The sequence below is a fragment of the Bacillus sp. 005/A4HT-01/001 genome, assembly GCF_004634445.1.
Lineage (GTDB): Bacteria > Bacillota > Bacilli > Bacillales > Bacillaceae > Bacillus > Bacillus altitudinis.
Window position 1 is genome coordinate 230,687 of record NZ_SEIZ01000002.1, and the last position, 55,786, is coordinate 286,472.

At 38.6% G+C, this 55,786-nt stretch carries 74 protein-coding genes, 1 tRNA gene and 2 pseudogenes (2 of these 77 cut by a window edge); 70 read left to right on the plus strand and 7 right to left on the minus strand.

Annotation, left to right across the window (positions count from 1 at the left end; translation table 11 throughout):
- Window positions 1-24, plus strand: the 3' portion of a protein-coding gene (locus ES896_RS06700; RefSeq protein ID WP_135226593.1) for an AimR family lysis-lysogeny pheromone receptor. 1,083 nt of this gene lie to the left of the window's left edge; 24 of the gene's 1,107 nt are visible here — the last part of the coding sequence; its start codon lies off the left edge, out of view; it ends in the stop codon at window positions 22-24.
- A gap of 19 nt (window positions 25-43) precedes the next feature.
- Complete coding sequence (locus tag ES896_RS20390) at window positions 44-178, plus strand: hypothetical protein (RefSeq protein ID WP_017358233.1); 135 nt, start codon at window positions 44-46, stop codon at window positions 176-178.
- Window positions 179-402: 224 nt separating this feature from the next.
- Here the strand turns inward: ES896_RS20390 and ES896_RS06705 are convergent, their stop codons facing one another.
- Window positions 403-831, minus strand: a complete 429-nt coding sequence (locus tag ES896_RS06705) for a helix-turn-helix domain-containing protein (protein WP_135226594.1) — start codon at window positions 829-831, stop codon at window positions 403-405.
- Between the two features lie 169 nt (window positions 832-1,000).
- Here ES896_RS06705 and ES896_RS06710 point away from each other — a divergent pair, with 169 nt between their 5' ends.
- The 12 genes from ES896_RS06710 (at window position 1,001) to ES896_RS06745 (ending at window position 5,881) form a co-directional block, all read left to right on the plus strand.
- Window positions 1,001-1,204 carry a helix-turn-helix domain-containing protein gene (locus ES896_RS06710; protein WP_135226595.1) on the plus strand — a complete coding sequence of 68 codons (204 nt, stop codon included), beginning with the start codon at window positions 1,001-1,003 and terminating at the stop codon, window positions 1,202-1,204.
- An 81-nt stretch (window positions 1,205-1,285) separates the two neighbouring features.
- The gene (locus ES896_RS20055; RefSeq protein WP_167764447.1) at window positions 1,286-1,438 is read left to right on the plus strand and encodes a hypothetical protein; all 153 of its coding nucleotides are present in this window, start codon (window positions 1,286-1,288) and stop codon (window positions 1,436-1,438) included.
- Window positions 1,439-1,497: 59 nt separating this feature from the next.
- Complete coding sequence (locus tag ES896_RS06715) at window positions 1,498-2,352, plus strand: conserved phage C-terminal domain-containing protein (RefSeq protein ID WP_135226596.1); 855 nt, start codon at window positions 1,498-1,500, stop codon at window positions 2,350-2,352.
- Window positions 2,291-3,157, plus strand: coding sequence for an AAA family ATPase (locus ES896_RS06720; protein WP_240688368.1), 867 nt, complete (start codon window positions 2,291-2,293; stop codon window positions 3,155-3,157). The genes ES896_RS06715 and ES896_RS06720 overlap by 62 nt, the downstream gene beginning before the upstream one ends.
- Window positions 3,158-3,230: 73 nt before the next feature.
- Complete coding sequence (locus tag ES896_RS20060) at window positions 3,231-3,386, plus strand: DUF6906 family protein (RefSeq protein WP_167764448.1); 156 nt, start codon at window positions 3,231-3,233, stop codon at window positions 3,384-3,386.
- Entirely contained in the window at window positions 3,383-3,913 is a 531-nt protein-coding gene (locus tag ES896_RS06725; RefSeq protein ID WP_135226597.1) for a hypothetical protein, read from the plus strand. Before ES896_RS20060 ends, ES896_RS06725 begins: the two co-directional genes overlap by 4 nt.
- A 108-nt stretch (window positions 3,914-4,021) precedes the next feature.
- Complete coding sequence (locus tag ES896_RS06730; protein WP_017358224.1) at window positions 4,022-4,156, plus strand: BH0509 family protein; 135 nt, start codon at window positions 4,022-4,024, stop codon at window positions 4,154-4,156.
- 6 nt (window positions 4,157-4,162) lie between these two features.
- Window positions 4,163-4,345, plus strand: a complete 183-nt coding sequence (locus tag ES896_RS20065) for a hypothetical protein (RefSeq protein ID WP_240688369.1) — start codon at window positions 4,163-4,165, stop codon at window positions 4,343-4,345.
- Window positions 4,346-4,415: 70 nt separating this feature from the next.
- Window positions 4,416-4,625: an XtrA/YqaO family protein gene (locus tag ES896_RS06735; RefSeq protein WP_035701916.1), complete on the plus strand. Its 210-nt coding sequence runs from the start codon at window positions 4,416-4,418 to the stop codon at window positions 4,623-4,625.
- 33 nt (window positions 4,626-4,658) lie between these two features.
- A complete protein-coding gene (locus ES896_RS06740; protein WP_135226598.1) occupies window positions 4,659-4,919 on the plus strand; it encodes a hypothetical protein in 261 nt (86 codons plus the stop codon).
- Window positions 4,909-5,061 (plus strand): hypothetical protein, encoded by a 153-nt coding sequence (locus ES896_RS20070; protein ID WP_167764449.1) that lies wholly within the window; start codon window positions 4,909-4,911, stop codon window positions 5,059-5,061. Before ES896_RS06740 ends, ES896_RS20070 begins: the two co-directional genes overlap by 11 nt.
- A gap of 79 nt (window positions 5,062-5,140) precedes the next feature.
- Entirely contained in the window at window positions 5,141-5,881 is a 741-nt protein-coding gene (locus ES896_RS06745; protein ID WP_135226599.1) for a hypothetical protein, read from the plus strand.
- 117 nt (window positions 5,882-5,998) lie between these two features.
- Here the strand turns inward: ES896_RS06745 and ES896_RS06750 are convergent, their stop codons facing one another.
- A complete protein-coding gene (locus tag ES896_RS06750) occupies window positions 5,999-6,271 on the minus strand; it encodes a hypothetical protein (RefSeq protein WP_135226600.1) in 273 nt (90 codons plus the stop codon).
- A gap of 122 nt (window positions 6,272-6,393) precedes the next feature.
- On the opposite strand from ES896_RS06750, the gene ES896_RS06755 reads away from it, so the two are divergent.
- The 38 genes from ES896_RS06755 (at window position 6,394) to ES896_RS06940 (ending at window position 36,166) form a co-directional block, all read left to right on the plus strand.
- The gene (locus ES896_RS06755) at window positions 6,394-6,804 is read left to right on the plus strand and encodes a hypothetical protein (RefSeq protein WP_135226601.1); all 411 of its coding nucleotides are present in this window, start codon (window positions 6,394-6,396) and stop codon (window positions 6,802-6,804) included.
- A complete protein-coding gene (locus ES896_RS06760) occupies window positions 6,801-7,034 on the plus strand; it encodes a hypothetical protein (RefSeq protein WP_135226602.1) in 234 nt (77 codons plus the stop codon). The genes ES896_RS06755 and ES896_RS06760 overlap by 4 nt, the downstream gene beginning before the upstream one ends.
- The gene (locus tag ES896_RS20075) at window positions 7,031-7,174 is read left to right on the plus strand and encodes a hypothetical protein (RefSeq protein ID WP_167764450.1); all 144 of its coding nucleotides are present in this window, start codon (window positions 7,031-7,033) and stop codon (window positions 7,172-7,174) included. Before ES896_RS06760 ends, ES896_RS20075 begins: the two co-directional genes overlap by 4 nt.
- 458 nt (window positions 7,175-7,632) lie before the next feature.
- Entirely contained in the window at window positions 7,633-8,037 is a 405-nt protein-coding gene (locus ES896_RS06765; protein ID WP_135226603.1) for a hypothetical protein, read from the plus strand.
- Window positions 8,038-8,051: 14 nt separating this feature from the next.
- Window positions 8,052-8,924: a type II TA system antitoxin MqsA family protein gene (locus ES896_RS06770; RefSeq protein ID WP_135226604.1), complete on the plus strand. Its 873-nt coding sequence runs from the start codon at window positions 8,052-8,054 to the stop codon at window positions 8,922-8,924.
- Complete coding sequence (locus ES896_RS06775) at window positions 8,924-9,523, plus strand: hypothetical protein (RefSeq protein ID WP_135226605.1); 600 nt, start codon at window positions 8,924-8,926, stop codon at window positions 9,521-9,523. Before ES896_RS06770 ends, ES896_RS06775 begins: the two co-directional genes overlap by 1 nt.
- Before the next feature lie 289 nt (window positions 9,524-9,812).
- Window positions 9,813-10,259, plus strand: a complete 447-nt coding sequence (locus ES896_RS06780) for an ArpU family phage packaging/lysis transcriptional regulator (RefSeq protein ID WP_135226606.1) — start codon at window positions 9,813-9,815, stop codon at window positions 10,257-10,259.
- Entirely contained in the window at window positions 10,256-10,798 is a 543-nt protein-coding gene (locus ES896_RS06785) for a site-specific integrase (protein ID WP_135226607.1), read from the plus strand. The genes ES896_RS06780 and ES896_RS06785 overlap by 4 nt, the downstream gene beginning before the upstream one ends.
- A 147-nt stretch (window positions 10,799-10,945) precedes the next feature.
- The gene (locus ES896_RS06790; RefSeq protein WP_135226608.1) at window positions 10,946-11,365 is read left to right on the plus strand and encodes a nucleotide excision repair endonuclease; all 420 of its coding nucleotides are present in this window, start codon (window positions 10,946-10,948) and stop codon (window positions 11,363-11,365) included.
- Between the two features lie 394 nt (window positions 11,366-11,759).
- The gene (locus ES896_RS06795) at window positions 11,760-12,200 is read left to right on the plus strand and encodes a hypothetical protein (protein WP_135226609.1); all 441 of its coding nucleotides are present in this window, start codon (window positions 11,760-11,762) and stop codon (window positions 12,198-12,200) included.
- Window positions 12,201-12,377: 177 nt separating this feature from the next.
- A complete protein-coding gene (locus ES896_RS06800; RefSeq protein ID WP_135226610.1) occupies window positions 12,378-12,788 on the plus strand; it encodes a hypothetical protein in 411 nt (136 codons plus the stop codon).
- A gap of 96 nt (window positions 12,789-12,884) precedes the next feature.
- Window positions 12,885-13,103, plus strand: a complete 219-nt coding sequence (locus tag ES896_RS06805) for a hypothetical protein (protein WP_135226611.1) — start codon at window positions 12,885-12,887, stop codon at window positions 13,101-13,103.
- 38 nt (window positions 13,104-13,141) lie between these two features.
- Entirely contained in the window at window positions 13,142-13,336 is a 195-nt protein-coding gene (locus ES896_RS06810) for a hypothetical protein (protein ID WP_135226612.1), read from the plus strand.
- 347 nt (window positions 13,337-13,683) lie between these two features.
- Window positions 13,684-14,040 carry a hypothetical protein gene (locus ES896_RS06820; protein WP_135226614.1) on the plus strand — a complete coding sequence of 119 codons (357 nt, stop codon included), beginning with the start codon at window positions 13,684-13,686 and terminating at the stop codon, window positions 14,038-14,040.
- On the plus strand, window positions 14,030-14,395 hold the full coding sequence (locus ES896_RS06825; RefSeq protein WP_135226615.1) for an HNH endonuclease: 366 nt from the start codon (window positions 14,030-14,032) through the stop codon (window positions 14,393-14,395). Before ES896_RS06820 ends, ES896_RS06825 begins: the two co-directional genes overlap by 11 nt.
- 227 nt (window positions 14,396-14,622) lie before the next feature.
- Window positions 14,623-15,135 (plus strand): phage terminase small subunit P27 family, encoded by a 513-nt coding sequence (locus ES896_RS06830; RefSeq protein WP_135226616.1) that lies wholly within the window; start codon window positions 14,623-14,625, stop codon window positions 15,133-15,135.
- Window positions 15,132-16,844, plus strand: coding sequence for a terminase large subunit (locus ES896_RS06835; protein ID WP_135226617.1), 1,713 nt, complete (start codon window positions 15,132-15,134; stop codon window positions 16,842-16,844). Before ES896_RS06830 ends, ES896_RS06835 begins: the two co-directional genes overlap by 4 nt.
- Entirely contained in the window at window positions 16,844-17,023 is a 180-nt protein-coding gene (locus ES896_RS06840; protein ID WP_135226618.1) for a hypothetical protein, read from the plus strand. Before ES896_RS06835 ends, ES896_RS06840 begins: the two co-directional genes overlap by 1 nt.
- Window positions 17,024-17,027: 4 nt before the next feature.
- A complete protein-coding gene (locus tag ES896_RS06845; RefSeq protein ID WP_135226619.1) occupies window positions 17,028-18,308 on the plus strand; it encodes a phage portal protein in 1,281 nt (426 codons plus the stop codon).
- Entirely contained in the window at window positions 18,271-18,894 is a 624-nt protein-coding gene (locus ES896_RS06850) for an HK97 family phage prohead protease (RefSeq protein ID WP_135226620.1), read from the plus strand. The genes ES896_RS06845 and ES896_RS06850 overlap by 38 nt, the downstream gene beginning before the upstream one ends.
- A 39-nt stretch (window positions 18,895-18,933) precedes the next feature.
- Complete coding sequence (locus ES896_RS06855) at window positions 18,934-20,229, plus strand: phage major capsid protein (RefSeq protein ID WP_135226621.1); 1,296 nt, start codon at window positions 18,934-18,936, stop codon at window positions 20,227-20,229.
- A 26-nt stretch (window positions 20,230-20,255) separates the two neighbouring features.
- A complete protein-coding gene (locus ES896_RS06860; RefSeq protein WP_135226622.1) occupies window positions 20,256-20,654 on the plus strand; it encodes a collagen-like protein in 399 nt (132 codons plus the stop codon).
- A 12-nt stretch (window positions 20,655-20,666) separates the two neighbouring features.
- Window positions 20,667-20,966 (plus strand): head-tail connector protein, encoded by a 300-nt coding sequence (locus ES896_RS06865; protein WP_135226623.1) that lies wholly within the window; start codon window positions 20,667-20,669, stop codon window positions 20,964-20,966.
- Complete coding sequence (locus ES896_RS06870; RefSeq protein ID WP_135226624.1) at window positions 20,956-21,270, plus strand: phage head closure protein; 315 nt, start codon at window positions 20,956-20,958, stop codon at window positions 21,268-21,270. The genes ES896_RS06865 and ES896_RS06870 overlap by 11 nt, the downstream gene beginning before the upstream one ends.
- Window positions 21,270-21,674 carry an HK97-gp10 family putative phage morphogenesis protein gene (locus tag ES896_RS06875; RefSeq protein ID WP_135226625.1) on the plus strand — a complete coding sequence of 135 codons (405 nt, stop codon included), beginning with the start codon at window positions 21,270-21,272 and terminating at the stop codon, window positions 21,672-21,674. Before ES896_RS06870 ends, ES896_RS06875 begins: the two co-directional genes overlap by 1 nt.
- Complete coding sequence (gene gp17, locus ES896_RS06880) at window positions 21,671-22,090, plus strand: tail completion protein gp17 (protein ID WP_135226626.1); 420 nt, start codon at window positions 21,671-21,673, stop codon at window positions 22,088-22,090. Before ES896_RS06875 ends, gp17 begins: the two co-directional genes overlap by 4 nt.
- Entirely contained in the window at window positions 22,072-22,683 is a 612-nt protein-coding gene (locus tag ES896_RS06885) for a major tail protein (RefSeq protein WP_135226627.1), read from the plus strand. Before gp17 ends, ES896_RS06885 begins: the two co-directional genes overlap by 19 nt.
- Window positions 22,684-22,739: 56 nt before the next feature.
- Entirely contained in the window at window positions 22,740-23,084 is a 345-nt protein-coding gene (gene gpG, locus ES896_RS06890) for a phage tail assembly chaperone G (RefSeq protein WP_057079045.1), read from the plus strand.
- A gap of 206 nt (window positions 23,085-23,290) precedes the next feature.
- Window positions 23,291-27,724, plus strand: a complete 4,434-nt coding sequence (locus ES896_RS06895) for a phage tail tape measure protein (protein ID WP_135226628.1) — start codon at window positions 23,291-23,293, stop codon at window positions 27,722-27,724.
- Entirely contained in the window at window positions 27,724-28,560 is an 837-nt protein-coding gene (locus ES896_RS06900; RefSeq protein WP_135226629.1) for a phage tail domain-containing protein, read from the plus strand. Before ES896_RS06895 ends, ES896_RS06900 begins: the two co-directional genes overlap by 1 nt.
- 11 nt (window positions 28,561-28,571) lie before the next feature.
- Window positions 28,572-30,320 (plus strand): phage tail protein, encoded by a 1,749-nt coding sequence (locus ES896_RS06905; protein ID WP_135226630.1) that lies wholly within the window; start codon window positions 28,572-28,574, stop codon window positions 30,318-30,320.
- A 37-nt stretch (window positions 30,321-30,357) separates the two neighbouring features.
- On the plus strand, window positions 30,358-32,232 hold the full coding sequence (locus ES896_RS06910; protein ID WP_135226631.1) for a right-handed parallel beta-helix repeat-containing protein: 1,875 nt from the start codon (window positions 30,358-30,360) through the stop codon (window positions 32,230-32,232).
- Window positions 32,233-32,247: 15 nt separating this feature from the next.
- On the plus strand, window positions 32,248-33,663 hold the full coding sequence (locus tag ES896_RS06915) for a BppU family phage baseplate upper protein (RefSeq protein WP_240688370.1): 1,416 nt from the start codon (window positions 32,248-32,250) through the stop codon (window positions 33,661-33,663).
- A gap of 11 nt (window positions 33,664-33,674) precedes the next feature.
- Window positions 33,675-34,022: an XkdW family protein gene (locus ES896_RS06920; RefSeq protein ID WP_135226632.1), complete on the plus strand. Its 348-nt coding sequence runs from the start codon at window positions 33,675-33,677 to the stop codon at window positions 34,020-34,022.
- Window positions 34,012-34,224 carry an XkdX family protein gene (locus ES896_RS06925; RefSeq protein ID WP_135226633.1) on the plus strand — a complete coding sequence of 71 codons (213 nt, stop codon included), beginning with the start codon at window positions 34,012-34,014 and terminating at the stop codon, window positions 34,222-34,224. Before ES896_RS06920 ends, ES896_RS06925 begins: the two co-directional genes overlap by 11 nt.
- Before the next feature lie 44 nt (window positions 34,225-34,268).
- On the plus strand, window positions 34,269-34,688 hold the full coding sequence (locus ES896_RS06930) for a phage holin family protein (protein WP_135226634.1): 420 nt from the start codon (window positions 34,269-34,271) through the stop codon (window positions 34,686-34,688).
- Window positions 34,689-34,735: 47 nt separating this feature from the next.
- Window positions 34,736-35,536, plus strand: a complete 801-nt coding sequence (locus ES896_RS06935) for a peptidoglycan recognition protein family protein (protein ID WP_135226635.1) — start codon at window positions 34,736-34,738, stop codon at window positions 35,534-35,536.
- Window positions 35,537-35,692: 156 nt separating this feature from the next.
- A complete protein-coding gene (locus ES896_RS06940; RefSeq protein ID WP_135226636.1) occupies window positions 35,693-36,166 on the plus strand; it encodes a hypothetical protein in 474 nt (157 codons plus the stop codon).
- 173 nt (window positions 36,167-36,339) lie between these two features.
- Here the strand turns inward: ES896_RS06940 and ES896_RS06945 are convergent, their stop codons facing one another.
- On the minus strand, window positions 36,340-36,531 hold the full coding sequence (locus ES896_RS06945) for a helix-turn-helix domain-containing protein (RefSeq protein WP_135226637.1): 192 nt from the start codon (window positions 36,529-36,531) through the stop codon (window positions 36,340-36,342).
- 71 nt (window positions 36,532-36,602) lie between these two features.
- On the minus strand, window positions 36,603-37,436 hold the full coding sequence (locus ES896_RS06950) for a hypothetical protein (protein ID WP_135226638.1): 834 nt from the start codon (window positions 37,434-37,436) through the stop codon (window positions 36,603-36,605).
- 139 nt (window positions 37,437-37,575) lie between these two features.
- On the opposite strand from ES896_RS06950, the gene ES896_RS06955 reads away from it, so the two are divergent.
- The 9 genes and pseudogenes from ES896_RS06955 (at window position 37,576) to ES896_RS06995 (ending at window position 44,025) form a co-directional block, all read left to right on the plus strand.
- Window positions 37,576-39,099, plus strand: a complete 1,524-nt coding sequence (locus ES896_RS06955) for a recombinase family protein (protein WP_135226639.1) — start codon at window positions 37,576-37,578, stop codon at window positions 39,097-39,099.
- A gap of 34 nt (window positions 39,100-39,133) precedes the next feature.
- Window positions 39,134-39,220: pseudogene (gene gerE, locus ES896_RS06960) on the plus strand (spore germination transcription factor GerE); the annotation flags it as partial.
- A gap of 149 nt (window positions 39,221-39,369) precedes the next feature.
- On the plus strand, window positions 39,370-39,810 hold the full coding sequence (locus ES896_RS06965) for a MarR family winged helix-turn-helix transcriptional regulator (RefSeq protein WP_007501606.1): 441 nt from the start codon (window positions 39,370-39,372) through the stop codon (window positions 39,808-39,810).
- A gap of 7 nt (window positions 39,811-39,817) precedes the next feature.
- Complete coding sequence (gene racE, locus ES896_RS06970) at window positions 39,818-40,636, plus strand: glutamate racemase (RefSeq protein ID WP_113747108.1); 819 nt, start codon at window positions 39,818-39,820, stop codon at window positions 40,634-40,636.
- A gap of 101 nt (window positions 40,637-40,737) precedes the next feature.
- Window positions 40,738-41,799: a GerMN domain-containing protein gene (locus ES896_RS06975; protein WP_048003339.1), complete on the plus strand. Its 1,062-nt coding sequence runs from the start codon at window positions 40,738-40,740 to the stop codon at window positions 41,797-41,799.
- Window positions 41,800-41,950: 151 nt separating this feature from the next.
- Window positions 41,951-42,679: a ribonuclease PH gene (gene rph, locus ES896_RS06980; RefSeq protein ID WP_024718627.1), complete on the plus strand. Its 729-nt coding sequence runs from the start codon at window positions 41,951-41,953 to the stop codon at window positions 42,677-42,679.
- 10 nt (window positions 42,680-42,689) lie between these two features.
- The gene (locus tag ES896_RS06985; RefSeq protein ID WP_167764451.1) at window positions 42,690-43,292 is read left to right on the plus strand and encodes an XTP/dITP diphosphatase; all 603 of its coding nucleotides are present in this window, start codon (window positions 42,690-42,692) and stop codon (window positions 43,290-43,292) included.
- A 14-nt stretch (window positions 43,293-43,306) separates the two neighbouring features.
- Window positions 43,307-43,831 (plus strand): YfcE family phosphodiesterase, encoded by a 525-nt coding sequence (locus tag ES896_RS06990; RefSeq protein ID WP_008345914.1) that lies wholly within the window; start codon window positions 43,307-43,309, stop codon window positions 43,829-43,831.
- 120 nt (window positions 43,832-43,951) lie between these two features.
- Window positions 43,952-44,025 (plus strand) — tRNA-Arg (locus tag ES896_RS06995).
- A gap of 737 nt (window positions 44,026-44,762) precedes the next feature.
- Here the strand turns inward: ES896_RS06995 and ES896_RS07000 are convergent.
- Together ES896_RS07000 and ES896_RS07005 are read right to left on the minus strand one after the other, a co-directional pair.
- A complete protein-coding gene (locus tag ES896_RS07000) occupies window positions 44,763-46,001 on the minus strand; it encodes a phospholipase D-like domain-containing protein (protein WP_135226640.1) in 1,239 nt (412 codons plus the stop codon).
- A gap of 16 nt (window positions 46,002-46,017) precedes the next feature.
- The gene (locus ES896_RS07005; RefSeq protein WP_135226641.1) at window positions 46,018-46,233 is read right to left on the minus strand and encodes a helix-turn-helix domain-containing protein; all 216 of its coding nucleotides are present in this window, start codon (window positions 46,231-46,233) and stop codon (window positions 46,018-46,020) included.
- 187 nt (window positions 46,234-46,420) lie between these two features.
- On the opposite strand from ES896_RS07005, the gene ES896_RS07010 reads away from it, so the two are divergent.
- The 9 genes and pseudogenes from ES896_RS07010 to ES896_RS07055 all read left to right on the plus strand — a co-directional run bounded on the left by ES896_RS07010 (window position 46,421) and on the right by ES896_RS07055 (window position 55,123).
- A complete protein-coding gene (locus tag ES896_RS07010) occupies window positions 46,421-47,425 on the plus strand; it encodes a DNA cytosine methyltransferase (RefSeq protein ID WP_202734720.1) in 1,005 nt (334 codons plus the stop codon).
- Between the two features lie 689 nt (window positions 47,426-48,114).
- Window positions 48,115-48,573: pseudogene (locus tag ES896_RS20285) on the plus strand (DUF4241 domain-containing protein); the annotation flags it as partial.
- A gap of 237 nt (window positions 48,574-48,810) precedes the next feature.
- Entirely contained in the window at window positions 48,811-50,079 is a 1,269-nt protein-coding gene (locus ES896_RS07025; RefSeq protein ID WP_234922823.1) for a Kelch repeat-containing protein, read from the plus strand.
- Between the two features lie 254 nt (window positions 50,080-50,333).
- Complete coding sequence (locus ES896_RS07030) at window positions 50,334-50,483, plus strand: teichoic acid D-Ala incorporation-associated protein DltX (RefSeq protein WP_024427820.1); 150 nt, start codon at window positions 50,334-50,336, stop codon at window positions 50,481-50,483.
- 14 nt (window positions 50,484-50,497) lie between these two features.
- Window positions 50,498-52,003 carry a D-alanine--poly(phosphoribitol) ligase subunit DltA gene (dltA, locus tag ES896_RS07035; protein WP_058213893.1) on the plus strand — a complete coding sequence of 502 codons (1,506 nt, stop codon included), beginning with the start codon at window positions 50,498-50,500 and terminating at the stop codon, window positions 52,001-52,003.
- Window positions 52,000-53,184 (plus strand): D-alanyl-lipoteichoic acid biosynthesis protein DltB, encoded by a 1,185-nt coding sequence (gene dltB / locus ES896_RS07040; protein WP_019744116.1) that lies wholly within the window; start codon window positions 52,000-52,002, stop codon window positions 53,182-53,184. Before dltA ends, dltB begins: the two co-directional genes overlap by 4 nt.
- A gap of 21 nt (window positions 53,185-53,205) precedes the next feature.
- Entirely contained in the window at window positions 53,206-53,442 is a 237-nt protein-coding gene (dltC, locus tag ES896_RS07045; protein ID WP_017367737.1) for a D-alanine--poly(phosphoribitol) ligase subunit 2, read from the plus strand.
- Window positions 53,442-54,608, plus strand: coding sequence for a D-alanyl-lipoteichoic acid biosynthesis protein DltD (gene dltD / locus ES896_RS07050; RefSeq protein WP_017358151.1), 1,167 nt, complete (start codon window positions 53,442-53,444; stop codon window positions 54,606-54,608). Before dltC ends, dltD begins: the two co-directional genes overlap by 1 nt.
- Window positions 54,609-54,703: 95 nt before the next feature.
- A complete protein-coding gene (locus tag ES896_RS07055; protein WP_008342863.1) occupies window positions 54,704-55,123 on the plus strand; it encodes a YkvA family protein in 420 nt (139 codons plus the stop codon).
- A 195-nt stretch (window positions 55,124-55,318) separates the two neighbouring features.
- On the opposite strand, the gene ES896_RS07060 is transcribed toward ES896_RS07055, so the two are convergent.
- A protein-coding gene (locus ES896_RS07060) for a lactonase family protein (RefSeq protein ID WP_008342861.1) crosses the window boundary here: on the minus strand, window positions 55,319-55,786 show its 3' portion. It continues 576 nt past the right edge of the window; the window shows 468 of its 1,044 coding nt (coding positions 577-1,044); the start codon falls outside the window, past its right edge; it ends in the stop codon at window positions 55,319-55,321.

Here is a 55,786-nt window from a genome sequence, read left to right on the forward strand (position 1 = left end):
ATTGGATTTAGGTATACACTCTAAGAGTTAGGGGGTGCTATACATGACTAAACGTTTCAATGTAATTGTTTTAACAGTTACACTAGGAGCAACAATAGTTGTTTCAGAAATTCACTCACTTATCACTAACAACCCAGAAACAATATATGAAACAAAAGATGTAAGACCGGGAATGTAAATATAAGATGTTAAAAAGACGCTACCATAATCAGGTATCGTCTTTCGTGTTTTCTGGGGAAGTTTCCTGTTTTCAAAAAAAACGAAAACAGGAAATTATTCTAAATATTTCTAATATGGATTAAAATATAAACAGAACAAATGTTCCTTGGAGGGAAGAGAAATGGCTATAAAATATGAAGAATTAATGGAAATCTTAGAAGCAACAAAAAAAGAAGATCAAAATCAATCCTCTTCAGGTGAATCGTCTTCTAAAAATTTAGCCTTAGAAGCTCTGTAATTTTTAAGGGCATCTAACATGAAATTACGTTCATCTTCTGTTATTTGTTTGCCATCTGCATCTATAATGTTTGCATTTTTGATATTCTCAAGAGTTAGTTCTTTCGCGAAAACTACTTTCTCAGCTTCTTTACCCATTTTTTCAATGTCCCTCGAATCCGTTACAAAGTAAGTGGGATCAACATTGAAAAAATCTGCGAGTTTTGTCAAAGCTTCCAAAGAAGGTTTTTTAATTTTTCCCGTTTCAAGTTTTGATAAGTAGCCGTTACTTAAACCAACTTCATCAGCAAGTTTTCTGATAGACAGCTTTGGCTTTTGTTCTTCTCTTAGTCTTTTTAAGTTTATTCCGATTAACTCATTTTTCTTGTTATCCATAAAATAAAGTCACCTCGATTTAACGCTACTGATTAGTAACAACAACTTTAATTATATCATGTTTAAGATTCCTATAAGAAACATTTATGAAATTTATGGTTGCACTTAAAGTAGAAGGATGGTATATTTTACTTGTGCTTCCTAAAGGAAGCGTTTGGAGGTGAAAACAATGGACCGCGAAACTGTTTCTTTTGCAGAAAAAATCAAAAAAATAAGGTCAGAAAGAAATGAAACTCAACGTCAATTCGGCTTGGTTACAGGGTTTTCTAGTTCTTATATTTGCAAGTTAGAAAAAGGAAAAGCTAACCCGTCTCACTCTTCTTTAGTTAAATTAAGCGAAAAACTAAATTTGCCACCAGCTTATTTTTTTTAAACTGAGTGCTTCCTGTAGTAAGCAAAATTCAAAGGGTAGTCCCTCCGTCCACATTGCATATTATGTTTCGAGGTGATCTTTATGGCTAAGAACAAGAAAAAGAGAAAAAGCAACCTGTTCGTTGGGGAAGTTTTCTTTGGGGAAGAAGACAGAGAAAAACTTTTTACTGAGGCTGTGGCACCTTATTACACACCGGTAAAAAAAGAAAAGAACAAAAAAACTAATGAGGCTTGAAACTTTTGTTTCACCTTTTTTTAAAGGACAAGCTAAACACAAAAAGAGGTGATTAAAACATGGCTAAATATAGACATGTTCACACGACTTTTTGGCAAGATCCAAAAGTCACGGAAGAACTGACACCAGAAGACAGATACTTTTATTTGTATCTTATTACAAACCCAAACACCACTCAAATAGGAATATACCCAATTACCAAGAAACAAATGGCTTTTGATTTAGGGTACTCGATTGAGTCGGTCAATAGCTTGATGGATCGCTTCGTAAATCACCACAAACTGATACTTTACAACAATGACACAAGGGAAATGGCAATAAAGAATTGGCCTAAATACAACTTGAATAAAGGTGGAAAGCCAATATTAGACTGTGTCACTAAAGAATTGAGAGAGGTTAAAGATAAATCTCTCATGAATGTACTTTATCCAAAAATCGAGAATACCAGCATTAGAGAAGTGTTTGAACGATACGCCGACGATACGTTGCACGATACGTCAACGACAAGCGGACAAAAAGAAAAAGAAAAAGAAAAAGAAAAAGAAAAAAAAGATATATTGTCGGGAAACCCGACTGCTGATGAATCAGAATCAGCTATTCCTTTCAAACTCATAACGGATCTTCTAAATCAAATGTCTGAGAAAAATTATCGTCACACAACACCAAAGACACAGCAACTAATAAAAGCAAGATGGAACGAGGGATTCAGGTTCGATGATTTTAAAAAGGTCATCTTAGCAAAATGTTTTGAATGGCGTGATAACCCTGACATGAGTAAATTCCTTCGTCCCGAAACGCTTTTCGGAACAAAATTCGAAGGTTACTTAAACAACAGTGATGAGGTGATAAAGCGTGCACAGCATAAAGGCGGTGGCAGCCGAAGACATAACCAACAAAATGACCTTCCATTCTGAATACTGCAACAAGCACACATACACTCGTGGTAGTGAAGATATTGTAAAACCTGTCCGAATGATGGTGATGAATGGGAAAGTTATTTGCCCTCGATGTGAGCTGGAAGAAGATTCAAAGAAATTGCAAAAAGACTTAGAAAGTCAAATTGAATATAGCCAGCGGCAGAAAAAATTTAACACGTTGGAAAAACGCAGTATGTTTAGGGATCGAACTGTCTCACAAGCAACATTTGAAAATTACAATGTTGCTGAGCCAGAAGAGACCAAGAATAAAAAACGAATGATTAATCTTGTTAAACACTTGCAACAAGGTGAAGTGTTCAACATATTTTTGCAGGGCCATCCGGGAGTGGGGAAGAGTCACCTTGCATATGCAGCACTTAAAGAACTTAATGTGCCTCCTGATCCCGACAATCCTAAAGACAAAGGTCGATCCTGCTTGTTTATCAATATGGAAGATGCTGCTACGGCAATTAAAGATTCATTCAGCAACAAAGAGAGCAAGTACACAGAAGCGTATGTGACTCAGTTGATGGGGGAAGCCGATTATCTCGTGATAGATGACATCGGTGCAGAAACAGGGTCAGAACATTCGGATAGTAAAGCCAGTGATTTCATTCATCGTCTCATCTATAAAGTAACATCTGCTCGGCAGGGTAAAGTGACGATTTATACAACAAACCTCACTAGCGAAAAGCTGTATCAAATGTATGACAGCAAGCTAGTATCACGCATCACCCAAAAGCAGCAATACATCATTTTTAAAGACACATCGGACAAGCGTAAAGAAGTATTGCCGTTCTAGGGGGTGTAAAACATGAGCAAAATCACATCTGAGAAGGTTGATAGTTTAATAGATCAAAGGAGGCACGCTGAATATGAAAAAAGGCGGCAGAAAACCAACACGTTCCGAAAGAAAAATCCTAGTAGTGAATGGGTTGAACCCTCGTTACTGGTACGTGGAAAAGAATCTGGCAGCATCCATGCATATTGTGCATAAAGAGGTTGGGCGAAGAAAGGAAATTGCAAAGTGAGCGCTACTAGAATCATATTAGAAGATTTCAATTTTGAATGGACGATTGTTGGCCTTAAACGATTTTTGGATTACTGGTACGAAGGCAGGTCTTTGAGTGAAATGGCCGAGCTGTTTCGCAGGCCAGAAGAAGAAGTGTTAATGCTGATGATTGATTTTAGCAAACGAGGAAAGATCAAAGAGCGTCCGAACGGTGTCGGCGCAAATGATCCTATGTACATCAAAAAGAGCGTCATGATGGCGAAGAAGCGAGAATTACGCAAGTTGTTTGAAGATCAACCCGTTTACTACGCCTGCCCGTCCAGCGACTTCATATGGGATGAAAAAGACATCATTTTATTTAGAGAAATGTGGCAGAACCATGAGCCGATCAGACACATTGCAAACCGTCTGGCCCGCAATGTCGATGAAATTCTGCTGCTGATTATAGATCAAGCCGAGTTAGGCAAGATCGAACCACGTAAAGGCGGCGCGCTAGGAAAGGAGTACAAGCAGCATGAAAAGAAAAAGCATCCTGTTGCCATTTGAGAAAGCAACGGCAAGACAACTCGAAGTCATCGCGAGATATGAAGATTGTTCGAAACGGATCAAGGCAGCAGCTGTGCGCCACCTCAAACAGAGGGGAGGCATCAAGTAATGACCAGTGATGATAGAGCTTTAATGATCGAATGGTTGAGCCTCACGAACGTTGGGCGAGATTATTGTGAGGGCTTATCAGACGAAGAACTCGAAAGAATCTATAATCTTAACGTTCCGCAACGTGATGAATAAAAGGAGGTGAGCATATTGGAAACTGTAGTGAATCCATACAAAGCAGGTCCAGTGAAAGCGTGGGTTATGTCAGAGGATGAACTAGAAGCATATAGGCAGCAGCACCCACCAAAACCATATAAAAAGAGACTCAAACGTAAAGACTGGCGTTGGCAGCGCACAGATCAATCCGTCGAGTCTCAGCGGTAAGAATTCACATCAGTTAAATGTGAGTAATTAAGCTTAGGAACCTTAATTATATCACATTGGAGTGAAGATTGTGAATAGACCGCAGACTATCTCATTAACAAAAAACGAGCCTTTCACAACATTAGTTGAACAAGGCAAGGTACAAGTGATCGTGCTGGACGGGATCAACAACACAGCGCATTACATAGAGGCTCCCGAACACGGTCACACAATCATTGAAACGATTAAAGGAAGTTTTGACCGAGTTAGATTTGATTTCAGTTATAAAACTAAACGATAGCAGGGGTTCATCCCCTGCGGGGGAGGAAATACCATGAATTTACCTAAACATATCGAGCTTTCACAGGCGGTCAAAGCCTGCAAAAACAAAGCGATGACGATTGATGATGCAGCTGCTCATCTAGGCGTACCAAAATTTTTTGTAGCGGTGCTTGCTGATAGTTGCCCTGACTTGATCATTGAAGGGAACGTCGTCATGGCAAAGCGCGAGTCAAACGGACCTGTCATCTTCACTCTGCTGGCTTTCATGGGGATTATTGCTGTCGCAGGGTTGATGGGAGGACTTGGACAATGAAGAAGCAGGGATTTATTTCCCTGCTAGTGTTGGAATTACTTTAATTGCAATCATCGTGATACAAACTGAGGCTAGAAAAGTAATTAAAAGATTTTCAGATTTATTTTTAGCCATTGAATTCACCACCTTTTTACAAGAATAAACGTATTATACACTATAAAATAGAACTTGTGTTCGTATTTTGAAAATAAATTTGAGGAAAGACTTAGGAGGAAAAAATAATGAACCTTGAAAAAAATATTAAAGATGTTATTGCACAACAATTAGAAAATGGAATCGTTGAAAATCTTATCTCTGAGCAATTGAAACAAGGCGTTTCAAAAGCGCTTGAAGACTTGTTTTCTTCATACGGTGGAGAAGCAAGGAAAGTCATTGAAAACAAGTTGAAAAGTGTAATTGTTCCTTACCTTGAAACTTACGATTACTCAGAATACATCACCAAGCTGGATCATGTGCTAGTCGAAACAATAAAAGAAGCATCATTTGATAACCGCAAACTGCTTGAAAACTTCAAGAATTTAATGATCGAAGAAAAAGAGAAAACAATGAAACTATCCGATCTCTTTGAGAAATGGAAAGAGTATGTAGCGAAGAAAGTAGAAACTGACGGGCTTGAAGTTGAATTTGATGATGGACCAGAGTATGAGGCGGTTGAGGTTAGAGTTGAAGTGGAACGGAATGAAGACAGATCATGGAGCATCTTTGAACACGCTACAATTTTCTTTGAATGTGAGCATGACGAAAAAATGAATTTTGAGGTGCCAATTTCTCTCTATAAAAGAGATGAGCAATGGGATCTTCAATATAGATCAAACAAAGAATTGAAGTCGCTGAGACATCTAAATGACTTTGAAATCTTGCTAATGAGATTAAGTCAAAACAGTGTGAAAATCGATCTTGATATTGAGTATGAAGATGATGAAGTGACGCCGAATGAAGAGCCAGAACCGACTTTTGGATAGGAGAAAACATATGAAACTTAATAAAAAACAACAGCTGAAGAAGAAATGATACTGATTATTAATGGCAGCTTGATATAAATAAAAAAGAGGGAGTTTTCCCTCTTTTAAAAGTAATATTCATACAATTGTTTCGTACCAGCAACGTTCATATTTTCCATACCATACACCTTTCCAAGATCTTGCACCTTTTAAGTACCATGTATGGATGCCATCGTTATAGATTGCAGGAATTGCATTTCTTGAATAGAATGGGCCATCTTCCGTCGTAGTACAATGTTTCCATTGTTCAGTAGGAGTAGCAGCTTCTGCTTGTGCAGTAAAAAAAGTAGATGAAGAAACTAGCAAAGCGAGTGATAGAAATGAACTTGCGATTACTTTTTTAATTCTCATAGTACAACTCTCCTTTAAGTTCGGGATAATAGTCTTGCAAGTTTAATAATACTATATATTCAAAATTAATCCATATAAAAATTTATTTAACTTATATGGGAATTAATAATGGGGGAATCTAAATGAAAAAACTACTAATCACACTAACTATTATTATTGCGGCGGTGCTTTATGCGCCGTCTGCTGCGGCAGTAACTAGCGGATATAAAACAATTGGAGGGCATACAGTCAGCGTATCAACTGACGCCAATTCATACACACCGAGAGCCAAAAGCATTGATGTTACAGCTCGAAAAACGAGATCTGAAACAGTTTACTATCGCTTCACCCTTCAAAAGAAGGTGAGCGACAAATGGAAAGATCAGTGGTTTAGTCTCGTTGGATCGTTTAAGACCGCCACACCTGCAAAAGAGTTTTACATCGTCAATCACACTGCTCGCACGCACCGTATCAAAATGACGATCTACAGAAACAAAAACTGGACAGGCGTTAAGGGTCATATCTACACGCCAGCTTTCGAGGTGTGGAAATGAAGCAGTTGAACCTTGGAGACATTCTAGAAGATTTTTGCGGAGAAGAAAGTATGGGGAAATACCTAGTTGCACGGCTATATTTCGGGGGAATGTTCGGGTATAAATATATGTTAGTTAGTCTATATGGTGATGGTGTTGCAAATGGATTTCACGATAGTCTACAGGAATTACAAGAACATCCGTACCTCAAATCAATGGTGCATGTGAAAGGATTGGAGGTAGCGGAATGAATCAGTATAGGGTTTATGACAAAAGAACAGATGAAACATTGTTTGAGTCTAAAGATAAAACAGCTTGTTATTTTTTCATACAAAGCAACTATGACGAGAGTGACGATGATTGGGAACATATTTTCATAGGTACAATTTAATAAGTCCAAGACGGAGAGCCTGCGGACACTGATCAACACCTTTTAAGGGTACTGGTTGGTGTCCGTTTTTTATTTGTCTGAACGGAGGATGAACATCAAGAAGGGAAACCAAAAACGAACGCATGTGCATACTGTGATCACTAGTACGCCTTATTAGGGTTAAATAGATTGCGGAATGAATGAGCAAATCGGTTAAAACGATTAAGAACAAAGAATCTTGATTAAAGAGAATGCATAAGATAACATCGGGAGATTTAATATTAATGAGATAAAAAGAAGCGAGGATTAGCAATTTCATCTAATGAAATTTTAAATTAGTATATATCTCTTAAAGGGTGTCTATGTTAAGAGGAAGTGCAGTTTAATAATTAAGTGTTATCGAACGATAACGGATGTTGACTCAGTGTAACATGTGATTTAATATTATTCTTATAGAAAGGTGATCAGGATGTGATGAATTGAGGGTTAGTCAAAATATCGCACCTCCAGATGCGGTGAAACGTGTAATACATTCATTAAAAGAAGCTAAAACAAATGAAGGAAGAATTATTGTTAGGATAACTCGAAAGACTGAGGAGTTTTTAGGGAAGATTGGGTGGAAGGAAATACATATTAAGCAAGAGTTAAGTGAATTGACACTTAAAAACTACTCAAACGGACCAGAGAATAACCAAGGGAATTCTGGAACAAAAAAAGGACAGATATGGGTATTCGGAAGAAAAATAAAAAACTTTAATGTTTATATTAAGTTACACTTGGTTCCTTTAGAAGGGAAAGAAACTAGGTTTGTTTGTATTTCTTTTCATGAAGAAGAGGCAGATGCAAAAAAGCTTAAATTTCCTTATATTGATTATCAAGACTAATCGGAGGTGAATTTATGCTAGTTCAACATTTTTGTCCAGAATGTTTAGAAGACAGAAACTTTAAAGAAGTTTTTGAAGAAGTAGACTTTAAAGTTAAAGAAGAAGAAATAACTATAAAGTGCAGATATTTACAGTGTGAGATCTGTAATGAAAAAATTACAGATCCTGATAACCCAGATGAAAATATTGAAAAAGCATTTGATATTTATCGTACTAATAAAAAATTGCTACATCCAGATGAGATAGTCGATATTAGAGAAATGTTTGGTTTGAGTCAAAGAGATTTTGCTAAAATTTTGGGTTGGAGTCATGCTACAGTATCCCGATACGAAACAGGTGCCCTGCCTGGTAAGACACATAGCAATTTTTTGAAATCCATAAGGAAATATCCTCCATTATTGTTAGATCTGGCAATTGAAAACAGAGACTCTTTATCAGATGAATTAGTTGAGCGCATAGAAACTATAATTCAACAATTACAAGAACAATCAGCTTCGCATCAAGAGAATACAATTTCACTTCCTAAAGACCTTTACGATGAATTAATTCAAAGGTCTATTGAGAACAATACAGATGTCAATTCAGCTGCTATATCCATTTTAACTAAATCCTTAACAGAAACTTATTCTGAGACAAATTATAATGAAATTTTATCTAGATTAACGTCAATAGAACGTAAATTGGCTAGGGCGCAAATTTATTCTCCTGCTGTAAATGATGGACTAGAAAGAACCATTAGACATAGAAGAGAAAATAGAGAATCTAGAGAAAGAGAAAATACCCTATATGCTAATAGAATATTTAATATAATTGATCATTCTCATAAGAGTGCTCTAAAGTCTACTCATTTAACTAAAGAATATGAAGATCTACTGGAGGTTTATTAATGAGTGTTTTAAATAAAGACTTAAAAGAAGTAGACAAAATTATTAATAATAATACAAACTTATTAAAAAAAGCAGAAACTATAATACAGTATAATATTGACAGTAAATCAGGGCCTGATGAGATACTTGATTCATTAATGATTTTAGGAGGACAAAAATTTGCTAAGGTATTGTTTTTTTCTATAATCAAATCATCGAATAATGATGTTATATTTAATGAAGAAGATATTGATGGGGTTTCGGAAAAATTAATTCTAGAATTAACTTATTTTAAAGCAAAGTTTGAACCAAAATTAAGCAACTTAATAGCTTTAGAGCGAAACGAACATGCCTGGAAGTCTCTAGAGAAAAACATTACTTATGACGTTTCTAATAATACCTATTTAGAATTTAAAATAATTAAAGTTAATGATGAAAAAATTTATATTAAAGATACTATTTCAGCTTCAATAGGTCTAATTAAAGAAATGATTGAATCTATAGATAACAGTTATGATGTATCAAAAATATCTGAAGATGAGCTACTAAATATAAGAGAAAACTATAAAGAATTAATAAAAGTAAGTAAATCTGTTAAAAGCAAATTGAAAATTGAATAGTTGAAAGCTATTAAATTAAACCGAAAAATAGATTGTTTATGTACTACATAAATTAATATATAGTCCAAGACGGAGAGCCTGCGGACACCGATCAACACCTTTTAAGGGTGCTGGTTGGTGTCCGTTTTTTATTTGTCAGAACTGAGGGTGAGCATGAAGAAGGGGAAAATAAAAAAACAGCCGCAGAAGCTCACTGACAGAGATTTAAGAGAGTTGATTGGGCAAAACATACAGTGGTTAAAAAGAGCCAAAGGTGGGGCAATGAGCAGAAAATAAAGGGGGAATTATCATGAATCAAACAAGTTTAAACATTCCTCAGATCGACGAGGAAAAAACAAGATTCAAAATGGAAAAGATGATGGAAAAATATAAAATGCTTAGGTTGCAAACGCCGGAAGACTTTCTCCCAAAAATCACTACAACATATACCATTACGCCGCCTAGTTTCTCAAATCAGTTTCATTCATCGACCGAGGATGCAGCCCTTAAAAAAATGGATTGGGAGCTTGAACGGGAAAAATACATGAAGCGAATTGAAAGGGGCATTAATCGTCTTACACAAAGAGAGCGTCGCATCTTGGTCATGCTTTACATGCAAGACGAAGAAATGTTTGATTATGAGATTTACGCAGATATGGGCATCAGCCAGCGGAACTATTACCGATTCAAAAATAAAGCCTTTTACCGTTTAGCTTTCGCACTTAGAGAAGAAGTGTACAAGGGGGACAAATCATGAATTTTGTTCAGCCGATAAGAGACTTTGAAAAGGTGAAGCAAATGAAGGCTTATTTAAAAAGGAAAAATAAAAGAAATTATATATTATTCATATTGGGGATCAGTACAGGCTTAAGGATATCTGATATCCTCAAGATCAAAAAAGAAGATTTGCTGAAAACACATCTGGTCCTCAGAGAAACAAAAACAAAGAAGCAAAAGAGAATTCGTATACCGCCATCAGTTAGAAATGAATTGATTGCGTATGCTAAGAACCTTAAAGACGGTTCATACGTGATCAAAAGCAGGCAAGGGGAAAACAAAGCTATAGATAGATCGGTGGCATATCGCATTCTTAGAGAAGCTGCTGAACAAGTGAACATTACTGAAATAGGCACGCACACATTAAGGAAGACCTTCGGTTACCATTTTTATAAACAGACAAAAGATGTGGCCATGCTGCAAGAAATATTCAATCATGCCAGCCCGGATATCACATTGAGATACATTGGAATTAACCAAGACAACATGGATTCCGCAATGATGAAGTTTAAGATATAATTTTTTTAGATATATCTGCACCAAAAAATATCAAAGAGTGCAGTCATTAAAGGGATTTAGAGAAACCTTTATGTGACAAGGATTTCAGCGATTACGGGAGTACAACACACTATATGTTATGGTGTAGTGAGAAGGAGAGAAATATAGATGTCTATCAAGATTGAAATTCCTCAAATGATTTTCAGTTTTAAAAAGGATGAACTGCACAACATCCCAAATCGGAGCGGGATATATATCATCTTTGGATGTAATGATGACGTTTTGTATGTTGGTAAGGCAAAAGAATTGAGAGGCAGAGTGAAGGGACATTTCGCAGGGACAACATCGCTAAAAGATGTGGCTCATAACTTTTATGAAGTGAGTGGTTTCTTTTGCGATGATGAAACGGAAAGAGACATCTATGAAACTTACATAATCAATATATTGAAGCCTAAATTAAATGTTGAAAAGGCATATACCTATAAAACTTCAAGGTTCGATGATGTATTTCTGAGTGAAGAAGCTAAGCAACGTAGTTTAGAGAAATTGAAGAGAATTGATGAGTCAATGGATCAATTTGGACTTTGATTTGATAATGGTGGGAGGGATTATTTTGTTTAAAGATGAAGATTACTGTAAATGTAACAGCAGCGCAGGGGTTTATACGATAAACGGAGATTGGGGTTATTGGTTGTATTGTGATGATTGCGATAAACCAATAGAAGACGAGTATCACAATTACGATGATCCTGTTTTATATTGAGTTGAAAATGGCACACTTTTGGCAGAATCTTGGCAAAGCATTTTGTCTGAGAGCGGTTATGATGGTATTAGGTGATAAATTGAGAGTGGCTTCCGTTGTGGATGGCGCTTTTTGAATGGGAAGAGAATGACCCCAATACATGGAGTTAATTGGTTGATTTTGTGGATAATTCTAATTAATGGTATACTATTAACCTCTAATAGAAAGGTGGCACATTATATGGATATCCAAAAACTAGAAGATCAAATTAATGAAGTGATCGAGAAAGATGAAGAATTGCAGGACCTGCGCCTAAAGCAAATTGAAATCTTAAGAACGAAAGCCAAAGAATTTGAAGAAGTTATAGATTTGTATAAAAGTAAGGAAATCAGGTTTTGTCATCCAAATAATAATGTCAAAACTATAATTGGACCAATTATGGGAGTTAAAGATAGAAAGATATATATATATCATCGAGATGAAAAAAGAGTAATTTCCATGTATGCTGACAGTTCAGTTGATGATAGCGAACGGTCTAACTGGAGTGAATTAATTTTCGAAGGTCTTTTTGAAGACGCATTGATTGGGTTTAATTATTTGTTAAATATGCAAGCGGACTACCTAGACTTTTATAATAAAGAAATTGATAAAATAAACCACCTAATTGAGCAATATAAATAAAAATGGCACACTTTTGGCACGATCTTGGCAAAGCATTTCGCATCAGAGCGGTTATGATGGTATTAGGTGATAAATTGAGAGCGGCTTCCAATGGAGGTCGTTTTTTCGTTCGACAAATTCTGCAGATAGTTCCATATGCTTACTTTCTGTCGATAAAAAGAAAGGGAGGTGATTCGAATGGCTGTTGTTAATAGAGAAGATACTCTAAAATATTTTATTGAAGAAGTAATACCCTTAGTAGCAGAAGAACTTGATTATTCACAAAGTGATCTTATGATTCATGTTACAAGATCTGCTTACTTTACAAATAAACAAAATACTCATTGTCATGTAAGGGAAGCTTTTGATAAAGTCCTTACAGGATTATTTAATCAAAAGAAGGATGAGTTAAATATTATTACTGCAAAGCATAGTATTACTGAGGATTGTATTAAAAATCTATTTTGTGAAGATCTTGAACAATCCAATTATCTTGAAGAAAAGCTAAATGCAATCAAAGAAGAACTCACAAGAAAAGTTAAGGAATATAAGATTATCGAAGAATCGAAAAAGTTTAATGAGTATCTTAAAAGTGTTTATACTCTTTAATGCTTCTTTGTAAGGTGGATTTCAAATTTTTAAAATTGCTTAGGGTGTAATTTTTTTCTAAGTACGTTTTAACGCAAAAAGAAGGGAGGGGATAATATGTGGAATAAAAACCATCGTAGCACCCATAATAAAGCGGAATCACCTTTCTTCTCAGTACAAGATAACGGAAACGTGGATATTCTATCTAAACAAGGCGATGAAAAGAGAATTGGTTTAAACACCGACGGAATGTATATATTGATGCGCTCATGGCTTGAAAGTAATCATATGCTAGATACAGAAAAAAGAGATAGATTAATAGAACTTTTGAAATAAGCATCCGGCGGGATGCTTTTTTATATGGGGGAAATCAAATGAAAATTTTAGTTCTTAAAACAGATTACCAGCTTACTAAGGATGCTAAGGAAGAGATTAGAGAAGAAGTAAGTCAAAATTTAAAAAGAGGGATATTGATTATTGATGGAGGGCTTGGTTTTGAGGTTATTGAAATAGACTCGTTATCTTCATTGGATGAAAAGGGAATTGGAATAGGTTTTGTAAATGAATGATGTTTTGTGCGAGAAATGCCAAACATATTATACTGTGGAAGTGAGAGAGATAAAAGAAGCGAAAGGAATTGTAATTCAATTCTTCTCCTGTCCTCATTGTGGAAACTCGAATGTTGTTTCTGCTACAAATAAAGTCATCCGTCAGAAATTGCGAGAATTGAGAAAGTCCCGCAGTTTTTATGAACAAGCAACGACACATAGAAGCGCACAACGGCGTTTTGAAAAGTACACGCAGCTACATGAAAGTGTCAAACGTCTTATGCTTCCTCTAATTGATGAAGCCAAACAGAGATTGAACAATTCATAGCATCCTTCGGGGTGCTTTTTATTTTGGGGAGGGACACAACGTGGACAACTCACTCAGGGAACTAATCATTAACACAGCAATTGGACACGCAATAAGGACAGACCAATTGTATAACGGACTTAAAGCCCTTAATAAAAGGGGTTGCAGATGGGCTGATGGGGAGATCATCAGGGGGTTAGGCATGCTCGGTTCTTACGGTGTGAGGGACAGGCAAGCTATAGGCAGCCTCCTTCATGTCAGCCAGATTCTACCCTATGAAGCAGCACGATCCTATCTAGCATCATATCAAAGGGAGTACAGGGAGTTTTATGCTGTACAGAAAGTGGGGCATCTTCATGCCTTTGTTTTTTTTGCAATGATAGATGAGAGAAAAGCTGGTGAATTAGATGCCACCTAAACCATTGAGAGAGTGTAAGCTGCGAGGGTGCAGGGAGTTAACAAGGGATGGTTATTGTCCTGCTCATGCTGATGGTAAGCAGCAGGAAGCGAAGTATTACAACAAACATGTTCGAGATAAACAATCAACAAGTTTTTATAAATCAAGAGAATGGAAACAGACAAGACAACTTGTTCTAATGCGAGACAATTACCTTTGTCAAAGTTGTTTAAAACAAGATCGTGTCGTTCCTGCTGTCATGGTTCATCACATAGTGGAGCTAAAACAGGATTGGAACAAGCGATTAGACTTAAACAACCTCGAAAGCATGTGTAATAGCTGTCACAACAAGGTTCATGGCAAGCGAGGGTCATAGTACCCCCCGGCATTAAATCCCTAGGAAACGGCTTCGTGATGATCGGTGAGCCGTCGTCTGCAAACAAATACCGCTTTTCAAAGTTTCCAAAAACACGAAAAACCCCCTCGGCGAAAATACCGAGAGGGCTTGATACGACTGGTTTTGTTGTTAATTCGATCATAGCATGATTTTGTTCAAAAACAAGCAGAAATTATAAAAAACTGAAACGGAATGAGGTGGAAAATATGCCGAGACCTGCAAAATCCGCAACACTTCAATTAATACAAGGTAACCCAAACAAGAAAAATACTGACGAATTGGCAATGCGTGCTGAACAAGAACAGAAAATGAAAATGCGTTCTGACAATATTAAACCTCCATCCTGGTTGGATAAAGTGGCCAAGAAAGAATTTAAACGGATCGCTGCGTTATTAAAAGAAGTGGACATTATAACGGAGGCAGATATCAGCATGTTGGCCGCCTATTGTAATGCCTATTCACAATACATTTCTATTACTAAGGTGATTGAAAAAGATGGAATCATGGTTCATAAGGATAGTTTTGATGATGAGGGGAATCCAATTGAATTAATTGGAGAAGAACATCCTTTATTGAAACGGCAGAAAAACTTTTTTGATCAAATGAAGTCAACTGCAAATGATTTTGGACTTACTCCGTCGGCACGCGCAAAATTGGCTATCACCAAAACACAGGAGATAAGGGAAAAGACGGCAGCGGAAAAGGAGTTTAATATATGAAGACTATCAAACAATTTATGATTGACTATTCGCGTGATGTGCTATCAGGTAAAATTGTGGCGTGCCAAAAACACCAATGGGCTTGTCAACGTTTTCTAAAAGATATTGAAAGAGAAGGGACAGCAGATTTTCCCTATTTCTTTGATGACGAGAAGGCAAGACGGTTCCTATTCTGGATGACACAATTTAAACATACAAAGGGTCCTTTACAGGGTGAAAATATTGTACCTGAACCCATTCAGATTTTTATTTTCGGTAATATTTACGGTTGGGTTCATAAGGATACCGGATACAGGAGATTTAAAAAGGCTTATTGGCAAGTTGGTCGTAAAAATGCCAAAACACAAAGCCTTGCTTGTGTAGGATCATATGAGGCGTTTGCTAACGACGAATACATGTCTGAGGTCTATATAGGTGCAACAAAAGCAGAGCAAGCCAAGATATGCTGGAATGAAATTAAAGCTCAAATCAGCAAGTGTGAGCTGCTTAATGTACCTGAAAAAAAATACCGGGTCGCCTATGGACAAATAGAACACCTTAAAACGTTGTCGAAAATTGAGGCGCTATCAAAAGATGCAGGGAAAACAGGTGATGGTTTTAACCCTCAATGCGGCATTATAGATGAATATCATGCTCATAAAACATCTGAAATATATGATGTTCTTGCATCAGGGATGGCAACAAGAACACAACCACTCATGATGATTATTACGACAGCCGGATTTGAATTAAATAATCCAGCGTATAGAGTAGAGTACCAATATGTTTCTAAAATTGTCGATCCAAACAATGTAGAAACAAACGATCAATATTTTGTCATGATTAATGAACTTGATTCAGATGATGACATCAAAGATGAACGAAATTGGATTAAAGCAAATCCGATTGTTGCTGCTAATGAACATGGCTTGAATTTCTTGCGCGGAGAGTTAGAGGTGGCCCTTGCAGTTCCAGAAAAAATGCGTAATTTCTTAACCAAAAACATGAACATCTGGGTTAACATGCGTGATGGTGGATATATGGACATGCAAGCGTGGTCTGATTGTGGGAAACATGAGAGTCTTCCTGATCTTTATGGCAAAGAGTGTTATGTAGGTATAGACTTGTCAAAACGCATCGATTTAACTGCTGCAAGTTTTGAATTTCAACTTGAAAACGGTCTGTATTATGTGACATCACATGGGTTTATGCCGGAAGACACATTTCATGAGCGTATGAAAACAGATCGTGTCCCTTATGATCTGTGGGTTAAGAAAGGCTGGCTTACGCTTACTGATGGTGCGGTCGTTGATTACGATTATATTAGAGCTTACATCAAACGACTTGAGGAAGAAAAAGGTTGGAAAATAAAAGAAATTGGTTATGATCCATATAATGCTACGCAGTTTGCGCAGCAGATGGAAGCGGATGGATACGTTATGATCGAAATTAGGCAAGGGGTGCAAACCTTGTCTGAGCCGACAAAAGATTTCCGAGAGAAAGTCAAAGGGCGAAAGATTATTCATGATAATAATGACCTTTTGACTTGGGCGATGGGGAATGCCGTCACAAAGATTGACGCGCAGGAGAACATCATGCTTGATAAATCAAAATCGTCACAACGTATTGACCCAGCAGCAGCACTCATAAACGCTCATGTGAGAGCTAGTCAAAATGATGATCATTTAGATTTGAATGAGTATATTTTGTCAGGAGGCTTTTCATTCTAATGAAAAATATCATTAAGCAAGTTGTGATTTTTCTGTACTCAATCTTAAATGACCTAGTATTTTTTGCTGGGGCAATCTTTATTACAATAGCAGCTTATAAAATACACGAAATCATCGGTCTTTTAGTGACTGGTGGTTTTTTTGTATTTACAGCAATTTTAATGAGCCGAAGGAGGTGATTAATTGTTATTAGAAGGTATGTTTTCTAAGAGATCAGCAGATTCAGACAGTGGCTGGGGAATGTCACAGGTCCCGCAATGGGTGTTCGATATTTTCGGTGGTGGTAAAACGGCAAGCGGGGAGAAAGTGAGTGAATCGACCTCGTTAAAACATCCTGATGTTTTTTCTTGTATCAATGTTTTGTCAGATGATATAGCAAAACTATCTGTCCATATGTTTAGGAGGCTGGGAGAGAATATTTCAGGAGAGCGTGACCATCCTGTTTTTAAATTGCTCTATTTAAAGCCCAATCAATATATGACAGCTTTTACTTGGAAAAAATTAATGATGACGCATGTTTGTATGTGGGGAAATGCATATTCTTTGATTCTTTCAGATAAAACGGGTGATATCAAAACATTAATCCCTCTTAATCCAGCAAATACACATCCTTATCTTGATCCAAAAACAGGGGAGTTGTGGTACGAAACAATAATCAATAACAAACGAGCTGAATTACATGCGGAGGAAGTTCTGCACTTTAAAGGAATGACGGAAGATGGGATAGTAGGTCTCAGTCCAATTCGGGTTGCAAGAGAAAATATTGGTGCTCAATCTGCCGCAACAAAGTTTAACGCGAAATTGTATAAAAATGATGCAACACCAAGAGGTATTTTGAAAATCCCAACCCTGTTACAACCAGAGGCAAAAGAGGTTGCAAGAAAAGAATGGATGAGAGTAAATGCGGGAGAAAGCATTGCGATTGTCGATGCTGGTCTCGACTATCAATCTATATCAATGCCTCTAAAAGATGCCGAATTTGTAGAGTCTATGAAATTCAATAAGGCTCAAATTGCTTCCATATTCAAAGTTCCCCTTCATAAAATAAACGAATTGGATCGCGCTACATTCAGTAATATCGAACATCAATCTATAGAATATGTGAAGAACACTTTACAGCCGTGGATCGTTTCCTTTGAACAAGAAATCAATACAAAGCTGTTTACTGATGCTGAAATAAGACAAGGGCTATATGTTCAATTTAATGTTAATAGTGAATTGCGCGGTGATTCAAAATCAAGAGCTGAATTCTATGAAATTATGGAACGAATTGGAGCTATGAATATAAATGAAATTCGTGCCCTTGAGTCAAAGAATGCTATTCCTGATGGGGACAGACACCTAGTTTCACTGAATTACACTTTCTTAGATATGTTAGATCAATATCAGATGGCTAAAGCTGGCCATAAAGGAGGTGATCCGAATAATGCCGAAGGAAATCAGACAGCTAACGACGGAAATTGAAGTTAGGTCACTTGATGATGAAAGCAAAAGTGAATATGTAGAGGGTTATGCCCTTAAATTTGAAAAATGGTCTGAGCGTCTTGGGTGGTTTAAGGAAATCATCAGCCGTGGAGCGTTGGACGAAGCAGATATGTCCAATGTAATTGCTTTATTTAATCATAAAATTGATTATCCATTAGCAAGAAACACTGTTTCAACGGGAGCTGGTAGTCTCCAATTAACTGTTGATACAATAGGGCTGAAATTTAGATTTGAGCCAACAGACACCACTTATGGACAAGATTTGATGAAGAATTTGAGAGCAGGCGTCATCAATCAATGTTCTTTTTCGTTTTCTCTTGATCATTCAGGTGATGAAGAACCTGATGAATGGACAAGAAATGAAGAAGAAAAGTTATATGAGCGCCGAATTAATCGAATCAATCGCATTTTTGACATTTCACTTGTGACAACTCCTGCATATAGCGATACGGAAGCTGTTGTAGGAGAAAGAAGTCTAGAAAAAGTAGAAGTTTTAAAAAGACAAAAAAACACATCAAATAAGAGGATTGAGCTGGAACTAGACTTATTAGACCTGACTATATAGTGGGTCTTTTTTTATGCTCAAAATCAAGGAGGAAAATCTATGCCAGTAACGATGAGTAAAGAGGAACGTCAATTGCGCCAGCAGTTCACGCAGAAAAAGCAAGAAGCTAGGAATTTAATAAGTGAAGGAAAAGATGAAGAAGCACGCTCTATGCTTGATGAAGCAAAGGCTCTGCAAAAAAGAATTGAAATGATGTCTGAGGAAAGAGAACTCGATGCACCAGAAATTGAAGGCCGACATCATGTCCCGGAACAGAAAAGAGATCCTGAATCTGGTTCTTCTGATGAAGAACGCAGCTTAACAGGAACGCAAGAATATAGAAATGCATGGTTCAAGGTATTGACTGGACGTGATGATGAATTAGGTAACGAAGAAAGAAAAATGCTGCAGGAAGTTTTAAAAGAAAATAGACAGCTTTCATCTAGCAGTGATAAGGATGGCGGATACACAGTACCGGATGACATTTCGAAACAGATTATTAAGTCCATTCAAGAATTAAATTCTGTTCGTAATCTAGTTCGCATTGTGCCAAAAAAATCACCATCTGGCACTTATCCAGTAAGAAAAGGTACTGCTGGAAAGCTATATAACATTGGGGAAAAAGAGGCAATTAAAGAGCTCAAAAGTATGGAGTTTGAAGAAATCCAATACAACGTTAAGAAATTCGCTGGATTTTTACCTATTTCAGCTGAATTGCTTGATGATTCTTTCCTTAATTTCACAAGAGAAATTGTAGAATGGCTTTCTGAATGCGCAACTGTAACTGAAAATGAGGAAGTCTTCTATGGAAAAGGTGGAGACAAAAACATAGAAGGAATTATCTCAAGCAAAAAATATAAAACTCTCAAGGCACCTTCACTTATCACTATTAAATTTTTGCGGAAAGTCAAAAATCAACTTAAAAAGGGTTACCGAAGAAATGCTAAGTGGGTTATGAATACAGAAGCATTTGAAACGCTTGCAAACATTGAAGATAAAAACGGCCGCGGAATCTTAGCAGAGGACCCACGCAATGAGGACAGCTTTCTTTTATTCGGAAGACCTGTTGAAGTGTATGACGAGATTGTCACAGACGATAAACAAAAAACTCATATTCTATTCGGTGATTTTAAAAATGCATACTTTATGTTTGATCGCCAAAAATTCGAGATTAAATCAACTGATATCGGTGCAGATGCATATCTAACTGATCAAACATATTTCAGAGGTATTGAACGATTTGACGGAAAAGTTATTGATCCAGAAGCCGCAGTTATTGTTACTGATTTAGTTGTTGGTGAAGAAGCAGAAGTTGAAACACCTTCTGAAGATAAGTCCGTAGACGCTGGAAAATAAGAAAAATTGAAAGGAATTGATCTATCATGGCTAAAGATTTTTTAAATGAAAGTAACGGAGTATACACATCTGCAGAGGCTGGGCCTGACGGTAAACCTATCACGCCTGTTTCTATCAGAGACAACAGCGAAGAAAACCCTCTTATTGTTAAGGGATTGAAAGGTGATCCTGGTGAACAAGGTCCTCAAGGTCCAAAAGGTGAAAAAGGGGATCAAGGAGAGCAGGGGCCGAAAGGTGATAAGGGTGATGCTGCAGTAATTGAGGCTGGCTCAATTAAAAATGAACATTTAGGTGATGGTTCAGTTAATTCCCGGACAATCGGTAAAGGTAGTGTCAAATGGGACAATATCAATTCAGAAGTACAGAAAATGATCACTGACCTTCAAGAAAAAGTCGAAGCTTTAGAAAACCCAAAATCTGAATAAAGGTGATGCCAAATGACTGAGGCAGAACAAAAAGAGCTTGAAAAAGCGAAAAAATACCTCCGCATTGATGGTGATGCGGAGGATGATTTGATTTTACATTTCATCGCTGCAGCAAAAGAGTACATCACGAATGCAACGGGTCTGAAATTTCCTAATAATTTAGCACGAGCAGAACTGGCCGTCATGTCTTTTGTGACTCACTGGTATGAGAATAGGCAAATATCCGGAACGACATCAAATCTTGACGGGGTGCTCACAACAATGGTCAATCAACTCAAATATGTTGTGGACGGTGAAAAAGATGCTGAATGACATGAGACACCGCATCCAGTTTCAGCAGAAAAAAGAAAAGACTCGTTTACCTGTCGATGGTGACAACGGTTGGGAAACCGTGGTTGAATGCTGGGCCAAAGCAGAGGGATTAAAAGGTGCTGAATATTATGCGGCAACTGCTATCCAAAAAGAACATACAATCAAGTTCACCGTTCGCCACCGGGAAGACATTGACGAACATATGAGGATCTTATTCAAAGGGAAAACCTACGAAATTGAGTCTATATTACCGAATCATTCAAGGCTTCATTTCCTCACAGTTAGGGCAAAGGCGGTGAAGTGATGTTTAATTTACAAATCGATGGCTTAGAGGAATTAGAAAACGCCATTGGCAGCATGCAAAGAAAGGTCAGCAAGATGCATAAAGAAGCTCTTACAGCTGGCGCAACAGTCATAAAAGATGAACTTCACCCAAACACACCAAGATCCGACAAAGCCCAGAAACACATGCAAGATGATCTTGATATTACGCGGCTTCGTACTGATGGAGACGGGATGAAATACGTGGCGGTTGGTTGGCCGAAATCCAAGTCACGTAAGGACACGCAGTGGAGAATTCATTTTCCTGAATTCGGTACTTTACATCAGCCAGCGCAACAGTTCTTTACGAGAACTGTTGATGCGAAATGGGATGAGGCTATACGAAGAGTAGCAGATAAATACCGACAGGCGCTGAGCAAACTATGATCAATCAAAACTTAATAAGGCGTGCAGATACTTGCAAGAATGCCATTTTTGAAGCGTTGGAGAATGATCCAGCGCTTTTGTCTTTAATAGACAAAGGTGACATCTATGAGCTTGCGGTGCCAGAGGGTACAAAGTCGAGTCCACCATATGTCGTGCTGCAAGAAATCAACTACAGGCCAATCAAATGGGCTGATAACAGACCCATACAAGATAGCGCAACCTATCAAATAGATGTTTATCACAATGCCGATCCACAACCCATCCTGGCTGCAATTGGTGATGTGATGGAACGTTTAGATTTTGCCTCAACCATACCTATTTCTGATTTTTTAGAGAAAGAGAGATTAATCAGAAAAGGTTATCGTTTTGAAAAAAATATAGTACTAGGAGGATTACTATGGAGTACAGTTCAGTAACTGGTTTAAAAAACGCTCAGTTTGCACCTTTAAAGAAACAAGGTAAATTATATGTGCCTACGGAGATTTTAAAATACGAATATGCAATCAATATGAAAGTGGAAACTGAGACATCTACTGAAAAGCAGTATGCAGATGACAAACTGGTTGATTTGGTTGTTTCTACAGGTTCTACAAAACTAGAAATTGAAATGCGGGATCTTCCTATGGAAATTCTTGCGAAACTGCTGGGTATTGAACCGGATGAGAATGGTTTGTACTTGTATAAGAAGAATATCATTGCACCGTGGGTTGCAATGACGTTTGAAGGTCCAAAGGCAAACGGTAAATCTCGTCATGTCGGTTTAGTAAAAGGGCGTTTTTCTCTGCCGGGCGATGAATGGAAGACGAAGGAAGAAAAGACAGATTTCCAAACGGTTAAATTGTCAGCTGAATTTGTTGATCGAGAGCAGGATGACGTTTTCAAGGTTGTTACTGATGAAGATGCTGAAAACTTTAATCTTGATGCTTTTTACAAATCAGTTTTTGGTGATGCATACAAAGATGACAAGACGGAAAACAGCAGCAGCGTTGATATTGGAAAAGGTGCTTAAGAGGGCTGAAAAGCTCTCTTTTTTAATTGGAAAATAAAAAATAAGGGGGAGTCACTATGACTCAAAAACAAATTTCTATCTCTATTTGGTTCGAAGAAGAAAAAAAGCACAAAACGTTTATTGCGCCACGGACAAACGCAAAAACTCTCTACGAGGCTTTTGATTTAGATGAAAAAGCAGCAGCAGCGGAGAATGCAAAAGAGATTGTTAAAAGCATGAATGAACGAATCAAATTCATTGTACGTGTATTTCAGAATCAATTTACTTACGATCAGTTTCTAGAAGGATTTCAATCTTTTGAAATTGCGGATGCAGTAAGAAAAATCATGATGGAAATCATGGGATTTAAAGTAGCGGAAACGCAGGAAGAAAAAGATTTTTTGCCCGACATGAAGGCGTAGATGAGCCTTTAAAAAACGGAAAAGATCAATTAAATAAAATCTATACCAAATTACTTGAGCAAGGCTGGAAGATGCATGAAATTGATCAAATGGATATTTTTCATTTCTTAGAATTGAACGCTGAATCGAGCAAAACAAAAGAAGTAACGATAGATCAAATATTCTAAGTCTTGAAATCTTCGTCAGGGAAGCGGGGTGGTACATAAATGACTCAAGCAATTGGCAATATGGTCGCTAAGGTCAATCTGGATGATTCGGGTTTTAATAGAGGTATAACAGGGCTTCAAAGACAATTGAGATTGACCAACTCTGAAATGAAGGCATCTGCGGCCATTTATAAAAATACTGGTGATAAATCAAAGCAATTACAATCACAAGTAGAGGGACTTAACAACAAATATCGCCTTCAAGGTCGAATTGTTCAGGAACATCGAAAACGATATGAACAACTTGTCAGGGAAAAGGGCCGTGATGCGCGAGAAACACAAATACATGCCCGCAAACTGAATGACTCTATCGCTGTTCATCAAAAGCTAGAAAAAGAATTACGAGATGTATCTAAAGAATTTGAGCATTTGCAAAGCACCGGCAATAAAGCAGCTGGTGTTTTTTCTGTTTTTAAGAAGAACGCTGGGGAAGTATCAGAAGAGTTACAATCTGTCTACTCTGCTGCGGGAATGGCAGGGAAGGCATTAACAGGTATCGGTGTAGCAGGTACCGTCGCAATAGGCGGAGCTGTCAAAGTGGCCGCAGACTTTGAAAAGGCTATGAGCAGGGTCGGTGCTGTGGCGAATGCATCGAATGACGAGATGGGCCGTCTCACGGAAACGGCGCGTCATTTGGGGGCTACGACACAATTTACAGATGGTCAAGTAGCAGAAGGCATGCAATACCTTGCAATGGCTGGTTATAAAACAAATAACATCATTGGTGCAATGCCGGGCTTGCTTGCTACTGCGGCAGCAGGGCAAACAGATTTAGGTGTAACAGCGGATATTGTATCTGACATCCTCACAGAATTCCATATTGCTGCCGAAGATACAAACCGTGTGGCGGACGCCATGACCTACACGTTCACGAACTCAAATGCGACATTGCAGCAGATTGGCCAGACCATGAAATATGCTGGGCCAGCTGCGAAAACAGCAGGTGTCAGCATGGAAGAGTTAGCGGCCGCAACGGGTATCATGGCGAACAGTGGAATCAAAGCAGATATGGCGGGTACCGCATTACGATCCACATTAACAAGGCTTGCGGCACCTCCCAAGCCAGCTGGTAACGCAATTCACGAGCTTGGCCTGAGTATTACTGACGCAAACGGCCGCATGAAACCTTTATCAAACATCATAGATCAGATTAACGAAAAGACGAAAAACTATACGGAAACTGAAAAAATTCGTATTGCAAAACAATTGGCTGGTCAACATGCCTTATCTGGTTTTATCACTTTGCTTCATGCAGGCGGTGATAAGATCGACAAATTCACAAAAGAAATAGAAAACAGTGGCGGTATAGCTGAAAAAGTTGCCAAAGAGCAAATGGACAACCTTGCGGGATCTGTGGAATACTTACGTTCTGCCGTAAATAACGCAGTTATTTCATTAGGGAATCAATTTATTCCTACAGTGCGCAAAGTGGTAGATGGATTAACAAAAGTCGTTAACTGGTTTGATCATCTTCCTCCATCTGTTATGGGAACTATCGCCGTTACTGGTGCAGCAGTTACAGCTTTCAGTCTTTTAGGCGGGGCTTCGTTATTGTTATTGAGTCTCATCCCTAGAATGGCCGAGGGATGGAGAGTGCTTAGAACTGCTGGCACGTATCTGACAGGCACTGTCAGAGGATCATCAGCAAGTCTAGGAGTATACACGACACAAGTTACTGCTGCGGGTGTCGCTTCAAGAACTGCGGCGACAGGTATTAACACAGCTGCAGCATCAACGGCCGTTATGTCTACTCGCATGGGTCGTTTACAACAAAACACTGGTCTAGCGACTACACGTATGGGCCGTCTAAATCAAACGGCCACAAGAACATCAAGGACAATGCGTGGACTTGGCGGTGCGTCTCGAATTGCTGGCGGCGGTTTAATGATGTTTGGTGGGCCAATGGGTATGGTTGGCGGTCTTGCGCTCTCTTTTCTTCCTGAGATACTTAAATTTGGTAAAGGTATAGTCATGGCAGGAGTAAACGCCGTAATAGGTGCAGGAGGATTTTTGAAACTTGCAAAGGGCGGTTTTGGCCTGTTTAACATCCTTAAAAAAGGTGCAGGTGTTGTGAGTTTGCTTAGAGGCGGCTTATCTGTGCTTGGTGGTCCTGTAGGTATGTTAATAACGGGTGTCACGCTTCTAGGCGAAGCAGGGTTTAAATATTATGACAACCTGAAAAAACGCGTCTTACCAGCGACGATAGATTTTGGTGATAAAGTATCTGAATCCACTTCTAAAGCTATAAATGCTTATAAAGATATGGAGACAAAAGCCAATGCAAAATTAGACAGCCTTTATCGAAATCAAACAAAGATCACAGATGATCTAGCCAAAGATATGACAGGTAAATTCTCAGAGATGGCAGGCACGTTGAAAAAAGGTTACCAAGACAGTGCTGATAAAGCCTTAGATGTTTTGGGTAAATTCTATGCGGAAAATGATGCTCTTAAAGATAAAGACGAAAAGGGAATTCTTAAGAGCATCGAAGAAGGTAATCAGAAAAAGCAAAAGGCAATAGAGAAACACGAGAATAAAGTAAAAAAAATCTATGAAAAAGCAGCTAAAGAACACCGTGAATTGACTAAAGAAGAATGGAAAGAAGTTAAAAAACATACAAAGGAAATGAGCAAAGAAATTGAAACGGCTCTTACGAAAAGCAAAGATGAGCAAACACTCATCTCCAAAAAGTTAAAAGCAGAATCGTCTAATTTATCGGCCAAACAAGCAGCTGCCACAGTGAAACATAGTAAAGATGCCAAGGATAAGGTTATTAGTAACGCCAAAAAACAAGCAGACGCAGTTATTAAAGAAGCAGATGATCAATTTTACATCAAAAAAAATATTGGTGAAAAAGAACATGCTGCTACAGTTAAAGCCGCCAAAGACCAACGAGAAAAAACAATAAAAGAAGCTGAAAAAAGTCATAAGGGCGTTGTGAAGGAAGCCAAGAAACAAGCAGAAGGACATATTGATCAAGTTGATTGGGAGACTGGTGAAGTGCTAGGAGCATGGGATACATTTCTAGTTGATTTAGCTGGTGTAGTCAATACAATTACTTACGGCATTAATAAAGTCCTTGAATTCATGAATATTCCGACAATACCAGAGTGGAAACCTAAAGGATACGGAAGTAAAAAGGACGGCGCAAAACATGCATATGCAAAAGGCACTGACTACCATCCTGGCGGTCGTGCACTTGTTGGTGAGGAAGGTTATGAACTTGCTCACACTCCTGGTATCGGAACATACATGGTCGGTGTTGGTGGTCCTCAAATTTGGGATTTGCCGCGCGGAACATCGGTTTTGCCGCATGACCAGACTAAAAAAATTACTTCGCAGGGTTTGCCAGGTTATGCTGGTGGCGTTGGTGGCTTCTTCAAAAAAGGCGTTAAAAAAGCTGGTGAAGTAGTCAGCAAGGTGAAAGATTTCGGATCAGATATCTTTGACCTTGTGATGGCTGGGCCAAAGAAAATTCTCAGCAATATATTTGGCGGTCTCATTCCGTTTAAAACTGGTAAAGGGATAGACGGACTTGGAACAGGTATTTTAAAGACAATTCAAAAAGGTGCTTTAGGATTTCTAACAAAATCGGTAGGTGATTTTGGAGGAGAAGGAGGATCATTCAAAGGTGTCGGGGGTAGTGCTGCAGTCAAAAAGTGGGTTGCACAAGCCATCAGCATCACTGGAATTTCTCCATCCTATGCAAAAGCATTAGAAACCATTGCTATGAAGGAATCAAGTGGAAACCCGACCTTAGTTAACCGATGGGATAGCAACGCCAGAGCTGGTCATCCATCACAAGGGCTTATGCAATTCATACCAAGCACATTTGCTGCTTACAAAAAGCCCGGATATGGAAACATCAAACATCCAGTTCATCAAATTGTTGCTGCAATTAACTATCTTAACAAGCGTTATGGCGGTATCTATAACCATCCGGGATTAAAGTCTATGGCGCGCGGTGGCCCTTACATCGGTTATGCATCTGGTGGTGTGATTGACAATCATCAGATCGCTCAATTAGGGGAAAATGGCTGGCGAGAATATGCTATCACGACTGAGCCAAAGTACCGTAAGCGCTCTTTACAGCTGTATTCTAATCTCGGCAAAGAGCTTGGAGTGCCTAGTTTTGGGGAGGGCATGATCTCCACGGCTTTACAAATGCTTGATCGCATCAGTAATAAACGAGACAAGCCTCAGAGCAGGCAGCAAGATGGATCTGATATGAGACAGATGATCGAGAACCAAAACAAGCAAATTGGTCTTATGGCTCAACAAATAGACCTGCTGTCTCAAGGATTAATGATGATGCAAAAAGGCTTTGAACAATTAATCTCAAAAGATAGCAACAACTACATGGATGGTCGAAAGCTAGATCAAACGACAGGTGAACGTTTTAGAAAAGAAGCATTTATGAGTGGGGTGAGGTAATGGAGTTATATATTGATTTTAACAATGGATTAGGTGAGCAAAGTCTAAATGACTTGCTTCCTCATTTCCATCCGTTAAGCCTGACACCTGCCTCACCAATCGTAGAATTTGAGACGGTGTCATTACAACGAATTAACGGAATTGTATTGCCACAACATCCGCGGGATGTGAAGTACAAAGAAAGACAGATTCAGCTTGAAATATATATGAACTCAATCATTGCTGAAAATTTCTACAGTTATAGAAGTGAACTATATGCTTTATTAGTTAAACCTTTCCCATACTACATCTCATGTGACCTGCTTCCGAACAGAAGATTTTTAGTGACGTGTGAGGGGAATTTCACTACTCCGAAGGAAAAAGAAAAGAACCATGTTGTTTTTAGCGTTGAATTCACCGATGTTTTGGGTGCTGCTGAATCGAAAAGTACATCGCTTAATCCTCAAACATTTGAGGGTGAACGATGGAGTCCCGGAATGAATATTGAGATGCGTGACGACCTAGAGTATTCTTTCAAGAACAAAAAAACGTTCAGCATCTACAACATCGGAGATTTTAGAATCAACCCTTTGAGGCATGATTATCAAGTGACGTTGAGAGCAAAAGGAAAAGGTGTAACAATCATCAATCATACAACAGGTGAACGTTTGAAAATTGAAGATGAAATATCCAAATCAAGAGAGGTTTCTTTTATTAAACAGTACACCGTCGCTAACAAGAAACGGCTCAAGACATCTGGTAGACTTCCATCACTCGATATCGGCAGAAACGACTTTGAAATTCAAAACGCAAGTGACATTGAAATTGTGTTTGACACAAGATTCTATTATGCATAAGGAGGGGTGACATGGCTGCGGTTGACTTTATCAAGAAATTAGCGCCGGGAGCGCAAAAGGTCCAAAAAAAATACAAGGTGCTTGCAAGCCTTGTCATCGCTCAAGGTTGCCTTGAGAGTGGTTTCGGATCGAGTGATCTATCTAAACAAGCCTACAACCTCTTTGGAGTCAAAGGGACTTATAACGGCAAATATGTATTAATGTGGACCAAAGAACAGGACAAGCACGGCAATGAAACTAGAGTACAAGCGCGCTTTAGAAAGTATCCATCATATGCAGAGAGCCTTGCTGATCTAGGAAGTCTATACACTAGGCTTAGTCGCTATAAAGATGTGGTGGGTGAAAAAGACTACCAAAAAGCTACTGCTGCTGTTGCAAAGGGTGGTTATGCGACTGATATCAATTATGCTACAAAATTAAACAGCATCATCTTTACTTACAAGCTCACACAATATGATAATTTGGATGATCTACCAGAAGAACCGAGTGAACCAGAAACACCAACGGGCTCTGAGTTTCCAAGTAAGGAATACGATGGGATAGACATGCCACTCAATCAAAATTTGCCGTCTGATGTGGATTTTCCACAGCTTCACGTATCAAGTAAGGATGGAAAGGATGTCATAGAGATCACGGGCGTGTCTGTTGATTTTACAGCCGATCCAACAGGTAAAAAATCGTTTAGTTTTACACTGCCACGCACACAGGAAAATGGTGCAGAGTTTGAGCTATTAATTGTTGATAATGTTTTATATCTTGATGAAAAGAAATATAATCATCAAAAATACTACATTACGAATGTAAGTTTGCATCAGGAAAATGGAGTGCTAACAAAAACGGTTACAGCTGCGCATATTTTCTCCGTTCTGTTAATTAATAACAGAATTGAAAAAACAGTTTCTAAGAAATTAAGCATAAAAGAAGCGCTTGATATTGCTCTTAAAGGAACTGATTTCAAGTATGTCATACATGCAAAAGCGGGTGAAATTCCTTCCGCAGAACAAGAAAACTTCGGTGAAAAGAATTCCACAGAATTGATGGATGAAATCATTGAAGATTATGGCATAGAGTTAGACGTGGATAATTACAAAATCCATGTTTACAAAAAAATGGGTCAAGTAATAGACTTTGTGCTTGATAGTCGTTATAACATGCCAGGCATTACTATTACGACAGATTCTCAGAATTGTACCACTCGTGCGTGGGGATACGGCGCACAAAAAGAAACAGATTCCGTCTCTGAATCAAAAGGTGATGGCAAAACTACAGAAGATGGTAAAGAAGAGTCAAAAGAAGAGAAAGAGCCTGAGTATGTATTTGAACCAGTTCTATATATTCATCCTGATGAAGACAAATTTTTGATCGAAGGTAAACCACGCTGGGCGGAGCCGATAAAAGATGAGAGATACAAAAAATCTAGCAGTATCATTTCTGCGTTAAAGAAACATGTTAATCCTTACCCGGAAATGACTGTGGAAGTAGAATTCCAAAAAATCTATGAACCGAAATTGCTTGAAATTGAACAAGATTTTTGGCTAGGTGACACGATTCACGTCATCGCTGACACAGCAGACGGAATAACCTTTGAGGACGATTTGAGAGTTGTCTCAATTCAGCATAACCCTCTCAATCCGTATAGCAGCCCAACGATAACATTTGCGAACTTCCGCAAGGACATTCAGCGTATTAATGTAGATCAAGTAAAGAAAATGAAGAATTTACAACGATATATAAACGACATGCTCAAGACGCTTAGATAGGGTCTTTTTATTTTTGCCAAAAAAGGAGAGTGAGAACATGGTGAGGCTTAGAAAGGACTATGACACTAGACGAAACTCGAAATACGCAGAGCAGCTGCGAGAGGATATGCAGTCTATAGAAACTCATTTGAATCAGAATGCAGATGATTTGAAACGGCATAAAACAAACGATATAGCTCATACGTCGAATCAAATCAAACATGGGTTATTCTCTGTTGCCAATCGAATAGACAACATGTGGTCAAGGATTATCAATCTAGTATTAAATCACGATGGAAAAGATGTTAAAGAAGTGGTTGATATTCGTGTCGCTAGGGATGCATCCATTCATCCCACCGCAAAAGATCGTCTTGATTATGATTTCCAAATACTTGAGCAAGAAATTGAAGATTCTGCAGTTTCTCTCAATCTCAAAAAGTTCATCAAGAAATACGGGAGCTTCACAGCGGGCTTTAAGGCTGCACTAAGCCTTGCAAAATTATATCCTGTGCATATTGTAGTGCCACCCGGTAATTACAAGCTGACGGAGACAGCCCGCATATATAAAAATACTCATTTGACCTTACAAGCTGGTGCCGTTATAAGGCGCGGATTTGTAGGGTCAATGCTTGTAAATGGTGACAAAGACGATCAAACCAAAGGCTATGAAGGACATGGGAATTTGCTGATTGACGGTCAGGGAATGTTTGATAGCGCAGGGGGAGAGATTAAAGAACAATGTTCAGTCATAGGCTTTGCACATGCTGAGCGCATTATCATACGGGACATCACTATCAAGGATGTGTGCGGCGGTCATGCCTTTGACTGCGCAGGCAATAAGCACGTCTTAGTTGAAAATGTCTGGTTTAAAGGTTTCGCTGATTATAAAGGCGACAGATGGTTTTCTGCTGCGATTCAGCTGGACTTAATGAGATCGGCGGGCAACTTCGGCGCATTTGGAGCTTATGATCAAACTGTGAGCAAGCATGTCACTATTCGAGACTGCTATTTCAGCAGATCCGAAAGCTTAAAAGGATATGCACGGGGGATAGATTCTCACACCAGCACAGATGGCTTTTGGTATTCTGATATTCGTATCGAAAACAACGATTTTGAAGATACGACCGAGTACGCAATTTCAGGGAACAAATGGGAAGACGTTGTAATAAGCCGAAACAGATTTAAGGATTGTGCATCCGGCGTAAGACTAATGATCCCAAGAGTTGAATCGGTCTACACGCAAGACGCAAACGGCAATCCTACGAACAGGGTCAACAAGGTAAAGCGTCTTTCAGTCAAAGATAACACTTTTACCAATATCAAAGAGCGTCATGCTATTCAGGTATATGGCCGTAAAGGGATTCAAAAAATTGACGACGTTGAAGTTTCAGGAAACAAAATAAATGGCGTAAAGGTCAAGCATGCTATCCATTTATCGGATGTGGATGGCTTTTTGGTGTCTCACAATCAATTTAGAGACATCAAGCATCATGGGGTGCTCTTAACACGCTGCAGCAATGGCAAAGCTGATCTAAACGTCGGACGAGACATCGAAGGAAACGGAGTGCGCGTAGAATTAGGGTGCAAGAACATTGATGTCACAAACACAACTTTACGTGAAGTTGGATATTCGGGGATTTCTGTTTCAGGAGATTCAGAGGACATAAACGTTGATTTCAGCGATATTCAGAATGCTGGTAAAAGGACTTCTTCATCAAACCCGTATTACGGAATTATCTTCATGGATGGAGTCACAGATTCAGCTGCAAGATTCAACAAAGTGCGCGGGAAAAAATGCAGATACGCGATGTATTTAACCAGTAAATGCTCACGCATTCAGCATTTCGGCAATCGACTTAAAGGAGCTGGCGCAGAAGGTTCTTTAAAAGACAACAGCGTTGATCCTATTAAATCAATTGAAAATGTAATTTGAGTGAGGTGAGAGAAAATGATTCGAAAGAATGGGTCGCTTGATTTTGAAGTGAACGCATATACCAGTTCAAGTGTATCAACCAGCATAAATTTTTGGACGCAGGATCGTCAGACTGCAAGTCTTATTTTCAAACTCACGAAAGATGGAGTGCCGTTGCCTTTAGCAGCTGTCACGGGAAAACTTGTATTAGTTATGGCCAACGGCAGCCGATTCATCAGAGACATAACAATTATTGATCGTGTCGAAGGTCAAGCGGAATACATCTTGTCAGATAAAGAGATCAAGCATTATGGTAATGTACAAGCTGAGCTGAATTTGTACTATACAAACGATCAATCTATGTCCGTGCATCAATTCTCTTTCCACATATCTAAGTCTCTTATAGATCAAGACATTGTGCCGATAACGGAATATTACGTGGATGAATTCGAGGCACTAAGAGCAAAGATAAATGAGCTTTACGAAGAGTCTATTCAAACAATTAAAGAACTAAGAGACAAGTTTGAGGACTTGGAAAAGATCGAAACAAAACAAGGCGCGCAGTCTAAAGTAGATGCAGCACTTGCGGCAGCTAAAAAATATACGAATGAATATGCAGAGACACCCGAAGGCGCTCAAGATAAAGCAAATGCAGCCTTGAAAAAGTCGAAAGAATATGTAGATCCACACCTTGAAAACAAAAAGATTCACGTAACAGAATCAGAGAAAAGCAACTGGAACAAGAGCCAGCTTTATAAACTCACACCTAACGATGGTAAAGTTGCAAGGTTGCCAAACGGTACTGATATTTTCTCGCTACCTACGGGGTTTTATATGGGGGCGAACCTTGTAAATACGCCAATATCAAACGATGGAAGTTTTTATTACGTCGAAGTTTTAGAAACCGCATATAGTCAAGATGATGTAAATTACAAAAGAATCATTGTCACACGCTCATTTGACAATATGACATGGATTGGAACGTTCCACGCTCAGGGGTTTCGTGGATGGAAAAAAACGCTAACTGTAGAAGATGTGGCAAACAGCACTTTTGTTGATACCTATGATCAAGATAATTCATCCGTTTCAGCAGCTGAAAATGTCGCGACAAAGCTTGTTTTTGGGGCAACACGAGCAGATGATTTATCAGAGTATAATCGGACTCGTGCTGAAATCACACTGAAAAATAGTGGTCTTTATTTGATCAGGCTTTATATAACTAGCACAAACATTACAGTTGGATCGGATAATATTTTATCGTGCTATGTGAATGGAACAGAATTTCAACGTTTTGGAAACTGGAATCCAGCAACATCATCAAGTACGTGCGTGCTTTATTTATTACAAAAATTTAAAGCCGGGGATAAGGTAACTTTTTATATAACGCCAAGAGGGACCAACAAAACAGTATCAATAAATACATCATACGTTACCATGTCTCAGTTGAGATAGGAGGCAAAGGGATGAATAAGGCACTAGCGATCAAATATCTGTACCCTTATGCAGAGTTAGGTAGAGATTATTCAGTACGGGATGACGGAGAAGGGCAGTTTATAGACAAATGGTCTTTAGACGATCCTATGCCTTCGGACGAAGTATTGGAAGCCGCGTGGAATGAGTATCTATCCGAGAGTAATGAAAAGCCGTTATCAAATGTTGAAAAACAATTACTGGTTCTAGGAGAGCAATTGGCGCTAGAAAAAATAGCACGTCAACAGTCGGATAGAATGAATACAACGTTGGGGCAAAAACTTGCAGAAATGCAATTAGAAATCCTTAAATTAAAGGGAGGGTTTACAGATGAATCTTAATTTTTGGGTTTTAGCCTTATTTTATAAATGGACTTCAACTGCAATGGTTAAACAAGCAATGTCCTTTGATGACTGTACTATTAAAGATTTAGAAGACGGCATTCAACAGGGGTATGTTACGCCAGAACAATATGAAGAGATAACAGGTTTGAAGTTTGAAAAGCCAGCTGTCTCAGTGGATTTAGGAACAACGGCATCTTAACAGGTGCTTTTTATTTTGCCTTCTTGAAGGAGGTGATTAACGAAATGGAGGAAACGATAGTGTTTATAAACATCGAAACTTTGGATCTTGCGAGAACATATCTATTCGGCGGAGTGAAATTTTTGGACTTGCTCTTGCTGCTAAGCGTTATTGACGTTCTGACGGGTATCATCAAAGCGTGGAAAGTTGGCAAACTACGGAGTCGAACAGCATGGTTCGGTTACGTGCGGAAAATGCTTAGTTTTGTTGTCGTGATTGTTGCTAACATCATTGATCAGATCATGGGATTAAACGGAGTGCTGACCTTTGGGACAGTGCTTTTTTACATCGCCAATGAAGGGTTGTCTATCGTAGAGAACCTTGCACAGATCGGCGTGAAAATTCCGGCTTCCATTACAGACCGTCTTCATGTGATCGAGTCTGACAGCCAAAAAGAAGAAGAGGAAAAGAAAGCTGCTGAGTAATCTGGGGCTTTTTTCTATATAAAAACAAATTAAGGAGTAGATGAACAATGGTAAAAATCATTCAAGACTATATCTCAAAGAGCAATAAGAACCGCCCTGGCAACTATATGAAGCCGTTATACATCACTGTCCACAACACCGCAAATACAGCAAAAGGCGCAAATGCAGCGAGTCATGCAGCATTCGTAAAACGATCTAGTACAGGTGTAAGCTGGCATTACACTGTGGACGAAAATGTCATCTATCAGCACTTACCACTAAACGAAAACGGATGGCACGCAGGGGATGGCAGAGGCACGGGAAATATGAAGTCGATCGGCATTGAAATTTGTGAAAATAGTGATGGTAATTTTGAGAAAGCAGTCGAGAACGCTCAATGGTTAATTCGCCAGTTAATGCAGGATCAAGGGATTCCGTTGGCAAACGTTGTGCCGCATAAGCATTGGAGCGGGAAAGAATGTCCCCGCAAGCTGCTTAATCATTGGGACAGCTTCAAAGGCGGTATCGCCGTTGCTAACACAAGTAAAAAACCGACTGTGAAACCAACAAAAGCAGAACCTTCCAAAACAGCGGCTTCCAAGCCTGCTAAAAAGTCATATGACTTGCCAACAGGCATTTTAAAAGTAACAAAGCCTCTTACAAAGGGGGCAGGCGTAAAAGCTGTACAACAAGCCTTAGCGGCGGTATACTACTACCCCGATAAAGGCGCAAAAAATAACGGAATTGACGGCTACTATGGTCCAAAGACAGCGGATGCGGTCAAACGATTCCAATTGATGCATGGTCTTGCTGCCGATGGCATTTATGGTCCGAAGACTAAAGCAAAACTCGAAGCACTATTGAAGTAAACAGAGAAGCCCTTCCTTATTGGAAGGGCTTTTTTGTTTGTCGTAATTTCCATACTTTATTACTAATCCACCTTCACTATTCGGTTATTTGTAACTATGGAAATTACTGTATATTTTAAGTTATGCTTGATGGGATTAAAAAGGGGAGGGTTTGATTTGAATAAAAAATGGATAAAAAGAACATCTTTGTCCATTGTAGCTGCGCTTGGTATCTCCTGTACGCTTGGAGAGTTTGCAGATGCAAAAGAGAACAACAACACAACTAATCAGATAATACATAATACGACATCAGGTTCTTTTACTATGAACGATCCTGAATTATATAAAGGTGCGTTAGATCTTGGACTAACAGACAATGACATCTTTAAAATCGACAGTCTTTTTGACAAAGAAGATAAAGCCACAGTACATAATCCTATACTTGTTGTGATCGGTATAATTACAGGGATGACCGCAATTGTGGGGAGTGGATATGCTGCTGGTCGCTATATCGCCAATCAACTTTACAAGCGCAAGCAGTTGACGAAATCAACTTATAAAAAACACAGATGGGGTTTCAGAGCTGCATTAGTACCGGTAATAGGTATTGCTGCGACATTTGGCTTTGATGACTACTACATGGACATATGATTATGTTTGAATATATTTTGATTTTACTTATAGTTGCAACTTTGTTACTAACCGTCGTAGAGGTTTCAAAGATCAAGAAAGAAAATAAAAACCTCAAAAATGAAATTGAAGAGATAAAGAAAAACATTAAAAAATGAAACTTGTTGGCCGTCCATTCGGGCGGCTTTTTTTAATTACTTAAACCGCCATTCATTCTTCTCTTTATCCCATTCAAGTTCATTTCTTGATATAAGGTTCTTAACCGCCTTGCGGATTGCTGGCTCATCCTTACCCGTTTTTCGTTTAAGTTCATCCATCGAAGGGTTCTTGCGAAACCGACTCATATTGTAGATTATTCGATAAAGCTTCCTTTCAAGATCTGTCATGGTGTACCCTCCTACAATAAGAATGTACGTTCGATTATAAATGTAAATAAAAAACCCTTCAAGTCGAAGGGTTATCTTAAAGAAGATACTTTGTCAGTAATTATCATATGTTCTCCTGAACGTTCGTATGAGAATTTAGCTAATGTTTCATGTTTATCTATATAAGGAACTTTCCAAAATACAGCGATTTGGTTGACAGTATCAATTTCCGATCCAATCTTAGCAGCTAGGTCATCACTATACATTTGCACCATATTATAAGATGTTTGAGCAGAATTCTTTGCATCAAATGACAAGTGAACAAGAGCAATTAATTTATTCGGCTTATCCGATCCCATATCTTCATTAATTTCAATTTTTTCGATTGTGGCAGTAGTGTAATTATCTTCTACAATAGACTCAATATCATATTCCGCATCACTTTTGAGAGACTCCGATTCATCTTTTTCATCTGCTGCTTCTAACTCGTATGTTTCTTCGGAATCTGTTGCATTGTGTTTTGTCAGGAGACCATTTTCGATTTTGAAGCTAAGCTGGTCATCTTCAAAATATAATCGCGCTGACGAATCATTTTCAATTCCATTTTCTCCTTCGTATCCCCACATAAAATCATTATCGCCATCTATTTCTTCTGATATAGCGGAACCACCAACGATTTTTTTAACTTCTTCTGGTGTCATTCCTTCTTTTAATTGTTTATATTCTTCAGGAGTTATTGATGAAATTTTGTGACCTTCGTATTTCCAAACAAATGAATTCAAAAATGATATAGATAATAATATAAAAAGAGAAGAAAAAAATATATTCTTACCTGCTTTTCTTGATTTCGAGAAAATTAATAAGAGAAGGCCAAAGCCAATTCCTATAACCATTAGACCAGCGAATATTGAAATGAAAATATACATTTGGTTCCCCCTAAGGATAGGTACTTTTTGAATCAATAACCATTATATAACAATGGAGGTATTTGTGAATGATTTTCAACGAAATCTTCAATGTAGATGTTATAATTTATAAGAAAAACAAATAATTGGGGTGTGTTGCATGCACTTTCGCAAAGAAGCAGTTGGTGAAATCATCAAATATGACGACTACCCTTATAAAATTTATACAAGGGTTTCGACAGATCGAGACGAACAGATTAGTTCTAAGGAAAACCAGATAGATGTTTGTAGATATTGGATAGAACAAAATAACTTTGAATGGGATGACCGTTCTGTTTTGTTGGATGATGGTATCAGCGGAACCGTCCTTGAAGATAGGGCAGCCATGAAATACATTTTTTCATTGGCGGAAAAGAAAGAAATAAAAATGGTGATTTTTAAGTCCATCACACGTCTTGCCCGTGATTTAAAAGATGCGTTATACATCAGAGAGATTTTAGTGTCTAATGGGGTTCGTGTCGTTACACTCGAAGAAGACTACGACTCCCTTTACGAGAGTAAAGCGTCAATGAAATTTGAAATGTCTGCTCTGTTTGCGGAGCAGTTACCTAAGTCTATGTCAGTCAATATAAGTGGTGTACTTGCAGCAAAAGCAAGGCGTGGTGAACATTCTGGTCGAATACCCTACGGTTATATGAAAGAGGGAAAACACCTTGTAATTAACGAAAATGAAGCGCAAGTTATAAGATTAATTTTTCACCTTTATAATAACGAGGGACTAGGCCAGAAAAGAGTTACATATGCATTGCAAGAAAAGTGCAAAATTGGTGAAATACCTCCTCCCAGAACAACAAGAAACTGGCAGCTTACAACAGTTCAAACCATATTAAAAAACCCGATTTATTGTGGTGTGCACATTGCTAATAGACATACCACGATCAAAGTTGATGGCAGGAAAAAGTTTATAAGAAATCCACCTGAAAAATGGAACGTTTATGAAGACTTTTGCCCGCCGATTGTCTCAAGAGAAGAGTGGGAGAAAGCAAATAATAAACCAACAGTTAATAAAAAAACTAAATTCACACCGTGGAATGAGCTTAGACAACTGCTTATTTGCGGGAAATGCGGATCTAATATGGTCATTATCCAAACCAGCAGAGCCAAAAAAAACGGAGAGAAAACTTATTGGAAATATGTTAAATGCAGTAATTACAGGAGATCTGGTCCCGAAGGCTGTGTGAACCATGTTCCCATCACTTATGAAGAGGTCCGAGATTTAGTCATTGCGAATCTCATTGAATTCTCTAGGGATATATCACACGACTACAAAAAAAATGCATTTGAACAAAAAGAAAAACAAATAAAGTCTATCAAAGCAGAGTTGAAATCTCTAGAAGCGAAAAACAAAAGGTTGCTTGAACTTTATTTAGAAGATCAAATGATTACCAAATCAGAATTTCAAATGAAGCGAAATGACATTCAAGCTAAAATTGTTAAGCTTGAACAGAGTTTATTTTCCTTACAGCAAGTCCATGATGAGAAAAGTTCAATGATGGAAATGCAGGCGGTTTTACGAGAGCTTGAAGACAAAGAGAACGATTTGAAGCATGTGTTTGATAAGCTTATTGATCATATTGTTATCCATCCAAACGGGAAAATGAATTTTCATTATAGATTTAAATGATCCTGTAAGTTATACTCATTTGTAAAAGGTATGCATAACAAATGCCATGCAAAAGCTAGGAGTCAAAGGTCGTTCACAGGCCGTAGTCGAGCTTCTGCGTATGGGTGAGCTAGAGCTCTAACGTCAGCCGGTTTTCCTTCCGCACCAGGGAGGAGCCGGTTATTTCTATATCGTTTCCATGAGTCTCTTCTTGCAATTTCATTGAAAAACGAGGAAAATAGGAATGTACGTTTTAATCAAAGTGAGATGCTATAGTGAGGTATCAATGAAATGGAAACGAATGAGTCAGGCCATGTTGCAGAAATTGAAAAATCATTGCGCCATATTGCTGCAATCATTAAGCAAAAAGGTAGAGAAATTCTGAATCAATATACGATTACACCTCCTCAATTTGTGGGGCTTCAGTGGCTTTATGAATTCGGAGATATGACAATAGGTGAGCTATCACAAAAGATGTATTTGGCTTGCAGCACGACAACCGATTTAATTGATCGAATGGAAAAAAGTGAACTTGTTGAACGGGTGAAAGATCCGTCTGACCGCCGCGTGGTTCGCATTCATTTATTGCCTGAAGGTGAGCGGATCATTCAAGAAGTGATTGTCAAACGCCAAGAATACGTCAGTGAACTTCTAGGGGCTTTCTCAGAAGAAGAAGCCATCGTTTTCAACCAATCTTTAACGAAACTACAGCAGCAAATGAAAAGAAAATGAGGCGATTTTGTTGGATCAACCAATCGGCGTGATTGATTCCGGCGTAGGCGGTTTAACCGTTGCGAAGGAAATCATGAGACAACTGCCAAAAGAAAAGATTATTTATGTAGGCGACACAAAACGATGTCCATACGGCCCTCGAGCAGAAGAAGAGGTTCTTCAATATACATGGGAAATGGCGCACTACCTATTAAGACACCACCATATTAAAATGCTTGTCATTGCGTGTAACACTGCGACGGCGATAGCACTTGATGAAATTAAAGCAACACTTGATATCCCGGTCATTGGCGTAATCCAGCCCGGAGCCCGCACAGCGATCAAGGTCACAAACAATCAGCATATTGGCGTCATCGGCACAGTCAATACGATCAAAAGTGAGGCCTATAAAGAAGCACTGCTTTCTTTAAAAGCAGGACTAACTGTTCAAAGTTTGGCATGTCCATTGCTTGTGCCATTTGTGGAAAGTGGTACGTTTTTAGATCATGCAGCAGATGAAGTCGTAAAAGCTTCTCTTGAACCGATGAAAAAAACAGGCATTGATACGCTCATTCTTGGTTGCACGCACTACCCGATTTTAAAAGAACCGATTCAGCGCTTTATGGGCAGTGGCGTCAACATCATTTCTTCAGGAGACGAGACAGCGAGAGAAGCGAGCACAATTCTTTCATATAAAGGGCTGTTAAATGATTCGAAGGAAGAGCCTGTTCATACTTTTTATACAACAGGGCAGCAACAAAACTTTCAAAACATCGCTCAAGACTGGTTCGGCTACCTGCCAGGAAAGGTCGAAACGGTTTCGCTTGAACACGTATATCAGCAATAACCTACTTCTCATGGAAGTGGGTTATTTTTTTATGAAAAGGGTCTAATCCTCTGAGGGAGCTCGTATACATACTAGTACAAACCACTAGAGGAGGGTGAAGTATGCTGAAAAAAGGAACTACAGCAGCTGTTACGTGTATTGCGTCAGCCATGCTTTTATCAGGATGCGGATTGTTTCAAACAGACCAAGCGAAAACAGAGATTGATCCACCACAAAATGTCACGTTTGTGAAAGAAAATAAAGAAGAGAAACAAACAGCGAAAGAAGGAAAAGAAGAGAAGCAAGCAGATACCGTCATGAGAGAATTATATTTAATTGATAAAAATGGATATGTTGTCTCTCAATCCATTCCGCTGCCGAAAAACGAAGGAAGTGCGAAACAAACACTTGAATACCTCGTAGACGGGGGACCGATTTCTAACCTGATGCCAAATGGATTCAGAGCCGTGCTGCCGGCGGACACGAGCGTATCTGTCGATATTAAAGATGGCACTGCGGTTGTGGATTTCTCAAATGAATTCAAAAACTATAAAAAAGAAGACGAACAGCGCATTTTGCAATCGGTCACTTGGACATTAACGCAGTTTGATTCAGTAGCGAAAGTCAAATTAAAGATGAATGGCCATGAATTAAAAGAGATGCCTGTGAATGGGACGCCGATTTCAGATGATTTAAGCAGAGAGGACGGCATTAATATTCAGCACGAGGCTGCGGCTGATATGACATCGACAAAGCCTGTGACCGTCTACTATTTAGCTGAATCTGATGAACAGACGTACTATGTCCCGGTGACCAAAAGAGCACCAAAAGACGAGGATGATCCAATTACAGCAGCCATTGATGAGCTCGTCTCTGGGCCAAGCAAAACAAGCCAATTGCTGACAGACTTTGATCAAGATGTGAAGCTCAATGATGTCCCGAAAGTAAAAGACGGTCATGTGACACTTGATTTCAATGAATCCATTTTTGGCAGTGCAGATGAAAAGAAAAAAGTCATTTCACAAAAAGTTCTTGATAGCATTGTGCTGACATTAACAGAGCTGCCAGATGTGAAAAGCGTGTCTGTGAAGGTAAACGGAAAGGCAGAGCTTGTGAACGAAAAAGGAACAGAACTCACAAAGCCAGTTTCAAGACCAGAACAAGTGAATACAGGTAGTTTTTAACGTCACACATTGATATAATGGAGAAAAAGAGGCATGCACATTCGCTGCCTCTTTTTTATTCCAAGCGATTAGAACGGATCGAGGTTGTCAAAGTTAATAGGAGAACCCCGCTGACACCCGCGCGGAATGTATATTGTAACGGAGGTAAAACATGAGATTAGATGAAAGACAATACGACGAATTAAGAAAAATTGAAATACAGGCAGGCTACATCACGCACCCAGAAGGCTCTGTCTTAATCTCAGCGGGAAATACGAAGGTGATTTGTAACGCATCTATCGAGGACCGCGTACCTCCTTTTTTAAGAGGAGAAGGAAAAGGCTGGATTACAGCAGAATATAGCATGCTTCCAAGAGCAACGGCTCAAAGAACGATAAGAGAATCATCTAAAGGAAAAGTCACAGGACGTACAATGGAGATCCAGCGTTTAATTGGACGAGCTCTGCGCGCAGTCGTTGACTTAGAAAAGCTTGGTGAGCGCACCATTTGGATTGATTGTGATGTCATTCAAGCAGACGGCGGAACACGCACAGCATCTATTACAGGTGCATTTGTGGCCATGACACTAGCGATTCAAAAGCTTCAATCAGCCGGCGTTTTGAAAGAAAATCCGATCACTGATTATTTAGCCGCAATATCCGTCGGAATTGATTCTAAACAGGGACTTCTGTTAGATTTAAATTATGAAGAAGATTCTTCAGCTGAAGTGGATATGAATGTCATCATGACAGGCGCTGGACGCTTTGTTGAACTTCAAGGTACTGGCGAAGAAGCGACATTCTCAAGAGAACAACTAAACGGACTGCTTGATTTAGCCGAAAAAGGCATCAAAGAATTAATTGAAAAGCAAAAAGCAGTGACAGGAGAAGTTATCGAATAAAGAGAAGGGTTTGATCAGGATGAAAACTGCCATCATCGCAACGCACAATGCGGGCAAAGCGAAAGAATTCAAAGCCATTCTTGAGCCAAAAGGATTCACGGTCAAAACACTAGCGGACATCGGATTTACGGAAGAGATTGAAGAAACAGGACATACCTTTGAAGAAAATGCGATCATCAAAGCCGAGGCCATTCAAGCCAAAGCAGGTGAAATGGTGATTGCAGACGACTCGGGTCTGTCGATTGATTACCTTGGCGGAAAACCTGGCGTCTATTCAGCGAGGTACGCAGGCGAGCATAAAGACGATGCCGAGAACGTGGAAAAGGTGCTGAATGAGCTGCGAGGCATTGAAAAAGAAGACCGCACTGCTAGATTCAGATGTGCCCTGGCTGTCAGTATAACGGGGAAAGAAACAAAAACGGTAGAAGGATCAGTAGAAGGCTTTATCGCAGAAGAACCGATCGGCGAAAACGGCTTCGGATACGACCCAATTTTCATCGTCAAAGACAAAGACCAGACGATGGCCGAGTTATCACCAGAGGAAAAAAACAAGATCAGCCATCGAGCGGTCGCGCTTCAAAAGCTTTCATCACTGCTAGACGCAAATGAATAAGGGGGAATGAAGCCATGAAGATACTCATCATTAGTGACAGTCATGGACTCACAGACGAACTTCAAACCATTGCCAAACGGCATGCGGCTGAAGTGGACATGATGATTCACTGCGGAGATTCAGAACTCGAAACGAACCACCCAGCACTCGAAGGATACAAAGTCGTCAAAGGAAATTGTGACTTTATGGGCGATTTTGAAGAAGAACTCCTGCTCCCACTCGACGGAGGCGGAAAACTATTTCTCACTCACGGACATCTGCATGGCATCAAACAATCCTTGCTCCAAGTCTACTACCGTGCAGAAGAGCTAGGCGCAGACATTATCTGCTTTGGCCACTCGCACATCCCTGGCAGTGAACTGCTAAGAGGAAAACTGCTCATTAACCCAGGCAGCGTGCACCTGCCAAGAGTGCGCAAAGAGCGCAGCTATGCTATACTGACACTAGATGGAAGCGAAGCAAACGTACAGTTTTTCACGGACGAAGGTCACGTCATACAAGACCTCGAAAACACTGTCACATTGGAAGGTATTTCATAAGGGTGCAGCATTTGCCCCTTATGAAAAAACTTTCGAAAAACCGTTGACTTTAAAGAACAATAGTAATATAATAAATCTTGTCGCTGAGGTAATACACCAAAGCACACTACATAACAACATGTCCCAGTAGCTCAGCAGGATAGAGCAACGGCCTTCTAAGCCGTCGGTCGGGAGTTCGAATCTCTCCTGGGACGTATCGTAAATGGGCGTCAAAGCCCGTCATAACACGCTTTCTACTCGTTAAATGAAACGGTCAATGTATCGGTCAATTTTAAAAATCGACGCAATTTTGAACCGATTTCATTAACGATGTAGGAGGCGTTTTTTGTTGACAAAAAATCCTATTTTCATAATTGATTAGTTCACTCTTAAGCATACAAAAACGGAAGATAAAGTGGCAAAATTATTATCTAAAAGGCTTTATTTTTATTACACAACAATAAAAAAAATATTTGATATATTTTTTGGAAAATTGATATTAGTTATTAAACAAAAATTACATTTTTTTAAGAATTTTAAAAGCATCTTTTTGTTTCTTTGAAGATTGTGATCAATTGGAGCAAGATAGTTTTTATTTGTTCAATAATTGGAAGAAATAAAAACTATCATACAGCGAAGTGCGCTTATTAGAAAAAACGGTTTTTAAACCTAGTGTGAAAGTATGCATGTCTAAACCTTGAAAACTCCTGAGTCCATTCTTAAAAGTGTGTTTAAGAAGAGACAGATTATTATTTAAAACTGTATCTGCACTGAGACAGTTTGATATCCTAAATGATCGTTAAAGGAGCAATTTTTCTTTCTGATCAGGATTACAATAAACACAATTATATCAAAAAACATTATAGCACTCATTCTCGAAGAAATAACTTCACTGGCATCTTCCATTTCATATTTGTTTACTTAACAAGAGTTAGTCTAATTAGTAGTCTTTTCACTTATGTTTTTTCCATTCGCTTTGAAAATCATCGTAACTCCCGATGTCACAAAATTCTATTGAGAAGTGTTTCTTAGAATGTTTATAGACAATAACAGAATCAATACCGAGAACTTGCAGATATTCAAAATTTAATAGCTCTCCCGGCTTTAAATTTAATACTTTGCGAAGCATCCACTCACCTAAATCTTTGTTCGGATTTGACATTAATGCTTTGCTATTATCCTGACAAACCTTTGCGGATAGCAGAGATTTATCTGGCAATCTTAAATTAAAGGGGTCATCTCTCTTAGGGAAAAAAGTGGGGAACGCGTCATGAATCCACTTCGGAATCGGAATGTATACCTCATCATAATGACGGGACCTACCGCTAGCATTCCACTGATTTAGACCACTTTTCTCAGGTACGTGACGTTTGTTACCACGGTCTGAGAATAGTGGCAAAATTACATAGCTTATAAAATCAGGTTTAGAGATTTCTTTTTTGTCCTGATAATCAAGGTCTTCTTTCACTAAACCTAATAGTTCCACTTCTACTGTATTATTACCGATTAACGATGTAGGTTCGTAGGCTCCAGCTTTTGATGAAACGACATTGACTAATTTGGATAAGATAGTGTATGGATTTTCAAGGATATCAACATCAATTTCTACCAAAGGCTGTACCGTGTTAAAACGTTTATATAAAGTACTTTTAGTAATGTTGAAGCTGTACTCGTTAATTCCGTCCTCGAACGTAATAGTGTTCTTGTTACTTAAGCTAACATTTCGAATATGATCAATATTAATTTTATCCATAGTGAATTCAAATACTAAGATTTTTCCTGGCTTTCTCGTTACGCAGTGATAAATCATAGAGCTTAACTCATAAGTACGCATTGTAAAATCAATACGTTCATTACGTAGCAAAGCTACAGTATTTATCAACTCTTTTGGCATTTTATTTCGATAAAGTTCTGCATCTTTATTGAACTCTGCAACTTTTTGAAGTGTTCGGCCATTCCCATGAATAAAAGTTTTTATGCCAACACCGATGCCCTCTAATGAAGCATCAGCAGAACAATCAGATCTACCTAAATTATCGGCACCGAAAGCTTCACAATAGGCGTTCTCGACATTTCTTGATACAATATAGGGAGAAGTATTATCCGAAAAAAGATTAGACAGTGCACCAGCAGACATTAACATGTTTATATACAACTTCTGCTTTTCGGCTGATTGCGTGTTAAATAACATAATTTTTCTACCTCCGTTATTTTAAATCATCTTTTAACCCTAAAAGATAGTCCGCTGACACTTCTAGTTTTTCTGCGATGTGTTTTAAAACCTCCGCAGAGGGTATTCTTTTGTTACTTTCATAGAGGGACCAAGTGCTAGGTGCAACGTTGCATAACTTAGAAGCCTGTTTTGAGTTCAATCCTTTTAATTCTCTTGCATTCTGTATACGGTCTCCTAAAAATATGACCAAAACTTCCCACCTCCTTGCTGGTATATAGTATCACCTTGAATATGATAAATGATCACAAGTTTGCTTAAAGTGAATTTTTTATTTTCTTTTAGTAAACTTGGCACTTAAATATGAGATCTTATTTAATTCTTTTTTATGATGTGATAAAATGTGATTACATTAGTGAAACTAGTGTTCGTAGGAGGTTATTTTATTGACTTATAAAGTAGGGAGTATGTTTGCTGGTATTGGTGGAACTTGTTTAGGTTTTAAGCAAGCCGGTGCTGATATTGTTTGGGCAAATGAAATGGATAAAAATGCTTGTATAACATATAGGGAAAATTTCGGTGAGGATTATTTGAAAGAAGGAAACATATTAGAGGTTGATAAGACCGCTATTCCAAAGCTTGATATATTAATTGGTGGATTTCCTTGCCAAGCCTTTTCAATAGCAGGATATCGAAAAGGTTTTGAAGATGAAAGGGGAAATGTTTTTTTTCAGATTATTGAAGTGTTAAAAGCCCAAGAAAAGGTCCATGGAGAATTACCAAAAGCAATAATGCTAGAAAACGTTAAAAACTTAAAATCTCATGATAAAGGCAATACTTATAAAATTATAAAAGAAGCCTTAGAGGCATTTGGTTATACAGTAAAATCTGAAATTTTGAATTCTATGGAACACGGGAATGTCCCTCAGAATAGAGAGCGAATTTTCATTGTCGGGTTTCAAGATGCTGGACAAGCAGAACGTTTTGAATTTCCTGATAAAATACCTTTAACTAACCATCTTAATAATATAATCGATAGAAATAATAAATTAGAAGATAAATATTATTATACTGATGCTTCGCAGTATTATCCAATGTTACAAGAAGCTATGCATAATACAGAAACAACATATCAGTTAAGACGCGTCTATGTTCGGGAAAATAGACGTAATGTTGCACCGACCCTCACTGCTAATATGGGAACTGGGGGTCACAATGTACCACTGATACTTGATTATCAAAATAATATTAGAAAATTGACTCCAGAAGAGTGTTTGCTTTTGCAAGGATTTCCTAAAGATTTTACATTTCCTGCAAAGATGGCTAACGGACCTAAATACAAGCAAGCGGGAAATTCTGTAACAGTTCCTGTCATAAAAAGAGTTGCAACTAACATTATTAAAGTTCTAGATAAAGAGAAAGTTATGAACAACATAGATTTTTAAAAGAATACAGTCTTTTTAAAGAGTTATTTCAACTTGTAGACTTTGTCTACAAGTTTTTTTGTTTAATAATTGACCAATCCCGTGTTGAATATGTTAGAGAAAACGTCAAGATGAAAAAAAACAAATGGAACTAATACATTGAAAATGATCTAATGTTAAATAAATGATTGATTTTTACTTTTAATAATCTTGTTAAATATTATTAAACGACAGACGAGTGTTCGCGTTAAATGTCTCTATGATTCAAAGCCAAATTATAAACAAATAAAAACTGAAATTGGATATTTTTTTGGAAAAAAATTCTAGGGGTATTTAGGAGAAGAAATGAAGAAAAGATCATTAACTGGTCAATCTTCTTCATTTGTTCTATTTATTTCGTACGAGGTTCTTTTTTTGCAAGACAACTTACTATAAAAAATTCAGGATTTAAATTTTATTACTCCTTATTACCGGTGGCTATGTAATAAAATGTGAATTATTCCAATTCACGAAGTAAAAAGTATGCGAAAACGTTTCAATGAATGATCACTTGTACAACATTAATCCAACAAACCTACTATTATTAATATGGAGAGACAAAAAGCAATCAGAAGGCGAGCAATTACTTGCTAAGTAGGGTATATCGAGATCACAAAGAGGCAAGTCGTTGCCTGTGATTCTTTTGTTTCAGAGGGGATCAATCTTTTACCAAGAAAATTGCTCTAGGGAAATATCCTATTCTTCTTATTATGAAGCAGTTGAAAAACGGTGACGAACGTGTCGCCTATGCGATTATCAATTACACAAACCAGCAAGCAATAGAGTGGGAGCTTGCCACTAGAGCAGTACAGGAACTAAAAAGACGAGTTCTTCGAGGAATAACGGGTATGGGCTGTTTCATGGATGCTGAGGCTGCATTATATTTATAAGCTTATGAGGATAAGCGCTATAAAGAGGACAGTGATTTTTATTTTTATGAGGAATTTGCAGAAGCGCTTGAGCAAAACTACAAGCACACTTGGGACTGGCTTGTCACCCGTTTTCATGACAAGGTGGACATTGCCATGTTTACAACAGGCTTCGATGATGGGATGTATTCAAGCTTTTGGGGGCTGGATGAAAACGGGGATCCTGCTTGTCTTGTGACGGATTTTCTTATAGTGGACTGATGAGAAACCCATGAAACTATGGGTTTTTTTATTTGTTTCTGAATATCGTGTCTTTATAGAAATCGTGAAGGAGATAAAGTTGAAATAAATAAAAGTTGAACGGAAGAAAAATAGATAAACATACAACGATTAGTGAATCGGTATTAGATAATAAAGTGTTAAATTATTAAAAATATAACAAAAGTATGAAGAAAGTCATGAAAAAACCGATAAATGTTGAGTACACAATTTTAAGGAGTGATTTTCTTGAAAAGATTAGGATTAATATTCTTCCTATTAATCTCGTCATTAATTTATCCGTTACATTCAGTAAAAGCAGACACAGTAGAATGGAAAGAACAAGCAGATTTGCCAGAGGCACGTGTTGGTGCTAGTAGTGGCGTAGTTGACGGCAAGATATATATCATAGGAGGTCAGGGGCCAACTCAACGACAAGGTGCAGATCAAACTTTTGTTTATGATCCTGAGAAAAATGAATGGTCAAGTAAAACATCAATGCCAACTCCTAGATATGGGGCTGCTACGGCAATTTTAAATGACCAAATATATGTCATAGGTGGAATGTCTACAGATGGAGTAGTAAAGACAGTAGAAGTTTATAATACTAAAAATGATTCGTGGGAAAAGCTTGAAGATATTCCGTTGGAAACAAAAGTCTCACCATATAGAATATATGCGAGCAGTGTAAAAGGGAAAATTTTAGTTGTCGCAAAAGAGGGTAACTATCAAATGAAAACATACAGCTATGACCTAGACACGAAAAAATGGGAAAAGAAAAGTTCTTTAGATTATATTGTGACTGCCGGAACGTTAAATGAGATAGATGGTAAGTTATATTTATCTGGAGGGACAGAGGCTTTAAATAAAATGATCGGTGAATACGATCCTGACACAGATACGTGGATGAAAAAGCAAGGTGGTTGGTCAGCGGGGTATTATGCGACAGCTGTTTACAATAATAAAGTTTTACTTACAGGTGGAACTGCTAGATTATCGGTACATGATGTAATTTTAGGAACAAGGTATAGCGTTCAAACACCTAAAACCTTTTATAGAAAGGGACACTCCGCTGCTATTGTCAATGATAATCTTTATATCATTGGGGGAGAAGAAAACACAAATGGTGATATGCCTCGCGCAAGAGAAAAATTTAAATCTGTCATATCACTTTCTCTAAAAGACGCATTACCTCAAGAAAACAACACAGAAACCCCAGGCGACAAAGACCCAGAACCAACCACACCACCAAAAGACGATAAAACAGATGAAGACGGCGATGCTCTTCTCATCATCACAATGGTCAATGGTTTGCAAAAAGAGTATGACCTTTCAATGAAAGAAGTCAACGCCTTTCTATCCTGGTACAAAAAACGTGATGCCGGCGAAGGTCCTGGGTTTTATGAAATTGACGAGCATGACAACAACAAAGGCCCTTTTGAAAGCAAAAAGGACTATGTGGTATTCAACAACATTCTCATGTTCGAAGTGAATAAATATAAAAAGTAAATAACATCAAAGCCATCTAGTCTAACTAGATGGCTTTTGCGTTTATTCGACAGCTTTCACCAATTTTAAGGCAAATTTAAGCTTCTATTTCATTTCAATTACATTAAATCTTTGTTACAATAAGACAGCTTTGCCTGAAGACACGTTCATACTTTGGACATCTTTTTTTCATCAATTCTTAAAATTTTTATGTTTTGATATGAAACTCTTTTGATGATCCATGCGTCTTTATAAGTGTCAAAAGAAAAGAGGTTATCAATATGCTATTCAAAAAGCTATCAGAAAATAAGTCTGTAAAATGGATAGGATATACAAGCTTTTACTTACTTATTTTGCTATTATTGTTCTTTATTTACGGATTCCATACAGCAAATACGGGATCATTCATTTACAACGATTTTTAATTGGAGATTAAACTATGAAACTATTACACACGATTCATGAATACCAACAAACGAAACCGACACAGCCAGCATTTGTTTCTCAACATGCTTCGATCACATATGATGAGCTTTGGCGTCTATCAGACCAAATGGCTGGTGCGATCGATGCAGTCGCAGCTGGCAGTGAACCTGTCATTGTCTACGGTCATATGGAGCCAGAGATGCTGATTTCTTTCTTAGGTACTGTGAAATCAGGCAGACCCTATATTCCGGTCGATATCTCAATACCTGTCGAGCGCATCGTCTCAATCATTGAAAGCTCAAAAGCCAGTCTATTGATATGTGCAAATGAGCAGAATGTATTAGATGTAGAAGAACATATTGAAGTGAAGAGTGCGGCATCGCTTTTAGCACTTGAAAAAGAAGCACCCCCATCCACGCAGTGGGTTCAACAAGATGATGTTTTCTACATTATTTACACGTCTGGCAGTACCGGAAAACCGAAAGGCGTTCAGGTAACAGCCAATAATTTAGAAAGTTTTACAGAGTGGATGTGCCGCGATTTCCCAATTGGTGAGGGGCGCACGTTCTTAAATCAAGCGCCGTTTTCTTTTGACTTATCAGTGATGGATCTCTATCCAACGCTTCAATCAGGCGGCACGCTTTACTGTTTAGTGAAAGATCTTGTGAATAAGCCGAAGGATATGTTTGCAGCGCTTGGTCAATCTGACGTTGAAGTGTGGACATCCACACCTTCCTTTGTGCAAATGTGCTTAATGGATCCTTCCTTTACAGGGGAGCTTTTACCAAAGCTAAACGTTTTCCTTTTCTGCGGTGAGGCACTTCCTGTCTCTGTAGCAAGTGCGCTTCTTGAGCGTTTTCCTAAGGCGCAGGTCTTTAATACGTATGGTCCAACTGAAGCAACTGTTGCGATTACATCGATTGAAGTCACGCAGGAGATTCTTGATCAGCACGATTCTTTACCAGTGGGTTATGCCAAACCGGATACAGATATCGTCATTTTAGATGAAGAAGGCAAGACACTCCCTGATGGGGAAAAAGGGGAAATTGTCATCGTGGGGCCAAGCGTCACGAGAGGCTACTTAGGTGAACAAGCCTTAACGGATAAAGTGTTCTTTGAATACGAAGGACGCCCTGCTTACCGCACAGGTGACGCAGGTGTGGCGCAGGATGGTTTGATTACGTGCCACGGTCGTCTGGACTATCAAATTAAGCTACATGGATACCGAATGGAGCTTGAAGAAATTGAATATCATGTAAGCGAGACAACCTATGTCAATGCTTGTGTGATTGTGCCGTTTCAGCCAAACGGGCATGTGGAGTACTTAATTGCAGCAATTGTCCCAACTGAGCATTCCTTTGAAAAAGAATATCAGCTGACAAGTGCGATTAAGAAAGAAATGGCGGATTCACTGCCTGCGTACATGATTCCAAGAAAGTTTGTCTATCTTGAGCAGCTGTACATGACGCCAAACGGGAAGGTTGACCGTAAAAGAATCGCGAAAGAGGTTCTTCTATGATTCCGTTTAGTTCATTCTTTTTCTTCATTCTAATTGGTATTCTTCTTTTGCCGACGATGATTCTTGGTCTTCGCGGCAAAAGAATGCAGGGCTACAACATGTTTGCAACGGTTGTGGCACTCGCGCTTATTTTCTCAAAGGATGCACATGGCGCTTTGTTGCTGTTCTTGTTCACAGTATGGCAAGTCTTGATTATCCGCCTATATCTTGCGTACCGGTTGAAGGCGAACAGGGCGTCTGTCTTCTATATGGCAGTGGTGGCATCTATTTTGCCGCTTGTACTATCAAAGGTTTTACCGTTCTTTTTAACTCATCAGCCGCATCAACCGCCACCAATGAACTGGCTGAGCTTTTTAGGGATCTCGTACTTAACATTTAAAGGTGTTCAGTTGATTATCGAGACGAGAGACGGCTTGATTAAAAAGAAAATCCCGATTCACCGTTTGGTCTATTTCATCGTCTTTTTCCCGACGATTTCGTCAGGTCCAATTGACCGTTACCGCCGGTTTGAAAAGGATATGGATACACCGCCTGAAAAAGAAGTGTACAGTGATCTTTTATATGCAGGGATTCATAAAATTTTTATTGGGTTCTTATATAAGTTCATTATTGGTTATCTCATTCACACATATATTCTGATGAATATTCACCACATTAGCAGCAGTCACTTTGTTCAACAGTTAACGTATATGTATGCGTACAGTATGTATTTGTTCTTTGACTTTGCTGGATATACAGCATTTGCTGTAGGTGTGAGTTATATCATGGGTATTAAATCACCAGAAAACTTTAATAAACCGTTTATCAGCCGTAATATTAAAGACTTCTGGAATCGCTGGCACATGTCGCTATCCTTCTGGTTCAGAGATTATGTGTTTATGAGATTTGTGTTCTTTATGACAAAGAAGAAGTGGATCAAGAACCGGATGGCTGTATCAAATATTGGGTACTTTGTCCTCTTTCTATTGATGGGTGCTTGGCATGGTCTCGCCCTTCAATATATTATTTACGGACTATACCATGCAGTTGTGATGTCCGGTTACAATTTATTTGAGAAGTGGAATAAAAAGCACAAGTGGTGGCCGGATAATAAGGTCACAATGGTTGTATCGATCATTATTACATTCCACGTCATTTGTTTCGGTTTTTATATTTTTTCAGGAAAACCATTTCATCATTAATGGATAAGGGAGTAGAAAATTATGGAATTTAAAAATCAAGTATACGGTATTATTGCAGAGGTTTGTCAGGATGACGTTGTGAAAGAAAATCCAGAGATTGCGATTTTTGAAGAAGGTCTTCTTGATTCATTTGGTACAGTTGAATTGCTCATGGCAATTGAAAGTCAGCTAGGAATTATGGTTCCAATTACAGAATTTGATCGTGATGTGTGGGATACACCGAATCACATTGCTGAGCAGCTGGCAGAGATGAAGTAATGAAAAAGCGTTTTTTTGGGCCGCTTATTTTAGCGGCTGTTCTATTCATTGGTGTTCTTCTTGTACCAAATGCATGGCTCTCACATCTGATCCCAAAAGACAAATTACAAAAGTCAGCCACAGAATTAGATCCAGGGATGTTCCAAGGGCTTTATTTACAAGATGAAATGCTAAAAGATCCAACTTATTTGCCGATCTATGGATCTTCTGAACTATCACGTTTTGATCCATATCACCCTTCGAATTTCTTTCATGAAAATCCTCAAGGGTTTACACCTTATCTTGTTGGAAAAGGTGGATCGCAATCATTAATTCATGCCATGAACTTTGCAGCGCATATGGATGAATTAAAAGGGAAAAAGCTTGTGTTTATCGTGTCCCCGCAGTGGTTTGTCAAATGGGGATCAGACGAGAATCACTTTGCTCCTAACTATTCAGCGCTTCAGGCGCTTGATCTCGCTTATAATAAAGAAATTGATCCAGCTGTTAAAAAAGAGCTCATCAAAAGAATCATGAAGTTTAAGGCAGTAAAGAACGACATGGTCATCACAGAGCTTTTTAAAGCAGAGCTTTCTGGGAACAAATTCGCCTATGGCGCGATTTCTCCTATTGCAAAAATGTATTATGGCATGCTTCAAAAGAAAGACATGTACTATACGATCGGGTCTGGGCATGAGCGCAAGCTTCGTCCGTCTCCTTCAGTGAAAGGGAAAACATGGACTGAGCTTGAAAAAGAAGCGAGCGTCTTAGGATCTGAAAAAGCAGGGGACAACCCGTTTTATATTGATCAGAGACTGTTTGACCGCAAGCTGAAGCCGATCATGAAAAAGATGAAGGATTCTCGTCGCGACAATTCTTATGCAGAATCACCTGAATATAAAGATTTCCAGATCATGCTGGATATTTTAAAACAGGCAGGGGCGAAGCCTTTATTTGTGACGATTCCCGTCAACGGAAAATGGTATGATTACACTGGTTTTCCGAAAGAGGGACGTACAGATTATTATCAAAAAATCAATCGTCAAATTCGAGATAACGGGTATGAAGTCGCAGATTTGACTTCGCATGAGTATGACCCATATTTCTTTAAGGATACGATTCATGTGTCGTATAAAGGATGGGTATACATCGATAAGGCGATCGAAAAGTTTTACAAAGAGCAGTAGATTGCAGCAGCTTTCTGCTGCTTTTTGTTTGTCGAATGAGTGGATTTCTTGTATAAATAAGGTGGAAGGGCTATGCTGAATATGGAGGCGATACGATGAATCGTTCTGAGAAAAAAGAACTATTAAAGCGTTCAAAAAAGCATTTTAATGATCATGCCTTTTGGGAAAAGTTAAAAAAGACGGCACAAAAAGCTGGAGTTTCTCTTGTCTATGCTGTGTTATTACTTTATTATACATTGCAAAAACCCGAAGTACCGGTTAAAGCGAAAACCCTCATCATTGGGGCGCTAGGGTACTTTATCCTTCCGATTGATCTGATCCCTGATACATTGGTGGGGATCGGCTACACAGATGATCTAGGCGCCATCACATTTGCTCTGCTTCAAGTGGCAATGTACATTGATGACGATGTCAAAGGAAAAGCGAAAGACAGGCTGGGAAAATGGTTCGGTGAAAAAAGCGATACGTCTTTCATTGATCAAAAGCTTGAAGATGGAGGTATGCCGTCTGCTTAAAGAAAAGCCTCTTAAACGGAGGCTTCAGCGTGTAGACAAACCCTCGTATTCTTTGTCAGTCCTGCGCTTCGGTGCTCGTTCTTCCTAGACTTCAAGGGTTTTCAACTACGCTGAAAAAAAGACAAAGGGCTAAAATAAAGTTCATTTTAGCCCTTTGTCAACAATCTAATGCCTCCTAAACGGAGGCTTTTTTCATTACCCTAAAAATTTCACGCAAACCGGATGCGGAACGGTGATGTCTGATTGTAAGACAGTGAGTCGACCGGTTTCTTTGTCACGTTTGTATAACACAAGGTTGCTAGATTCTTGGTTTGAACCAACGAGAAATTCTTCTGTTGGATCAAGGACAAAGTCTCTAGGCCAATTTCCTTCAGATGAAGCAATTTCAACGAGGCTTAGTTTGCCGTCATGATCTGCTTTGAAAATGGCAATGCTGTCATGTCCACGATTTCCTGCATACACAAATTGACCGTCAGAAGACACATGAATGGCGCTGCCTTGATTATTCTCTGTGAAGTCATTAGGAATGGTTGCGATCGTTTGGATCTCTTCGAAATGACCATCTTCAAAGTAACGAAGTACAATGACCTCTGAGCTGAGCTCTGTCATGACATATGCCACAGGTTTCGTTGGGTGGAATGTGATATGACGAGGGCCGCTGCC

Bases quoted from the DNA above. Each gene is read 5' to 3' on its own strand.
- dltD (WP_017358151.1), top strand. From the start codon at position 53,442: ATGAAAAAGCGTTTTTTTGGGCCGCTTATTTTAGCGGCTGTTCTATTC.
- ES896_RS06835 (WP_135226617.1), top strand. From the start codon at position 15,132: ATGAAGACTATCAAACAATTTATGATTGACTATTCGCGTGATGTGCTA.
- ES896_RS06895 (WP_135226628.1), top strand. From the start codon at position 23,291: ATGACTCAAGCAATTGGCAATATGGTCGCTAAGGTCAATCTGGATGAT.
- ES896_RS20060 (WP_167764448.1), top strand. From the start codon at position 3,231: ATGAAAAAAGGCGGCAGAAAACCAACACGTTCCGAAAGAAAAATCCTA.
- ES896_RS06710 (WP_135226595.1), top strand. From the start codon at position 1,001: ATGGACCGCGAAACTGTTTCTTTTGCAGAAAAAATCAAAAAAATAAGG.
- ES896_RS06925 (WP_135226633.1), top strand. From the start codon at position 34,012: ATGAATCTTAATTTTTGGGTTTTAGCCTTATTTTATAAATGGACTTCA.
- ES896_RS06810 (WP_135226612.1), top strand. From the start codon at position 13,142: ATGAAAATTTTAGTTCTTAAAACAGATTACCAGCTTACTAAGGATGCT.
- rph (WP_024718627.1), top strand. From the start codon at position 41,951: ATGAGATTAGATGAAAGACAATACGACGAATTAAGAAAAATTGAAATA.
- ES896_RS06740 (WP_135226598.1), top strand. From the start codon at position 4,659: ATGAATTTACCTAAACATATCGAGCTTTCACAGGCGGTCAAAGCCTGC.
- ES896_RS06950 (WP_135226638.1), bottom strand. From the start codon at position 37,436: ATGTATATTTTCATTTCAATATTCGCTGGTCTAATGGTTATAGGAATT.
- ES896_RS06860 (WP_135226622.1), top strand. From the start codon at position 20,256: ATGGCTAAAGATTTTTTAAATGAAAGTAACGGAGTATACACATCTGCA.
- ES896_RS06840 (WP_135226618.1), top strand. From the start codon at position 16,844: ATGAAAAATATCATTAAGCAAGTTGTGATTTTTCTGTACTCAATCTTA.
- ES896_RS06920 (WP_135226632.1), top strand. From the start codon at position 33,675: ATGAATAAGGCACTAGCGATCAAATATCTGTACCCTTATGCAGAGTTA.
- ES896_RS06915 (WP_240688370.1), top strand. From the start codon at position 32,248: ATGATTCGAAAGAATGGGTCGCTTGATTTTGAAGTGAACGCATATACC.
- gpG (WP_057079045.1), top strand. From the start codon at position 22,740: ATGACTCAAAAACAAATTTCTATCTCTATTTGGTTCGAAGAAGAAAAA.
- ES896_RS06775 (WP_135226605.1), top strand. From the start codon at position 8,924: ATGAGTGTTTTAAATAAAGACTTAAAAGAAGTAGACAAAATTATTAAT.
- ES896_RS06705 (WP_135226594.1), bottom strand. From the start codon at position 831: ATGGATAACAAGAAAAATGAGTTAATCGGAATAAACTTAAAAAGACTA.
- ES896_RS06850 (WP_135226620.1), top strand. From the start codon at position 18,271: ATGCCGAAGGAAATCAGACAGCTAACGACGGAAATTGAAGTTAGGTCA.
- ES896_RS06825 (WP_135226615.1), top strand. From the start codon at position 14,030: ATGCCACCTAAACCATTGAGAGAGTGTAAGCTGCGAGGGTGCAGGGAG.
- ES896_RS06930 (WP_135226634.1), top strand. From the start codon at position 34,269: ATGGAGGAAACGATAGTGTTTATAAACATCGAAACTTTGGATCTTGCG.
- ES896_RS06830 (WP_135226616.1), top strand. From the start codon at position 14,623: ATGCCGAGACCTGCAAAATCCGCAACACTTCAATTAATACAAGGTAAC.
- ES896_RS06790 (WP_135226608.1), top strand. From the start codon at position 10,946: ATGTCTATCAAGATTGAAATTCCTCAAATGATTTTCAGTTTTAAAAAG.
- ES896_RS06755 (WP_135226601.1), top strand. From the start codon at position 6,394: ATGAAAAAACTACTAATCACACTAACTATTATTATTGCGGCGGTGCTT.
- ES896_RS06965 (WP_007501606.1), top strand. From the start codon at position 39,370: ATGGAAACGAATGAGTCAGGCCATGTTGCAGAAATTGAAAAATCATTG.
- ES896_RS06780 (WP_135226606.1), top strand. From the start codon at position 9,813: ATGAATCAAACAAGTTTAAACATTCCTCAGATCGACGAGGAAAAAACA.
- ES896_RS06905 (WP_135226630.1), top strand. From the start codon at position 28,572: ATGGCTGCGGTTGACTTTATCAAGAAATTAGCGCCGGGAGCGCAAAAG.
- ES896_RS06795 (WP_135226609.1), top strand. From the start codon at position 11,760: ATGGATATCCAAAAACTAGAAGATCAAATTAATGAAGTGATCGAGAAA.
- ES896_RS06955 (WP_135226639.1), top strand. From the start codon at position 37,576: ATGCACTTTCGCAAAGAAGCAGTTGGTGAAATCATCAAATATGACGAC.
- ES896_RS06745 (WP_135226599.1), top strand. From the start codon at position 5,141: ATGAACCTTGAAAAAAATATTAAAGATGTTATTGCACAACAATTAGAA.
- ES896_RS20390 (WP_017358233.1), top strand. From the start codon at position 44: ATGACTAAACGTTTCAATGTAATTGTTTTAACAGTTACACTAGGAGCA.
- ES896_RS06715 (WP_135226596.1), top strand. From the start codon at position 1,498: ATGGCTAAATATAGACATGTTCACACGACTTTTTGGCAAGATCCAAAA.
- ES896_RS06730 (WP_017358224.1), top strand. From the start codon at position 4,022: ATGACCAGTGATGATAGAGCTTTAATGATCGAATGGTTGAGCCTCACG.
- ES896_RS06855 (WP_135226621.1), top strand. From the start codon at position 18,934: ATGCCAGTAACGATGAGTAAAGAGGAACGTCAATTGCGCCAGCAGTTC.
- dltA (WP_058213893.1), top strand. From the start codon at position 50,498: ATGAAACTATTACACACGATTCATGAATACCAACAAACGAAACCGACA.
- ES896_RS06805 (WP_135226611.1), top strand. From the start codon at position 12,885: ATGTGGAATAAAAACCATCGTAGCACCCATAATAAAGCGGAATCACCT.
- gp17 (WP_135226626.1), top strand. From the start codon at position 21,671: ATGATCAATCAAAACTTAATAAGGCGTGCAGATACTTGCAAGAATGCC.
- ES896_RS06800 (WP_135226610.1), top strand. From the start codon at position 12,378: ATGGCTGTTGTTAATAGAGAAGATACTCTAAAATATTTTATTGAAGAA.
- ES896_RS20075 (WP_167764450.1), top strand. From the start codon at position 7,031: ATGAATCAGTATAGGGTTTATGACAAAAGAACAGATGAAACATTGTTT.
- ES896_RS06885 (WP_135226627.1), top strand. From the start codon at position 22,072: ATGGAGTACAGTTCAGTAACTGGTTTAAAAAACGCTCAGTTTGCACCT.
- ES896_RS07055 (WP_008342863.1), top strand. From the start codon at position 54,704: ATGAATCGTTCTGAGAAAAAAGAACTATTAAAGCGTTCAAAAAAGCAT.
- ES896_RS06900 (WP_135226629.1), top strand. From the start codon at position 27,724: ATGGAGTTATATATTGATTTTAACAATGGATTAGGTGAGCAAAGTCTA.
- ES896_RS07000 (WP_135226640.1), bottom strand. From the start codon at position 46,001: ATGTTATTTAACACGCAATCAGCCGAAAAGCAGAAGTTGTATATAAAC.
- ES896_RS06770 (WP_135226604.1), top strand. From the start codon at position 8,052: ATGCTAGTTCAACATTTTTGTCCAGAATGTTTAGAAGACAGAAACTTT.
- dltB (WP_019744116.1), top strand. From the start codon at position 52,000: ATGATTCCGTTTAGTTCATTCTTTTTCTTCATTCTAATTGGTATTCTT.
- ES896_RS06935 (WP_135226635.1), top strand. From the start codon at position 34,736: ATGGTAAAAATCATTCAAGACTATATCTCAAAGAGCAATAAGAACCGC.
- ES896_RS06975 (WP_048003339.1), top strand. From the start codon at position 40,738: ATGCTGAAAAAAGGAACTACAGCAGCTGTTACGTGTATTGCGTCAGCC.
- ES896_RS06750 (WP_135226600.1), bottom strand. From the start codon at position 6,271: ATGAGAATTAAAAAAGTAATCGCAAGTTCATTTCTATCACTCGCTTTG.
- ES896_RS06870 (WP_135226624.1), top strand. From the start codon at position 20,956: ATGCTGAATGACATGAGACACCGCATCCAGTTTCAGCAGAAAAAAGAA.
- ES896_RS06785 (WP_135226607.1), top strand. From the start codon at position 10,256: ATGAATTTTGTTCAGCCGATAAGAGACTTTGAAAAGGTGAAGCAAATG.
- ES896_RS06760 (WP_135226602.1), top strand. From the start codon at position 6,801: ATGAAGCAGTTGAACCTTGGAGACATTCTAGAAGATTTTTGCGGAGAA.
- ES896_RS06945 (WP_135226637.1), bottom strand. From the start codon at position 36,531: ATGACAGATCTTGAAAGGAAGCTTTATCGAATAATCTACAATATGAGT.
- ES896_RS06910 (WP_135226631.1), top strand. From the start codon at position 30,358: ATGGTGAGGCTTAGAAAGGACTATGACACTAGACGAAACTCGAAATAC.
- dltC (WP_017367737.1), top strand. From the start codon at position 53,206: ATGGAATTTAAAAATCAAGTATACGGTATTATTGCAGAGGTTTGTCAG.
- ES896_RS06875 (WP_135226625.1), top strand. From the start codon at position 21,270: ATGTTTAATTTACAAATCGATGGCTTAGAGGAATTAGAAAACGCCATT.
- ES896_RS06990 (WP_008345914.1), top strand. From the start codon at position 43,307: ATGAAGATACTCATCATTAGTGACAGTCATGGACTCACAGACGAACTT.
- ES896_RS20055 (WP_167764447.1), top strand. From the start codon at position 1,286: ATGGCTAAGAACAAGAAAAAGAGAAAAAGCAACCTGTTCGTTGGGGAA.
- ES896_RS06865 (WP_135226623.1), top strand. From the start codon at position 20,667: ATGACTGAGGCAGAACAAAAAGAGCTTGAAAAAGCGAAAAAATACCTC.